Genomic DNA, 57,446 nt, shown 5'->3' with positions numbered 1-57,446 from the left:
CGAGGCCGAGTCATCCGATGAACCCTGCGCAACACCCTTCTCCCGGCGGGTTCGCGCCGCTACCATCGGGACCCGTATGGGAGCGCTCCCACATCCGTACCCGCCCTGTACCGCCACTGTCGGCGGTCTCGTTCGGAGAGGACGTTTCCGTGCGCTCAAGCGCTAGACCCCTTGCCGCCCTCCTGGCAGCACTCACTCTTACCGCCGGGCTCTTCGCCACCGGTGCCCCGGCATCGGCGCGCGCCAGCGATGTCGTACCGGCCGCCGAAGCATCCGATGTGTCCCTGGCCGCGGACACATACGACTGGAAGAACGTCCGCATCGACGGCGGTGGTTTCGTCCCCGGGATCGTCTTCAACCGGTCGGAGAAGAACCTCGCCTACGCCCGCACCGACATCGGCGGCGCCTATCGCTGGGACCAGGCGGGCAAGCAGTGGACCCCGCTGCTCGACTGGGTGGACTGGGACCACTGGGGCTGGTCCGGCGTGGTGAGTCTGGCCTCCGACTCGGCCGACCCGGACAACGTGTACGCCGCCGTGGGCACGTACACCAACAGCTGGGACCCGGGCAACGGTGCCGTCCTGCGCTCTTCGGACCGGGGCGCCAGCTGGAAGGCGGCCGAGCTCCCCTTCAAGCTCGGCGGGAACATGCCGGGCCGCGGCATGGGCGAGCGCCTCGCGGTCGACCCGAACAAGAACTCCGTGCTGTACCTCGGCGCTCCCAGCGGCAACGGTCTGTGGCGGTCCACCGATTCGGGGGTGACCTGGTCCGAGGTGACGGCCTTCCCGAACCCGGGCAACTACGCCCAGGACCCGACCGACACGAGCGGATACGGCAACGACAACCAGGGCATCGTCTGGGTGACCTTCGACGAGCGGACCGGCAGCGCGGGCAGCGCGACCCAGGACATCTACGTGGGCGTCGCCGACAAGGACAACACCGTCTACCGCTCCACCGACGGTGGCGTCACCTGGTCGCGGATCGCCGGGCAGCCGACCGGATACCTGTCCCACAAGGGCGTACTCGACTCTTCGAGCGGCTACCTCTATCTGACGCTGAGCGACACCGGCGGGCCGTACGACGGCGGCAAGGGCCGGATCTGGCGGTACGCCACCGCGACCGGTGCGTGGACGGACGTGAGCCCGGTCGCCGAGGCGGACACGTACTACGGATTCAGCGGACTGTCCGTGGACCGGCAGCACCCCGGCACCCTGATGGCGACCGCGTACAGCTCCTGGTGGCCGGACACCCAGATCTTCCGCTCCACGGACAGCGGGGCGACCTGGACGCAGGCCTGGGACTACAGCAGTTACCCGAACCGCACCAACCGCTTCACCCAGGACGTCTCCTCCGTGCCGTGGCTGACCTGGGGCGCCAACCCGACGCCGCCGGAGACCTCGCCCAAGCTGGGCTGGATGACGGAGGCGCTGGAGATCGACCCGTTCGACTCCAACCGGATGATGTATGGCACGGGCGCCACGATCTACGGCACCGAGAACCTCGGGAACTGGGACTCCGGCAGCAAGTTCACGATCACCCCGATGGTGAAGGGCCTTGAGGAGACGGCGGTCAACGACCTGGCGAGCCCGCCGTCCGGCGCCCCGTTGCTCAGCGCGCTCGGCGACATCGGAGGGTTTCGGCACACCGACCTGGACGCCGTTCCCGGCATGATGTTCACCTCGCCCAACCTCACCTCGACGACCAGCCTCGACTTCGCGGAGGCGAGCCCCAACACCGTCGTGCGGGTCGGCAGCGCCGACGCCGCCCCGCACATCGGCTTCTCCACGGACAACGGGTCCAACTGGTTCCAGGGCTCCGAGCCCGCCGGGGTCACCGGTGGCGGCACGGTCGCGGCGGCGGCCGACGCCAGTGGCTTCGTGTGGAGCCCGGAGGGTGTGGGCGTGCAGCACACCACCGGGTACGGGAGTTCGTGGTCGGCGTCCACCGGGATCCCGGCCGGGGCGACCGTCGAGTCCGACCGGAAGAACCCGAAGAAGTTCTACGGGTACAAGGCCGGCACCTTCTACGTCTCCACGGACGGCGGTGCCACCTTCACCGCGAAGGCGTCGACCGGCCTGCCCGCCGAGGGCAACGTCCGCTTCAAGGCCGTGCCGGGCACCGAAGGCGATGTGTGGCTGGCGGGCGGCAGCGCCACCGGGGCCTACGGGCTGTGGCACTCCACCGACTCGGGCGCGACGTTCACGAAGCTGTCCGGGATCGAGCAGGCGGACTCGGTCGGCTTCGGCAAGGCGGCCGCGGGAGCCTCGTACCAGACGCTCTTCGTGACCGCGAAGATCGGCGGAGTGCGCGGCGTCTTCCGTTCCACGGACGCGGGTACGACGTGGACCCGGATCAACGACGACGCCCACCAGTGGGGTTGGATCGGGGCCTCCATCACCGGTGACCCGAGGATCTACGGGCGGGTGTACGTCTCGACCAACGGCCGCGGAATCATGTACGGCGACTCCTCGGACGGGGACGGGGGCGGCACGGACCCGGGCACGGATCCCGGAACCGACCCCGGAACCGACCCGGGGAACCCGTCCGGGGACGCGGCCTGCTCGGTGACGTACAAGGTCACCAACCAGTGGTCCGGCGGTTTCCAGGCCGATGTGACGCTCACCAACACCGGCACCGCGGCCCTGGACGGCTGGCAGCTCGGCTGGACGTTCGCGGACGGACAGAAGGTCACCCAGATGTGGAACGCGACGCCCACGCAGGACGGGGCGAAGGTGAAGGCCGCCAGCATCTCCTGGAACGGCAAGGTGGCGCCGGGGGCCTCGGTGGGCTTCGGGTTCACGGGCACGCTGACGGGCGGCAACGCCGCACCGGCCGCGTTCGCCCTGGGTGACGAGGCCTGCTCCACCGGCTGACGGACGAGCAGAGTGACGGGGGGAGGGGCGGGCCGAGCGGGTGGGTCCGCCCCTTGCCGTGCCGTGTCCCCGGCCGGGTGAACGACGGCCTCACTGGCCCCGTACAGGTTCGTCGGCCATACTGCCCGCCGTGGAGCAGCGCATAGATCCGAAGACTCAGCCCGCGTACGCCGCAGGCACAGACCCGGCGTACATCCCCGGTCTCACGGCCCCTCGAACCGCCGCGAAGGCGGACGAGGACCCGGAGCGGACCGAGGAGCCCGCACCCGAGGGTTCCGCGCCCGAAGATGCCGTCGTGGAGGCCGCACCGGAGGAGGACGCGGCACCCGACGCCGAGCCCGTCGCCGGGACGGCGGCGGACGACGAGGAGGACGAGAAGGAGCATCTGGACGAGGCCGACGGCGCTTCGTCCGACGACGGGCCCGACGACGGCCCGTCGTTCGAGGTGAGCGACCGGCGCGGTTCGATCTCCGCGGACCGTGCGGGCATCAGGTTCACGCTGGACGACCAGGAGGCCGACTTCCGCTGGGACGAGATCGGCGCCGTCGAACTGAAGCCGGCCCGGTTCGGCCGCCGGTTCACGATCACGGTCCACATGTCGACCCGGCGCTGGTTCAACGCCGAGGTCGAGGCGGCCGCCAGGAGCAGCCTCAAGGAGTGGACGGACGGCTTCGACGCGGTCCTGGACGCCTACTTCGAGGAGTCCTGACGGTCCGGGCCCGGGACGGCCGTGCCGGGGCGGCCTGAGGCCTCCGGCCCTCTGCCTCTGCGCCGGGCGGCCGAAGGTGGTGCCCCGCCACGGCCGGCCGCCCTGCGAGGGCCGGCCGGCCGTGCCGGTGGACCGCCGGGAGCGACACGGGGTGCGCTCCGCGGTCTCCACCGCTGACTCGGGCGGCTCAGGCCTCCGCGAGGACCACGGAACGCGTCAGGTGGCGCGGGCTGTCCGGGTCCAGGCCGCGGGCGGCGGCGCGGGCGATGGCCAGGCGCTGGACGCGGACCAGCTCGGCCAGCGGGTCCAGGCCGCTCTCCACCCAGCGGGCGCCGGTGGCGAGGACCTGCTCGCGCAGGCCCTCGGGGGCGGCGCCGAACGTCCAGGTGGCGGTTCCGGTGGTGGCGATGCTGATGGGGCCGTGGCGGTACTCCATCGAGGCGTACGCCTCCGTCCAGGAGAGCGAGGCCTCCTTCATCTTCAGCGCGGCCTCGTTGGCGAGACCGGCGGTCCAGCCGCGGCCGAGGAAGGTGAACTGCGAGCAGTCCAGCAGGCCTTCGGGCAGCGGTTCGGCCAGTGCGGTCTCCGCGTCGCGGACCACGGCGTCGGTGTGCAGGCCGAGGTGGGCACGGAGCAGCGTCAGCAGCGTGGTGGCGAACCGGGTCTGCACGACGGACCGCTCGTCCGCGAAGTCGAGGACCACGACAGCGTCGGCGGACGTCATCACCGGGGTGTCGGGGTCGGCGGTGATGGCCACGGTGGGGGTGGTCCCGCGGAGCCGGTCGAGGAGTTCGAGCACCTCGGTCGTGGTCCCCGAGCGGGTGAGGGCGACGACGCGGTCGTAGCGGCGGCGGGCGGGGAACTCCGAAGCGGCGAAGGCGTCGGACTCGCCCTGGCCGGACTCCTCGCGGAGCGCGGCGTAGGCCTGAGCCATGTAGAACGAGGTGCCGCAGCCGACGACGGCGATGCGCTCGCCGGAGGCGGGCAGCGCGGCGGCGTGGCTCGGAGCGAGGTCCGCGGCGCGGCGCCAGCAGTCCGGCTGACTGGCTGTCTCGATCTCGACAAATGACACTTTTGCACTCCGAACTGGCGATGGGATGCTCGTTTACGCACGTTACTCGGTATTAGCAAGCATTATCAAGCATTCAGCGTGCAGGTGTCCGCCTCGGTGGTGTGACTTCGTGGCTTGACTCGGCGGAGCCGTGTGCGACGCTTGCGCGTGTCCGGTGACCGCGCCCCAGGGGATGGGCGTGCGCAGGCCGGGCCCGTAAAGGAGAGTTCTCTTGTCCAGGGATGCCCGGTGGAACGCACTGCTGGAACTCGTCGGCAAGCACGGCCGGGTGGACGTCGAGGATGCCGCCGGCGCCCTGGACGTCTCGGCCGCGACCATCCGCCGGGACCTGGACCAGCTGGCCGAGCAGCACCTCCTCACCCGTACCCGGGGCGGCGCCGTCGCGCACGGCGTCAGTTACGAACTGGCGCTGCGCTACAAGACGGGACGCAACGCGCCGGAGAAGCAGGCCATCGGCCGGGCCGTCGCCGAACTGGTCGCGGTCGGCGAGGTGGTGGGGCTGACCGGCGGCACCACCATCACGGAGGTGGCGCGCTCGCTCGCCGTGCGCTCCGATCTTGTGGGCGAAGGCGCGGGCGGGGCGTCAGGGCAGCCGACCCTGACGGTGGTCACCAACGCCCTCAACATCGCCAACGAGCTGGTGATCCGGCCGCAGATCAAGATCGTGGTCACCGGCGGAGTGGCCAGGCCCCAGTCGTACGAACTGACCGGACCGCTGGCCAGCGGGGTGCTGGGCGAGATCACCCTGGATGTCGCCGTGCTGGGCGTCAACGCGATCGACACCGAACGCGGCGCGTACGTTCACCACGAGGGCGAGGCCAGCATCAACCGGCTGCTCGCCCAGCAGGCCCAGCGGGTGGTGGTGGCGGCCGACTCGTCGAAGATCGGCAAGCGCGCCTTCGCCCGGGTCTGCGACCTGGGGGCGGTCGACTTCCTGGTCACGGACAAGGGCATCGCACCCGAGGTCGCCGCGCGCTTCACCGAGGCCGGCGTCACCGTCATCGCGGTCTGACCGCCTGGCTCCGGCCTGTCTCCACCTGCGGTTCGTGCGTTCGGGGGCTCCGGTGCACCCGATTCGAGCTCCCGTGTGCCCGCGGGTTGCCGATGAGAGTCCCGGTGAATGTCAATAGATGTTCGCCAGCGCCCCTAAACGAGCAACTCTTGCCATGATGGTGCGCGGTCGTGAACTATGAGGCTGTCGTCGTGAAGGAGCCTTCGGCCTCCCGCACCGTCTTTGGCGGCCTTCGCCCGCACGACCGTACGTAGAGAAAGGACTCCCGTGTCAGACCTGCGACTCGGCGTCATCGGGCTCGGCCTGCGCCGTTCCATCGCGACGTCCGCCCACCACCCCGGACAGGGATCGGCGATCACCGCCGTCTGCGACCTCGACCCCGAGGTGCGCCGACGTGAGGCGGAAGCCTTCGGCACCGATGTCGCGGTCGAGGACTACAAGCTGCTCCTCGACCGCGACGACCTCGACGCGGTCGTCATCGCCACCCCGGACGACACGCACGAGGCCATCGCGATCGACGCGCTCCGCGCCGGCAAGGCGGTCTTCGTGGAGAAGCCGCTGGGGATCACCGTCGAGAGCTGCGACAACGTCCTGCGCGCCGCGTACGAGACCGGGACCCGGCTCTACGTCGGCCACAACATGCGGCACATGGGCGTCGTACGGCTGATGCGCGACATCATCGCCCGTGGGGACATCGGGGAGCCCAAGGCCGTCTGGGTGCGCCATTTCGTGGGATACGGCGGCGACTACTACTTCAAGGACTGGCACGCCGACCGGACCCGGACCACCGGACTGCTCCTCCAGAAGGCCGCGCACGACATCGACGTGCTGCACTGGCTGGCCGGCGGCTACACCCGGCGCGTCAACGCGCTGGGCGACCTGCTCGTCTACGGCGGCCTGCCGCGCCGTGAGCCGGACACCCCGCGCCCGGACAACTGGCTGCGGGAGTTCGACTGGCCTCCGACGGCCCGTAAGGACCTGCACCACATCGTCGACGTCGAGGACGTCTCGGTGATGAACATGCAGCTCGACAACGGGGTCGTGGCCGCCTACCAGCAGTGCCACTTCACACCGGACTACTGGCGCAACTACACCGTCATCGGCACGGAGGGGCGGCTGGAGAACTTCGGCGACGGCCCCGGTGACGAGGTCAAGGTCTGGAACACCGGACCCAGCGGATACCGCGCCGACGCCGACATCACCTACCGGGTGCCCGAGGCCGGCGGTTCGCACGGCGGCGGCGACACCCGGATCATGGAGGAGTTCTGCCGGTTCGTGCGCGACGGGGGCGTCACCGACACCTCACCGGTCGCCGCCCGGATGAGCGTCGCCGCCGGTGTCCTCGCGACCCGTTCCCTGCGTGAGGGCGGTGCGCCGTACGACGTGCCGGCTCTCGACCCCGAACTGGTCGCGTACTTCGAACGCGGGCAGGTCCGTTCCTGAGGATCTGACCGGGAAGGCCGGACAGGGCCCCGGTCCTGTGCGGCGGGTTTCACCGCACCGGATGCACCGAGCCGGTGCATGCAAGGCAATGATCCCCATCCCCCCACCGGAAGCAGGTGCATCGCATGACCCTGCGCCACGTCTTAGGAACGATCACCGCCACCGTCACCGCTGCTGCCGCGGCAGCCACCCTGGCCCTGCTGGGAACGGCCGCCCCCGCCCGGGCCGCGGAGTCAGGCGCGGCCGTCCCCGCCCGGGCCGCGGAGCTGGGAGTCACTCCCGGCACCTACACCAACTACTCCTTCTCCGGTGCTCCGGTACTGACCGAGGTCACCTGGTCCACCACCGTCCCGCACGACCCCGGATACCGGGCGAACATCTTCTGGAGCCATCAGTTCGGCTTCGACCGGGGCAGCGGCGCGTACTTCGGAATGCAGTCCAACGGAGGGTCGAAACGGACCCTCCTCTTCTCCGTCTGGGACGTCTCCGAGGCCAGAGCGGGCTCGGCCGGCAGCTGGTGCCAGACCTTCGGCGGCGAGGGCGAAGGCATGAGCTGCCGGATGAACCTCGACTGGACCGCCGGTCATCGCTACACGTTCGAGGTCGCGGCCGAGGGTGACGGCTGGTTCGGCGCCACCGTCGCGGACACCGTCACAGGTGCCTCGTACAGGCTCGGCGCCATCAAGACCCCGGCCGCCGCCATCTCGCCCTCCGGAATGGTGGACTGGACCGAGTACTTCGAGTGGAACAACCCCCGCGCCACCTGTTACGACCAGCCGTTCAGCGACGCCCGCTTCGGGGTGCCGACGGGCAACGGCGGTACGGTCACCGGCGCGGTCGCCTCCACGTCCAGCAGCGCCAACGCCTGCGCTCCGATGACCCGGATCGATGTCGCGGCCGGTTCCACCGTGCAGAACCTCGCCGTCGGCAACTCGGTGCGCGGTGCGGTGACCGGGCCCGCCGGGAAGTGCCTGGACGCCTTCGGGGGTGTCGCGGACGGTGTGGCCGCCGACCTCTACACCTGTTCGGGCGGCGCCAACCAGGCCTGGGTGAGGGCGGCCGATGGCACGCTGCGGCTCCCGTCCGACCACTGCCTCGCCGCGGACGGCACCGGCAACGGGGCGGCCGTTCGCGTACGTGACTGTGCCGGGACCGGTGCGGGCGGGGCGGTCACCGACCCGGCCCGGCAGTGGACGTACAACGCCTCCACGCACACGGTCGTCAACGAGGCGTCGGGGCGCTGTCTGGACGTCCCGGGAAGCGACACGGCGAACGGGACCGCTCTCGGGCTCTGGGACTGCCACGGTGGCGCCAACCAGCAGTGGAACGTGCCCGCGGCCTACTGATCCGCGGGGCCGTGAGCCACCGCCCCCGGCGGGCCGCTTCCAGCGGTCCCGTCCGGGGGTTTCGGCATCCGGCCCGGGGGCTCACCCGGGGACCCAGGGCTCCGGTGTCCGTTTCCGGCGGTCTCGCCCCCGGCCCGAGCGTCTGTTTCCAGCCATGCTCGGTGGGTAACCGGTCTCCCTCGGTTTGACGACGGTCCGACGTGCACCGGTGACGGGGTGCCCACAGCCGGGGGATTTGCTCGGAAACCTTGCCGTCGTTCCCTGCTGCGATCACCTCGACTGCTCTCGGACGGTCACCGGCCGACCGGCCTCGGGGGGACCGGAAGGCGATTTCACGCCAACAAGGTGCTGCTGTCCTCAGGTTCGAACGCGCGACCGGATCGGGGTCGGCATAATCGCGTCCATGTCGATCACGGGTGGAGACGTCGTTGACCTGGGCCGGGGCCTGTACGCATGGCTCCCGCCGAAACGGGGCTGGGGGCTGGCCAACTGCGGCCTGCTCGTCTCGCCCCGTGGCGCGCTCTGGATCGACACCCCGTACGACACGGTGCTGGCGGGCCAGTTCCTGGCCGAGAGCACGAAGCTGCTGCCCGACGGTGTCTCCATCGACCGTGTGATCGTCACGCACGCCAACGGGGACCACTTCTGGGGCGCGGGGGTCCTGCCGGACGCGGAGATCATCGCGACCCGCGAGGCCCGGGAGCACATTCACTACGAGCCCACCCCGCAGCAGCAGCACGCCCTGGTCAACGGAAGCGATCCGGCCACCGCGCTCGGCGCCTACCTCGGCCGTCACTTCGGGCCCTTCGACTGGTCGCAGACCGATCCGGTCCGGCCGACGACGTACTTCACCGGGGAGCTCGAACTCACCCTGGGGGAGTACCCCGTACGCATCACGTCCCTGCCGTCCGCGCACACCACGGGGGACCTCATGGTCCACCTGCCCGCACAGGGCGTCGTGTTCAGCGGCGACATCATCTTCTCCTCGACCCCGCAGCAGCCGGGCGACCACCCGATCCACTGGGCCGGCCCGCTGAGCAACGTGATCGCGGCCTGCGAACAGGTACTGGAAACCGGCGCGGAGACCGTCGTGCCGGGCCACGGACCGGTCCTGGACCGGGCGGGCGTGCGCGACCACATCGTCTACCTGGAGTACGTGCGCGAGCGCGCCCACGCCTTCCACGGCGCGGGCGTACCGGCCGTGGAGGCGGCCCGCCGGGTGATCGGGGAGGGGCGTCACCCCGAACTGGGCCTCCCGGAGCGGCTGGTGGTCACGATCGGCAGCGAGTACCGGCAGCTCGACGGATCCGAACTCCCGAGCGTGCTCCAGGTCATGACCGACGTCGCAGCGGTCGCGCAAGAAGTGGAGCAGGCCCGTGAGACGGCAGGCCCGGCGGACTGACCGCCCGGTACTTCGCCGCAGCGGCGGCAACGGAACCGGCTCCCGCTGCAGCGGCAACGGAGCAGGCCTACGCCGTCCCGGGTCCGGAACCGGCCCCCGCCGCTCCGGGCACAGGACCGACCCGACGACAGAAACGCGGTAACGGCATGGGATGGATCGTGGCGGTGGTCGCCGTCATAGCCGCCGTGGCAGCAACGGCGCGCTCCTACCGGGCCGCCCGCTCGGAACAGCTGGCCGTGGCCCACGCCGAGCTCGCCGAACGCCAGGCGAAGGCGGCCGAGGCCCGCACCGCGGCCCTCGTCGACGAGATCAGGCAGCTGGCCCGGAAGCGGATCCCGGCCGCCGCGCTCGCCCTCTCCCACCCCAGCGCCCAGGTCCCCGGACTGCGGGAGGCGGCCGAGGTCGACGGCGGCGCGGCCAGGCTGCTCACCGAGGCCGTACAGGCCACCCGGACCGCGGTCATGGAGGAACGGCAGCGCGTCGACGCGGCCGCCCGCGCGGCGATGCGGGGCACCTCCGCCAAGATCCAGTCCCTGCTCAACCAGTCCCAGCAACTGCTGCACGAGCTCCAGCACGAGTACGACGACCCGCGCATCCTGCAACTGGACTTCCGCAACGAACTCGCGCTGCGCCGCACCCAGTCCACCGCGGTGCTCTGCGACGCCTGGCCCGGCCTGGCCCGCCAGAACTCGCCCCTCGTCGAGATCGTGCTCGGCGCACAGTCCCGCGTCGCCGGCTACGAGCGGATCAAGGTGGCCAACCATCTGCGCGACGAACGCCTCGGACTCGCCGCCCGAGCCGCCGAACCCCTCGCGATCGCGCTCGCCGAACTGCTCGCCAACGCCACCGCTTACTCGCACCCCGACACCGATGTGCAGGTGACGGTCCAGCAGAGCGGCGGCCGGGGCGCGTTCCTGGTGGTCGACGACGCGGGTATCGGCATGGACGACGACGCGCTCGACCGGGCCCGCGCCCTGCTGGCCGGGCCTTCCGAGGTCCTGCTGACCGAACTGGGCGATCCGCCGCAGACGGGGTTCGCCGTGGTCGGCAGGCTGGTGGTGCAGTACGGCTTCCACTGCCACATCGAAGCCTCGCCGTTCGGCGGCATGCGTACGATCCTGCGCGTCCCCGCCCATCTGCTGACGGTGCTGGAGGACGACCACAGCCTCTCCGCCCTGGCCCCTGCGCCCGTGTCGGCCGTCCCCGCCCCGGACCGGCCGGCCGCTCCCGCACAGTCCGCCCGGCCGGAACCGGCGCCCGCCGAGGCGCCTTCGGGACTGCCCAGCAGACGCCGGCGCGCGCCCCGCCCCGCGGCCGCCACCCCGGCCCCCGCCGCCCCGGCCGCCGGACCGGTGTCCCGTACACCCGAGCAGGCGGAGTCTTCCTGGGCGGCACTCCAGCAGGGCACTCTGATCGGCAGGAGCGTCGCCGGGCGGGTCCCCGCACCGGATGCGGACGGCAACGACCACCTGGGCGACCAGGACGACGAAGGAGACGACGAGAAGTGAGCGCCCCCAGCCCCACCACCGGTGACCTCGCATGGGTGCTGACCCCGCTGCTTGAACTGCCCGGAGTCCAGCACGCCGTGGTCGCCACCGGCGACGGCCTCGTCGAGGGCGCCTCGCCCGGACTCGACCGGGCCTCCGGTGAACGGGTCGCCGCCATGACGGCCACGCTGCACGCCGCGGCCCGCGCCTTCACCACGGCCTTCACCAACGTCGAGGCCCCGCAACTGGCCCAGACGGTCGTCGAGTCGGACCTGGGCTTCGCCATCGTCGTACCGGCGGGGAAGAACACCACGCTCGCCCTGTTCGCCGAACCGGGCGCCAAGCTCGGGGACATCGCCTACCAGATGCAGGTGCAGGTCACCGCGCTGACGCGGGCGATGCACGCCCCGGCCCGCCAACCGGACACCGCCGCCCGGCCATGACCGCCGGCCCAGGACGCCGCCTGATCCCCGCCTACCTCGTCACCGGGGGCCGGTCCCGGCCCACCGGCCCCGCGCTCGACCGGCTCGCCGTGCTCGTGCGCACCGAGGAGGCCCTGCCGCAGGACACCGGTTCGGAACAGCGCAGGCTGTGCGAACTGCTGGAGCCGGGTGCCCTCACCGTCGTCGAGTGCGCGGCCCATCTGGACCTGCCGGTCAGCGCCACCGTATTCCTGGCCACGGATCTCGCGGCCGCCGGACTTCTGCTCACGCGACCGCCGATACCCAGTGCCGGGGAGATCGACCGGTCGCTCGTCGAGAGGCTGCTCGTTGGACTCCGCTCCCTCCACTGACCGGACGGACGTCGGCTATCTGCCGGCTGCCGCCCGGACCCTGATGAAACTCGTCGTCACGGGTCCCTTCGGCGTGGGCAAGACGACCCTGATCCGCACTCTCTCGGAAATCCCCACGCTCCACACCGAAGAGGCGATGACCCAGTCCAGCACCCTGCTCGACGACACCGCCGGGCTGCCCGAGAAGACCACGACCACGGTCGCCATCGACTTCGGACGCCTCACCGTCCTGGACGATCTCGTGCTGTACATGTTCGGCACGCCCGGCCAGGACCGCTTCCTGCCGCTGTGGGAGGACATCGCGCGCGGGGCGCTGGGCGCGCTCGTCCTGGTGGACACCCGCAGGCTCGCCGACTCCTTCGCCGTGATGGACATGGTCGAGGAGCAGGGGCTGCCGTACGCCGTCGCCGTCAACCGCTTCCCCGACGCGCCCGCCCACAGCGACGAGGTCCTGCGCGCGCACCTCGACCTCGACGCGGGGACCCCGCTGGTCCAGTGCGACGCGAGGGAGCGGCGCGGCAGCATCGACGCCCTGATCGCGCTGGCCGAGCACGTGCTGACCCGCCTGCCGCAGCCCGAGGACCCGCAGCCCGAGGACCCGTCATGACATCGCATCCGCAGCAGCCGCAGCCCCTCGCGCTGTACGGCCCCGACTTCGCGGCCGACCCGCACGGCCACTACCGCACCCTGCGGGAACACGGCCCGCTCGCACCGGTCCGGATCGCCCCCGGCATCGAGGCGATGCTCGTCACGGACTACCAGGCAGCCGTCGACCTGCTCCGCGACACCCACACCTTCAGCAAGGACCCGCGCGCCTGGCAGGCGACGGTCCCCGCGGACTCCCCGGTGCTGCCCGTGCTCGGGCACCGGCCCACCGCGCTGTTCAGTGACGGCGCGGAGCACGCCCGTTACCGCGACGCCATCAATGACACCCTGGCCCTGATCGAACCGCACATCCTGCGGGCCCAGGTGGCCGGGGTCGCCCAGCAGCTCATCGCCGAGTTCGCGGCCACCGGAAGCGGCGACCTCATCGCCCAGTACGCCCGGCTGCTCCCGCTGCACGTCTTCGTCACCTGGTTCGGCGTCGATCCCGCGGACGGCGACCGGATCGTCGACGGCATCGGCGGCATGATGAACTCGGCCCAGGGCGCCGCCGCCGCGTACGCCGACCTCGTCGACGTCGTCACCCGTCTCGTCGCCGACCGGCGGGCCCGGCCGCGGCGCGACCTCACCTCGTACTTCCTGGCGCATCCGGCGCGTCTGGACAACGACGAGACTGTGCGTCAGATCACGTTGCTCATGAGCGCGGGCCACGACCCCGAGACCAACCTGATCGGCAACGCGACCCTGCACATGCTCACCGACGAGCGGTACGCGGGATCGCTTCACGGGGGCGCGATGACCGCCCACGAGGCCATCAACGAGGTCCTGTGGCAGGACCCGCCGATCGCCAATCTGGCGGCGCACTACCCGCGCCACGACACCGAGTTCCACGGGGTCCGGCTGCGTGCGGGACAGCTCGTCCTGGTCTCATTCGGCGCTGCCAACACCCAGTCCGGACCTGCCACTTCGGACACCGGGGTGCGGTCCGGGGGCAGCGCTCACCTGGCCTGGTCGGCCGGTCCCCACCGGTGCCCCGCCAAGCAGCCGGCCCTGCTCATCGCGATGACCGCGATCGAGCAGCTCACCAGTCAGCTGTGCGACGCGGAACTGACTGTTCCGGTGAGTGAACTGCTCTGGCGACCGGGGCCGTTCCACCGCGCACTGGTGCATCTTCCGGTACGTTTCACCCCCCTGGACACCCTCGTGTCCGTGGGCCCCGACCGGGAGCCGGCCCGGCGGCCGGAGGTTCCGATCGGCTCCTGAACCGTGTCGCTGGTAGGCCGAACGGGTGAGGGGCGAGAGAATTGCCCGATGAACAGTGAGCGCAGCCGGCGCAACGCCAACCGACGCACAGACGGGGTGGTCCGGTGAGCAGGTACGACAGATATGACGTCACGGACGAGCAGTGGGAGGGGCTCGCCCAGGTCGTCCCGCTGCGCAGTCGCAACGAGTGGCCCTCCCGGGTGGACCATCGCACGGTCCCGGACGAGCGGGAGAGTGCCGAGCAGCGGCGCATGGTGGTGCTGCGGGTCCAGATCTTCGCGGACGCGCGCGAGGTCGCCGAGTACCTGGTCGCGCAGATTCCGGTGCTCCTCGACCTGACCAGCGCCGAGAGCGATGTGGCCAAGCGGATCCTGGACTTCACCAGCGGGGTCGTCTTCGGGCTGGGCAGCGGAATGCACCGGGTCGACCGGAACGTCTTCCTGCTGTCTCCCGTCGGCATGGAGGTCGAGGGCGTGACGGCGGCGGGCGTACCGGGGGCGTAGCCGACGTGCCGGCCGGGGCCGCCACGCATCCGGTACGCCGTGACTGGGTGCGGCCCCCGGTCCGCTCTCCGCCCGTCTCCCTGTCCGCCTGCCCGTCCGTCTGCCCGTTCGTCCGTCCGTCTGCGGGGCGGTGGTAGACCTGGGCCGTGACAGAACTCGACGTACACGCGCTCCAGCAACGGCTCGCCGCATTCGCTGCCGCACGCGACTGGGAGCAGTACCACACCCCCAAGAACCTCGCGTCGGCGCTGAGCGTCGAGGCCGCCGAACTCGTGGAGATCTTCCAGTGGCTGACACCGGAACAGTCGGCGCGGGTGATGGAGGACCCCGCAACGGCGCCCAGGGTGGCGGACGAGGTCGCCGACGTTCTCGCCTATCTGCTGCAGTTCTGCGAGGTGCTGGGCATCGATGTGCTGGCGGCTCTGGCGGCCAAGATCGAGCGGAACGAGGGGCGTTTCCCGGTGTCGCAGTCGACGGATGCCCCGATCCGTCACTCTTCGGAGTGATCGAGTTGTTCACATTCGATTTCGTGTCCACAGATTTCCGAAATCCCCTGGCCTTTCGGTACCACCACCCTCACTGTGGGTAATGGAAGAGGTGAGCGGGTTTTCGCGTCGAACGGGGGCAAGGGATGGAAGCGGAGCGGCTTGTAGCAGTCATCCGGAGGGCGCTGGCGCAGAGCCGGGGCACGCCGGACATCATCGCCGAGGCCTGGCAGGCCCAAGCGCTGGCGCAGGCGATCGGGAGCCGGCTGGCGGCGAGCGGTCCCAAGGAGTTACGGGGAGAGGCGAGCGGTCTCAGCGAGATCGGCGGACGGAGCAACGGCGCACTGGAGCACCCGGCGGCCCGGGCGGGTGTGGCACGGGCGGCGCAGCTCTCCGAGGTCGCCGATCCGCGCGCGGCCCTCACCGGTCTCGGCGCGCTGCTCGGGGAGGTGGGGATAGCCCTGGTCGGTGTGGCGTGCGAGACCGATGAACAGGGCCTGTACTGGCAGTGCATGGAGGCGATCGACGCCGCGGACGAATCGACGGACCGGGTGCACGGCATGCTCCGTCTGCTCGACGAGCGGGACCGCGAGCGCCGGGAGGATCTGGAGCGAGGCAGGGAGCGGGACGGCCCGCACGGCGTGCTGCACGGACCGGTGGGACCGGTCGCCGACGTCGGCTGAGCGTCCGGCACCGGTGAGGCGTCCGGAGGTGCAGGATGGATGCATGGATCTTCGAATCTTCACCGAGCCCCAGCAAGGGGCGAGCTACGACACACTGCTCACCGTCGCGAAGGCGGCCGAGGACCTCGGTTTCGATGCCTTCTACCGGTCCGACCACTATCTGCGCATGGGCCAGGGCGACGGCCTTCCCGGCCCGACGGACGCGTGGATCACGCTGGCCGGGCTGGCGCGCGAGACCAAGCGGATCCGCCTTGGCACCCTGATGACGGCGGGGACGTTCCGGCTTCCCGGAGTACTCGCCATCCAGGTGGCGCAGGTCGACCAGATGTCCGGCGGCCGCGTCGAGCTGGGCCTGGGCGCCGGCTGGTTCGAGCAGGAGCACAAGGCCTACGGCATTCCCTTCCCCAAGGAGAAGTTCGGCCGGCTGGAGGAGCAACTGGCGATCGTCACCGGCCTGTGGGCCACCGAGGTCGGCAAGACGTTCAGTTATGACGGTACGTACTACCAGCTCACCGACTCGCCCGCGCTGCCCAAGCCCGCGCAGGCCAAGGTGCCCGTGCTGATCGGCGGGCACGGTGCGAAGCGGACGCCGCGGCTGGCCGCGCAGTACGCCGACGAGTTCAACATCCCGTTCGCCTCGCTGGAGGACAGCGAGAAGCAGTTCGGCCGGGTCAGGGCGGCGGCCGCTGAGGCGGGCCGTGGGCCCGACGACCTGGTGTACTCCAACGCCCTGGTCGTCTGCGTCGGCAAGGACGACGCGGAGGTGGCGCGCCGGGCCGCCGTCATCGGACGGGACGTGGCGGAACTGAAGGCGAACGGACTGGCCGGCTCGCCCGCCGAGGTCGTCGACAAGATCGGCCGGTTCGGGTCGATCGGGGCGTCGCGCATCTACCTCCAGGTGCTGGACCTCGGCGACCTGGAGCACCTGGAGCTGATCTCGTCGCAGGTCCAGTCACAGCTCGACTGAGAGAACGCTCGGCTGAGCGAACAGCTCGGCCGAGAGAAGAGCTCGGCTGAGGGAACAAGGAGCCTCTGGTGTCACCCGCCCGCGATCCCGCCGCCCCGGCCGGGGCGCCGTCCCGCCCGCTCGCCACCGCGCTCGCGGCGGGAACGGTCCTGCTCGACGGCGGGCTCTCCAACCAGCTGGAGGCGCAGGGCTGCGACCTGTCGGACGACCTCTGGTCGGCCCGGCTGCTCGTGGACGGACCGGGGCAGATCGAGGCCGCGCACACGGCGTATGTGCGGGCGGGTGCGCAGGTGCTCATCACGGCCGGCTATCAGGCGAGTTTCGAAGGGTTCCGGCAGCGCGGGATCGGGCGGGCGGCGTCGGCGGGGCTCTTCGCCCGCAGCGTGGAGCTGGCCCGCCGGGCGGCCGGGGCGGTGGACCGGGACATCTGGGTCGCTGCCTCGGTCGGCCCGTACGGGGCGGTGACGGCGGACGGGGCGGAGTACCGGGGCCGCTACGGGCTCACGATCCGGGAACTGGAGCGCTTCCACCGCCCCCGGATCGAGGCCCTGGCCGCCGCCGGCCCCGATGTGCTGGCGCTGGAGACGGTGCCGGACATGGACGAGGCGCAGGCGTTGCTGCGGGTGGCGGGGGAGTGCGGGCTGCCGGTCTGGCTCTCCTACACCGTGGCCGGTGACCGGACCAGGGCCGGGCAGCGGTTGGAGGAGGCGTTCGGCCTGGTCGCCGGGGAGGAGCAGGTAGTGGCGGCCGGGGTGAACTGCTGCGATCCGGCCGACGTGGACGGGGCGGTCCGGGTGGCGGCGGAGGTGACCGGGAAACCGATCGTCGTCTATCCGAACAGCGGCGAACGCTGGGACGGGCGGGGCAGGGCGTGGACGGGGGGCGCCACGTTCGACGCCGGACGGGTCAGGGCCTGGCAGGACGCCGGTGCGCGGCTGGTCGGCGGCTGCTGCCGCGTCGGCCCGGCCGCCATCGCGGAACTGGCCGCGCTGCTCGGCGGAGGAGGGACGGCACCCGAGGCCGGGGAGAGCTGAAAATGCCTGGTGAGGGCGAGTGAACCGGACCATACTCGGACGCGTGTTCCTGACGATCAGTACCACCGGCACCCCGGAGCGTCCCGCCACCGATCTCGGCTTCCTGCTGCACAAGCATCCCGAGAAGGCGCAGGCGTTCTCCACCTCGCACGGCATCGCGCATGTCTTCTATCCCGAGGCATCCGCGGAGCAGTGCACAGCCGCGCTGCTGCTGGAGGTGGATCCCGTGGCGCTGGTGCGGCGGGGCAAGGGCAAGGGCCGCGGCGGTGCCCCCGACGCGGCACTCGCGCAGTACGTCAACGACCGCCCCTACGCCGCGTCCTCGCTGCTCTCCGTCGCGATGAGCAATGTCTTCAAGTCCGCGCTGAGCGGCACCTGCAAGGCGATGCCCGAGCGGGCGGCGGAGCCGATGCCGTTGCGGATCGAGGTTCCCGCCCTGCCGGCCCGTGGTGGTGCCGAGCTGGTGCGGGGGCTCTTCGGCCCGCTCGGATGGTCCCGCGTGGACGCGGTGGCCGTGCCGCTGGACGAGCGGTTCCCCGAGTGGGGGGACTCGCGGTACGTACGGCTCGTACTGGAGGGTGAGCTGAGGCTCGCGGACGCCCTGCGCCAGCTGTACGTCCTGCTGCCGGTGCTCGACGACGCCAAGCACTACTGGGTGGCGCCGGACGAGGTGGACAAGCTGCTGAGGGCCGGCGAGGGCTGGCTGGCCGACCACCCCGAGCAGAAGCTGATCACCAGCCGGTATCTGTCGCGGCGCTGGGGGCTGACCCGGCAGGCTATGCAGCGGCTGGAGCTGCTGCGGCTCGCCGAGTCCGACGACCTCGAAGTCGAGAGCATCGACAACGCGGTCGACGAGACGGCCGACACGGAGGAGCGGCCGGTGCCGCTCGCCGAGCAGCGCAGGGCCGCGATCCTGGCGGCGCTGACCGCTGCGGGGGCGAGCCGCGTGCTCGACCTGGGCTGCGGCCAGGGCCAGTTGGTGCAGGCGCTGCTGAAGGACGTGCGCTTCACCGAGATCGTCGGCGTGGACGTCTCGATGCGTGCCCTGACGATCGCCTCGCGCCGGCTGAAGCTGGACCGGATGGGGGAGCGCCAGGCCGCCCGGGTGACGCTTCGGCAGGGCTCGCTCACGTACACGGACAAGCAGCTCAAGGGGTACGACGCGGCGGTGCTCAGTGAGGTCGTCGAGCACCTCGACCTGCCGCGGCTGCCGGCTCTGGAGTACGCGGTGTTCGGCGTGGCCCGCCCCCGTACCGTGCTCGTGACCACGCCGAACGTCGAGTACAACGTCCGCTGGGAGTCCCTCCCGGCCGGACACGTCCGGCACGGCGACCATCGCTTCGAATGGACCAGGGCCGAATTCCGGGACTGGGCGGGCGAAGTGGCCCGCAGGCACGGGTACGGGGTGGAGTTCGTCCCCGTGGGCCCCGACGACCCCGAAGTGGGTCCGCCCACCCAGCTGGCCGTGTTCACGATGACCGCGGCCGACACGACTCACACGACAGGCACGACCAGTACGCCTGACGCGACCACGACCGCCACGACCGACGCGCCCGAGAAGGAGGCGAAAGCCGCATGAGTAACACCAGCCCCAGCGACAGCACCCGCGACAGCGACAGCACCCGCGCCGGACGCGTCCTGCCGGTGACCGACCTCTCCCTCGTCGTCCTCATCGGGGCGAGCGGCTCGGGCAAGTCCATCTTCGCCCGCGGGCACTTCAAACCGACGGAGATCATCTCCTCGGACTTCTGCCGCGGCCTCGTCGCCGACGACGAGAACGACCAGAGCGCCAGCCGGGACGCCTTCGACGTCCTGCACTACATCGCGGGCAAGCGGCTGGCCGCCGGACGGCTGACCGTCGTCGACGCCACCAACGTCCAGTCGGAGAGCCGCCGTCAGCTGGTGCAGCTGGCCCGGGAGCACGACGTGCTGCCGATCGCGATCGTCCTCGACCTGCCCGAAGAGGTCTGCCTCGCGCGCAACGCGGGCCGTCCGGACCGTGCCGACATGCCCCGCCACGTCGTCCAGCGCCACCGCAGGGAGCTGCGCCGCTCGCTGCGCGGTCTGGAGCGCGAGGGCTTCCGCAAGGTCCACATCCTGCGCACCGAGGAGGAGGCCGAGCACGCGGAAGTGGTTCTGGAGCGCCGCTACAACGACCTCCGCCACCTCACCGGCCCCTTCGACATCATCGGTGACATCCACGGCTGCAGCTCCGAGCTGGAGACGCTGCTCGGCAAGCTCGGTTACGTGGACGGCGCGCACCCCGAAGGGCGCACGGCGGTGTTCGTCGGCGACCTCGTCGACCGCGGGCCCGACAGCCCCGGTGTGCTGCGCCGCGTCATGTCCATGGTCTCGGACGGCAACGCACTCTGCGTTCCGGGCAACCACGAGAACAAGCTCGGCCGTTACCTCAAGGGCCGCAAGGTCCAGCAGACCCACGGCCTCGCCGAGACGATCGAGCAGCTGGAGCGGGAGGACACCACGGACCCGGAATTCCGGGACCGGGTCAGGGAGTTCATCGACGGACTCGTCAGCCACTACGTGCTGGACGACGGCAAGCTGGTCGTCTGTCACGCCGGCCTGCCCGAGAAGTACCACGGACGCACCTCCGGGCGGGTCCGCTCGCACGCCCTCTACGGCGACACCACCGGCGAGACCGACGAGTTCGGGCTGCCGGTGCGCTACCCGTGGGCGGAGGACTACCGGGGCCGGGCCACCGTGGTCTACGGCCACACGCCCGTGCCGACCACCTCCTGGATCAACAACACCATCTGCCTGGACACGGGTGCCGTGTTCGGCGGGAAGATGACCGCGCTGCGCTGGCCCGAGCGCGAGCTCGTCGACGTACCGGCCGAGCAGGTCTGGTACGAGCCGGTGAAGCCGCTCACCACCGAGGCGCCGGGCGGCCGGGAGGGCCGGCCTCTGGACCTCGCCGATGTGCAGGGCCGCCGGATCGTGGAGACCCGGCACATGGGCCGGGTCGCGGTGCGCGAGGAGAACGCGGCGGCGGCGCTGGAGGTCATGAGCCGGTTCGCCGTCGACCCCCGGCTGCTCGCCTACCTTCCGCCGACCATGGCGCCGACAGCCACCTCGCAGGAGGAGGGCTACCTGGAGCACCCGGCCGAGGCGTTCGCGCAGTACCGGGCGGACGGTGTGGCCAAGGTCGTGTGCGAGGAGAAGCACATGGGCTCCCGGGCCGTGGCCCTGGTCTGCCGTGACGCGGAAGCGGCACGGGAACGGTTCGGAACCGGCGCCTTCGGGACCGGCGGCCACGTAACCGCGGACTCCGAAACCGGGGACTCCGCGACCGGCAACTCCGGCAAGGACGGCCCGACGGGCGCGCTGCACACCCGCACCGGACGGCCGTTCCTGGACGACCCGGCGCTCACCGAGGCCGTGCTGGGCCGGCTGCGCCAGGCCGTCACCGCCGCCGGGCTGTGGGAGGAGTGGGACACCGACTGGGTGCTGCTCGACGCCGAGCTGATGCCCTGGTCCCTGAAGGCGGCCGGGCTGCTCCGCTCGCAGTACGCGGCGGTCGGCGCGGCGTCGGGCGCCGTCTTCCCCGCGGCCACCGGGGCGCTCGAGGCGGCGGCGGCACGCGGTATCGACGTCGGCGCGCTCGCGGAGCGGCAGCGGGGCCGGGCCGAGGACGCCGCCGCGTTCACCGAGGCCTACCGCCGCTACTGCTGGAGCACGGAGGGACTGGACGGGGTACGCCTGGCGCCCTTCCAGATCCTCGCCGTGCAGGGCCGCTCGCTCGCCTCCGTACCCCATGACGAGCAGCTGGCCTGGCTGGACCGGCTGGTCGAGCACGACCCCACCGGTCTGCTCCAGGTCACCCGGCGGCTCGTCGTCGACACCGCCGACGAGGCCTCGGTCCGCTCGGGTGTCGACTGGTGGCTGGAGATGACCGGCCGCGGCGGCGAGGGCATGGTCGTCAAGCCGCTCGGCGCGCTCGTCAGGGACGGCAAGGACCGTCTCGTCCAGCCCGGCATCAAGGTGCGAGGCCGGGAGTACCTGCGGATCATCTACGGCCCCGAGTACACCCGCCCGGAGAACCTGGACCGGCTGCGCGGCCGCTTCCTCGGCCACAAGCGGTCGCTCGCCCTGCGCGAGTACGCCCTGGGTCTGGAGGCCCTGGACCGGCTGGCCGACGGGGAGCCGCTGTGGCGGGTCCACGAGGCGGTGTTCGCGGTACTGGCACTGGAGTCGGAGCCGGTGGACCCGCGGCTGTGACGTGTGCTGCCGGGCCGGAACCGTTCGCGGTCCCGGCCCGGCGGCAGAACCGGCTGGCGATTCGCCGGGTGAACGCCCTCCCGCGCGGTGAGGATGAGGGCATGGGATTCCATGTCGACTCCGAGGCCGGGCGGCTGCGCCGCGTCATCCTGCACCGCCCCGATCTGGAACTGAAAAGGCTCACGCCGGAGAACCGGGGCGCGCTGCTCTTCGATGACGTGCTCTGGGTGCGCCGGGCCCGTGAGGAGCACGACGGCTTCGCGGACGTACTGCGCGACCGCGGCGTGGAGGTGCACCTCTTCGGCGATCTGCTCCGGGAGTCGCTGGAGATCCCCGTGGCCCGGCGGCTCGTGCTGGACCGGGTCTTCGAGGAGAAGGAGTACGGACCGCTGGCCACCGAGCACCTGCGGGCCGCCTTCGAGGAGCTGTCCACCGCCGACCTCTGCGAGGCACTGGTCGGCGGGATGACCAAACGGGAGTTCCTGGAGCGTTTCCGCGAGCCGACCTCCGTGCGCTTCCACGTCATGGACCTGGACGACTTCCTGCTCGGGCCGCTGCCCAACCACCTCTTCACCCGGGACACCTCGGCCTGGATCTACGACGGGGTCTCCATCAACGCGATGCGGTGGCCCGCCCGGCAGCGCGAGACCGTCCACTTCGAGGCGATCTACCGTCACCACCCGCTGTTCACGGGTCCCGACGCCGGCGCCTTCCACCACTGGTCGGAGGGGCAGGACGACTACCCCTCCACCATCGAGGGCGGCGACGTCCTCGTCATCGGCCGGGGGGCCGTGCTCATCGGGATGAGTGAACGCACCACCCCGCAGGCCGTGGAGATGCTGGCCCGCGGCCTCTTCGACGCCGGCTCCGCCCGGACGATCGTGGCCCTCGACATGCCCAAGAGCCGGGCGTTCATGCACCTCGACACGGTGATGACGATGGTCGACGGGGACACCTTCACCAAGTACGCGGGCCTGGGCATGCTCCGCTCGTACACCATCGAACCCGGGGACGGGCCGCGCGATCTCAAGGTCACCGACCATCCGCCCGAGCACATGCACCGTGCCATCGCCGAGGCGCTGGGCCTGGAGTCGATCCGGGTCCTGACCGCCACCCAGGACGTGCACGCGGCCGCGCGCGAGCAGTGGGACGACGGCTGCAACGTCCTGGCCGTCGAGCCTGGCGTCGTCGTCGCCTACGAGCGCAACGCCACCACCAACACCCACCTGCGCAAGGAGGGCATCGAGGTCATCGAGATCCGCGGCAGCGAACTGGGCCGGGGCCGCGGCGGCCCGCGCTGCATGAGCTGCCCGGTGGTCCGGGACCCGGTGTAGGCGCGGGGCGCGGGGCGCGGAGCGGGTGAGTACGGGGAGAGAGCCCGGGGCTCTGTATAGCGATGCGTTGTGTCGTATAGACTTCCAGGGTTACGGTATGCGCCCCTCCGTCCGACCCAGGAGCAGTCACCATGGCCATAGACCTCGCAGGCCGCCACTTCCTCAAGGAGCTGGACTTCACGGCCGAGGAGTTCCGCGGCCTGATCGCCCTGGCCGCCGAGCTCAAGGCGGCGAAGAAGGCGGGCACCGAGGTCCAGCGGCTGCGTGGCAGGAACATCGCGCTGATCTTCGAGAAGACCTCGACCCGTACCCGCTGCGCGTTCGAGGTGGCCGCGGCCGACCAGGGTGCCTCCACCACCTACCTCGACCCCTCCGGCTCCCAGATGGGGCACAAGGAGTCCGTGAAGGACACCGCCCGGGTCCTCGGCCGGATGTTCGACGGGATCGAGTACCGCGGTGACAGCCAGGAGGCCGTCGAGGAACTGGCGGCCCACGGCGGCGTGCCCGTCTTCAACGGGCTCACCGACGACTGGCACCCCACCCAGATGCTCGCCGACGTCCTCACGATGACCGAGCACAGCGAGAAGCCGCTGGAGCGGATCGCCTTCGCCTACCTCGGCGACGCCCGGTTCAACATGGGCAACTCCTACCTCGTCACCGGCGCCCTGCTGGGGATGGACGTCCGGATCGTCGCGCCGAAGGCCTACTGGCCCGCCGACGCCGTCGTCGCGCAGGCCCACGAGCTCGCGGCGGTGAGCGGGGCCACGGTCACGCTCACCGAGGACATCGCCGAGGGTGTGGGCGGCGCCGACTTCGTCGTCACCGACGTCTGGGTCTCGATGGGCGAGCCCAAGGAGGTCTGGGACGAGCGCATCACCGCCCTCGCGCCGTACGCCGTCACCATGGACGTCCTGCGGGCCAGCGGCAACGACGGCGTGAAGTTCATGCACTGCCTCCCGGCCTACCACGACCTCGGCACCAAGGTGGGCCGGGAGATCCACGCCCGGCACGGACTCACCGAGCTGGAGGTCAGTGACGAGGTCTTCGAGTCCGCGCACTCCGTCGTCTTCGACGAGGCGGAGAACCGGATGCACACGATCAAGGCCGTGCTGGTGGCGACGATGGCCACGCGCTGACACGGTCGTACCGCATGATCATGCACCCAATTGGGTGAACATGCGTCCGGGTGCCTAGTATGGCCCCCGTTGGTGGGGTTCGAGCTCGCACGCTCGAACCCCATTTTCGTGTCCGGCGGCCGGCCCCCACTGCCGTCGCCGCGGCACACACCCCCCACCTGCACCGCCAGAGATGAGAACACCGCCGTGAGCCCTCTGCGTCTTCCCGGCCCGCCGCACCGCGTCAAGGACCCCCACCAGCTGATCGCCGAATCCGGCGCCGACCTGGAGGGCCACGGACTCAGGCGCACCATGGGGCTCTTCCAGCTGGTGTGCTTCGGGGTCGGTGCCGTCGTGGGCACCGGCATCTTCGTCGGCCTGTCCGACAGCGTCGCCGAAGCCGGTCCCGCCGTCGTGCTGTCCTTCGTCCTCGCGGCCGTCACCTGCATCTTCACCGCGTTCTCGTTCGCCGAGCTGGGCAGCGCGATCCCGGTCTCCGGCAGCTCGTACTCCTTCGCCTACGCCACCCTCGGCGAGCGCGCCGCCTTCCTCGTGGGCTGGTGCCTTCTCCTGGAGTACGGCGTCTCGGTGTCGGCCGTGGCGGTGGGCTGGAGCCAGTACGTCAACGAACTGCTCGACAGTCTCTTCGGATGGCAGCTGCCGGCCGCGCTCTCCGCCGGTCCCGGCGACGGCGGTGTGATCAACCTGCCCGCCGTGCTCGTGGTGATGATGGCCGCGACGCTGCTGGTGCGCGGCATCCGGGAGAGCGCCGGGGCCACGGCCGCGATGGCCGTCCTCAAGATCACCATCCTGATCATGTTCTGTGTGATCGCCTTCACCGCCTTCGAGCACGACAACCTCACACCGTTCCTGGCCCACGGCCCCGGTGGCGTCACCGCGGGCGCGTCGCTGGCGTTCTTCTCGTACATCGGCTTCGACGCCATCACCACCGCGGGCGAGGAGGTCAGGAATCCGCGACGCAACATCCCGATCGCGATCATGATCTGCATCGGCCTGGTCACGCTGCTCTACTGCGCGGTGGCCCTCGCCGCGATCGGCGCCCTCGGACCGGAAGCCGTCTCCGACAAGCCGGCCGCGCTCTCCCTCATCGTCGACCAGGTCACCGACTCTACGGTCGGCGGCGGAATCATCGCGTTCGGCGCGATCGTCGCCATCGCCTCGGTCGTTCTCGCGGTCATGTACGGACAGACCCGGATCCTGATGTCGATGTCGCGCGACGGACTGGTCCCGCGGGTCTTCGAACGCGTCTCGCCGCGGACCGCGACACCCGTCGCCAACACCTGGATCGTCGCCGTCGTCTTCGCCGTCCCGGCGGCCTTCTCCTCGCTCGACGTGGTGGTGAACCTGACCACCATCGGGACGCTGGCCACGATGGTCGCCGTGAACGTCGCCGTGATCGTGCTGCGCCGCCGCAATCCGGAGGTGAAGGGCTCGTTCCGGGTGCCGCTCTACCCGCTCAGCCCGCTGCTCGGCGTCGGCTTCTGCGTGTACCTGATGTACGGGACCGGGTGGTCGACCTGGGTGCAGTTCGCGGTGTTCCTGGCCGTCGGCGCGGCGGTGTACGCCGGGTACGGCCGCAGCCGCTCACGGCTGGCGCACCGGACCGAAGGCTGACGAGCCGCCCGGCCAGGGGGCAGCCAGGCCGGGGGAGAGACAGGTCAGGAGGCAGGCCGGGCGGGCGACGGCAGGGTGAACCACACCGCCTTGCCGCGCTCCGTCGTGCGGTGGCCGCAGGACGAGCTGAGTGTACGGATCAGCAGCAGCCCCCGCCCGTGCTCCTGCCACGGGTCGGGCATGGCGTCCGGATCCGGACGGGAGAGGTCGCCCGGCGGGGCCGGGTCCCCGTCGTGCACCTCCACCTGGCAGCCGGTCGGCAGGAGCTCCACCACCAGCTCGACGGGCTCGTCGCCCGGGGTGTGCTCCACGGCGTTGGCGACCAGCTCCGCGGTCAGGAGTTCGGCGGTGTCACTGTCGGCGGGTGCGTCGGAGTCCGGGTCGATGGATGCCAGCACCGAACGGATCAGCGCCCGGGCGATCGGCACGGCGGCCGCGGAGTGCGGCAGCGTGATCCGCCAGACGGCGGGTGCGGGGGCATCGGACGGCACGGCGGGGCTTCCGTTCGGGAGAGCGTGAACAGTCCTGGGCTCAAGAGTTCCGGAGCTCAAAACTTCTTGGTTTCAACCTTACGAATCCCCACGACACGGGCAAGGGCCTGCCGACCGGTGCGAACGGGACGTTCGTCACTGGTTCCCCCACTCCGTCTATCGCGTACTCGTGACGGAAGTCACGTACGAGTGATAAATTCGGGGTCAGGCAGCAGCCCGACGGCCGAAGGGGACACCCTCGATGAGTCCGTTTCCCAGCTCCGCGTCCCGTACGGAGAACTGGCACCATCTGCGGGTCACGACGCAGGACGGCGTCGCCACCGTCACCCTCGCCCGGCCGGAGAAGCTCAACGCGCTGACCTTCGGCGCCTACGCGGATCTGCGCGACCTCCTCGCCGAGCTGTCGAGGGAGCGCTCCGTGCGCGCCCTGGTGCTGGCCGGAGAGGGCCGCGGCTTCTGCTCGGGCGGCGATGTGGACGAGATCATCGGCGCCACACTCGCGATGGACACCGCCCAGCTGCTGGACTTCAACCGGATGACCGGGCTGGTGGTACGGGCCCTGCGGGAGTGCCCGTTCCCCGTCGTCGCGGCCGTGCACGGAGTCGCCGCCGGGGCGGGCGCCGTGCTCGCGCTCGCCGCCGACTTCCGGGTCGCCGACCCCTCGGCGAAGTTCGCCTTCCTCTTCACCCGCGTGGGGCTCTCGGGCGGTGACATGGGCGCCGCCTATCTGCTGCCCAGGGTCGTCGGCCTCGGTCACGCCACCCGGCTGCTGATGCTGGGCGACCCCGTCCGCGCCCCCGAGGCCGAGCGGATCGGGCTGATCAGCGAACTGGCCGAGGAAGGCGGGGCCGACGAGCGGGCCGCGGCCCTCGCCCGGCGCCTCGCCGACGGACCCGCGCTCGCCCTCGCCCAGACCAAGGCACTGCTCACCGCCGAACTCGACATGCCGCTGGCGGCCTCCGTGGAGATGGACGCCGCCACCCAGGCCCTGCTGATGCACGGCGAGGACTACGCCGAGTTCCACGCCGCCTTCACCGAGAAACGGCCGCCGAAATGGCAGGGCCGGTGATCCGGTGACGCCCCCCGAAGCGCGGCGCCCCGGCCCGCCACCCCCCGGCAGCGCAGCGAGAACGCTCCGCCGGGTCGCCGTCATCGGCGGCGGACCCGGCGGGCTCTACGCCGCCGCCCTGCTCAAACGGCTCGGCCCGGAGCGTGAGATCACCCTCTGGGAGCGCAACGCCCCCGACGACACCTTCGGCTTCGGTGTCGTCCTGTCCGACGAGACCCTCGGCGGCATCGAGCACGCCGACCCCGCCGTCCACGCCGCACTCCAGCGCGAGTTCGTCCGCTGGGACGACATCGACATCGTCCACCGCGGCCACACCCAGACCTCCGGCGGTCACGGCTTCGCGGCGCTCGGCCGGCGCCGGCTCCTGGAGATCCTGCACGAGCGCTGCGCCGGTCTCGGGGTGCGCCTCCGCTTCCGCGAGGAGGCACCGCCCGCCGCCGAACTGGCCGCCTCCCACGACCTGGTGATCGCGGCCGACGGCGTACACAGCCGGACCCGCGACGCCCGGGCGGACCGTTTCGGGCCCCACATCACCGCCCACCGCTGCCGCTACATCTGGCTCGCCGCCGACTTCGCCCTGGACGCCTTCCGCTTCGAGACCGCCGAGACCGCGTACGGCGTGATGCAACTGCACGCCTACCCCTTCTCTCCCGACGCCTCGACCGTCATCGTCGAGATGCGCGAAGAGGTCTGGCGCGCGGCCGGATTCGACACCTGCGACCCCGCCGAGTCGACCCGGCACTGCGCCAAGATCTTCGCCGACGCCCTCGGCCACCGGCCGCTGCGCTCCCACAACTCCTCCTGGCTCACCTTCCGCACCGTCGTCAACGAGCACTGGTCGCACGGGAACACGGTCCTCATCGGCGACGCCGCCCACACCGCGCACTTCTCCATCGGCTCCGGCACCAAACTCGCCGTCGAGGACGCCCTCGCCCTCGCCGCCTGCGTCGAGGAACAGCCGGACCTGCCCGCAGCCCTCGCCGCGTACGAGAGCGAGCGCAGGCCCGTCGTCGAGTCGACCCAGCGCGCCGCCGCAGCCAGCCTGCGCTGGTTCGAGGAGCTGGGTACGTACGTCGACCAGCCGCCCCGCCAGTTCGCCTTCAACCTCCTCACCCGCAGCCGTCGCGTCACCCACGACAACCTGCGGCTGCGCGACGCCTCGTTCACCGCGGCCGTCGAGGACGAGTTCGGCTGCGCACCCGGCACACCGCCGATGTTCACCCCGCTGCGGCTGCGGGCCCTGGAGCTGCGCAACCGCGTCGTCGTCTCGCCCATGGACATGTACTCGGCCACGGACGGCGTTCCCGGCGAATTCCACCTCGTCCACCTCGGTGCGCGGGCGCTGGGAGGCGCCGGGCTGGTCATGACGGAGATGGTGTGCGTGAGCCCCGAGGGCCGCATCACCCCGGGCTGCACCGGCCTCTACACCGACGAGCAGGCAGCCGCCTGGACCAGGATCGCCGGCTTCGTGCACACCGGATCGCCCGGCACCGCGATCGGGATCCAGCTCGGCCACTCCGGCCGCAAGGGCTCCACCAAGCTCATGTGGGACGGCATCGACCAGCCGCTCGACGACGGCAACTGGCCGCTGACCGCCGCCTCCGCGCTCCCGTACGCGCCGGGCGTCAACCAGACGCCCCACGCCCTGGACCGAGCCGGCCTGGACGCCGTCCGGGAGCAGTTCGCGTCCGCCGCCGAGCGCGCCGACGCCTGCGGGTTCGACCTCCTCGAACTGCACTGCGCCCACGGCTATCTGCTCTCCGGGTTCCTCTCCCCGCTCACCAACCACCGCACCGACGCGTACGGCGGCACCCTCGCCAACCGGCTCCGCTTCCCGCTGGAAGTCTTCGACGCGGTCCGTGAACGGTGGCCCGATGACCGGCCGATGACGGTCCGGATCTCCGCGACCGACTGGGCCGAGGGCGGGACGACGGGCGAGGACGCCGTCGAGATCGCCCGCGCCTTCGTCGCGCACGGCGCCGACGCCATCGACGTCTCCACCGGTCAGGTCGTCCCGACCGAACGGCCCGAGTACGGGCGCTCCTACCAGACCCCGTACGCCGACCGGATCCGCAACACGCTGTGCGTGCCCGTCATCGCGGTCGGCGCCATCTCCTCCTGGGACGACGTCAACTCGCTGCTGCTCGCGGGCCGCGCCGACCTCTGCGCCCTGGCCCGCCCGCATCTGTACGACCCGCACTGGACGCTCCACGCGGCAGCCGACCAGGGCTACACGGGGCCGGGCGCTCCCTGGCCGCTGCCGTACCGCGCGGGCAGCCGCACCCCGCCGACGGGCCGGACGGACGCCCCGAAACCGCGGCTCACTCTGGGCTGAGCGGCAGGCACTCGTGGCAGAGGCAGGGATCGGGGTGCGGGCCGCCGTGATGGGTGTGGCGTCCCAGCCGGGCGGTCCTGTCCAGTCGTTCCGCCAGCTCGGCCGCCTCCTCACGCGTCCGCACGGGCATGGCGGCGCACCGCTCGAGGACGGCCGGGGAGTACACCAACTGGGGCCGGAAGGTGTGCAGATGGCGGGTCCCGGTGTCGATGGTGATCCATCGCCCGGTGTGCCGGCCGTGGCCCACCGCGGTCAGCTGCTCGTTGCCCATCCCGGGGTAGGTGTCCATGACGTAGACCTTCGCCCCGCCCCGGAACGCCTTCGTGCCGGGCCGGAACTCCTGCCCCAGATCCCCGTACCGCCGCCACCGTACGACGTTCGCCGCGACCAGCCACTGGGGTTCGGGTACGTCACCCATCGCTCTCCTCCGCGCTGACCACCAGCCGGTCCGAGACGGCCCGGTAGCCGATGCGGGTGTACACGCCGTTGCTCGTCGGGTTCGCCAGGTCGGTGAAGAGCAGCACCTCGTCCGCGCCCGCCGCCCGTGCCGCGCCGCTCACCTCGGCGGTCACGGCCGCCGCGTAGCCCCGGCCGCGGTGCTCCGGCGGTGTGTAGACGGGCGTGACGCGTGCGGTGCCCGCGATCCGCAGCGAGATGCCCGCCATCGACACGGGGGCACCGTCGTTCTCCCAGAGCGTCAGCCGGCCCTCCGACGTCCGCTCGTCGACCGCCCGCCCGTGGCGTGCGCCGGAACCGCCCGGACCGCCGATCTCGGCCGAGAACGCGGCGTACCAGCGCAGCAGCAGGTCCCGGTCCGCCGGATTCGCGGCCCTCGCGCGGCCACCGGGGGCGGGCGACGGCGGGGTCAGCTCGCCCAGCCGGTACAGACGCTGCTCCTCGTCGACGCGGTGCCCCGGCCAATGGGCCGCCACCGCCCGGGCGGTGGCCCGGTCCGCGTTCACCCGGGTCAGCCCACGGGCGGCCATCAGCGGGGCGATCGCCTCGGGGGCGACCGCGTTCAGCGTCGCGGGGTAGGGCGGCGTATGGAGCAGGGTGCCCGCCACCTCGCCGTCGGCGCCGCGCCACCAGCCCAGTACCGGATCGTGGTCGCCGTAGGCGCGGGGCCCGTGGCGGCGCAGGGCCGCGGTGACGGTCAGCAGGACCGTGCTCTCGGCAGGCCGGGCGCTCAGCGAGGGGCCGGCCGCGGCGAGAAAGAGGTCGACGTCGTCCGTGAAGGTCCAGGTCATGCCTCGGCATTCTGCCGGGCGCACCGCGGCCGGGGCACGCCGTTATCCGCGGCCGGGGCACGCCGTTATCCGCGGACGAACTCCGCCCCGGCATCCCGCAGTCGTTCGTGCAGCAGCCCGAACACCTCCGCCGACCTGCCGCCCGGCCACGCCGGTGCGAGCAGCTCCTTCGGCAGCCCCGGATCCGCGTACGGCACCTGCCGCCAGGAGTCCAGCGCCAACAGGTAGTCGCGGTACGCGGTCTCCGGATCCGGAGCCTCGTCCGGGCGTGCCTCCCAGGACCGCAGCACCGGCTCGTGCCGCTCCAGGAAGCCCTCGTGCAGCCGGGCCACGGCGTCCAGGTCCCACCAGCGCGCCACCGACTCCGCGGTGGCCGCGAACCCCAGGTGGTCGCCGCGGAAGAGATCCACGTACGGGGTGAGGTCCAGGCGTTCCAGGGTGTGCCGCGTCTCCTCGTACAGCGCGGCCGGCGCGATCCACACGCCGGGTGCGGCCGTGCCGAAGCCGAGCCCGGACAGCCGTGAGCGCAGCAGGTGCCGCTTGTGGCGTTCGGCCTCCGGTACGGAGAACACGGCGAGCACCCAGCCGTCCTCGATGCGCGGGTCCGGATGCCGGTAGATCCGACGGTCCCCGTCGTCGAGCAGCTGGCGGGCGTCGGCCGAGAGGGCGTACCCCGCGGCCCTGCCCGGCGTCCGGGCCGCGGCGAGCAGGCCCCGCCGCTTCAGCCGGGAGACGGAGGACCGTACGGCGGGGGCCTCGACACCGACCGCGCCGAGCAGCCGGACGAGTTCCGCCACCGGTATCGGGGCGTCGCCCGGGGTGCGGCCGTACGCACCGTAGAGCGTGACGATCAGCGAGCGGGGAGTGTGCGGTTCGACCATGTGATCATTCTCGGCCCGGTGTGCCGGAGTCCGCACCGGGGTCGTCCGCGCGAAGCCGGAACCGCTGCAGTTTGCCGGTCGCGGTACGGGGGAGTGCGGGCAGGAACGTGATGAGCCGGGGGCATTTGTGCGGGGCCAGCTCGGAGCGCATGAAGGCGCGGAGCGCGTCGGCGGTCAGGTCCGAGTCCTCCCGGCGCACCACGTACGCCGCGACGATGCGGCCGCGCAGCTCGTCCGCACGGCCCACCACCGCGGCCTCCGCCACTTCGGGGTGGCGCAGCAGGGCGTCCTCGACCTCGGGGCCCGCGATGTTGTAGCCGGAGGAGATGATCATGTCGTCGGCGCGGGCCACGTAGCGGAAGTAGCCGTCCGCGTCGCGCACATAGGTGTCGCCGGTGAGGTTCCAGCCGTGCCGGACGTACTCCCGCTGCCGGTCGTCGGCGAGGTAGCGGCAGCCGACCGGGCCGCGCACCGCGAGCAGCCCCGGTTCGCCGTCCGGCACCGGTTCACCGTCGGCGTCCACCACCCTGGCCTGCCAGCCGGGGACCGGGAGCCCGGTGGTGCCGGGGCGGATGGCGTCATCGGCGGCGGAGACGAAGATGTGCAGCAGCTCGGTGGCGCCGATGCCGTTGATGATCTTCAGGCCGGTGCGCTCGTACCAGGACCGCCAGGTCGCGACGGGCAGGTTCTCGCCCGCGGACACACAGCGGCGGAGCGCGGAGAGGTCGTGCCCGTCGAGCTGGTCGAGCATCACCCGGTAGGCGGTCGGGGCGGTGAACAGCACCGAGACCCGGTGGGCGGCCAGGGCGGGCAGCAGTTGCTTGGGGCCCGCCTGTTCGAGCAGCAGGGCCGACGCGCCGGCCCGCAGCGGGAAGACGACCAGACCGCCGAGCCCGAAGGTGAAACCGAGCGGCGGACTGCCGGCGAAGACGTCGTCGGGCACCGGCCGCAGGACGTGCCGGGAGAAGGTGTCCGCGACGGCCAGCACATCGCGGTGCAGATGCATACAGCCCTTGGGGCGACCGGTGGTCCCCGAGGTGAACGCGATCAGCGCCACGTCGTCCGCCGCGGTGTCCACGGCCCGGTAGGGGCCCGGCCGGGCGGCGGCCAGCCGCAGCAGGTCGTCGGGTGCGTCGCCGCCGTACGCCGTGATCCGCAGCCCGGGGGCATCGGCCTTCACCAGGTCGTCGACGGTCCGGACGTCGCACAGCGCGTGACTGACGCGGGCGATCGAGCAGATCGTGGCGAGTTCGGCCGCCCGCTGCTGGGCCAGTACGGTGACGGCGACCGCGCCGGCCTTCAGCACCGCCAGCCAGCAGGCGGCCAGGTGCGGCGTGGTGGGGCCGCGCAGCAGCACGCGGTTGCCGGGTACGACCCCCAGGTCCGAGGTGAGGACATGGGCGATCCGGTCGACCAGGTCCCGCAGCTCCCCGTAGTTCAGCACCCCGCCGTCGGGCGTACGGAAGGCGGGCCGGCCGGGCCCGAGCCGCTCGGCCGTACGGTCCAGGAGCTCGGCGGCGCAGTTGAGCCGGTCCGGGTAGTGCAGCTCGGGCAGGTCGAAGACCAGTTCAGGCCACTGGTCGGCGGGTGGCAGATGTTCCCTGGCGAAGCTGTCGATGTGCGCTGAGGTATTCGGTTCCATGAAGGATCGCCCCCTTGTCGCCCTTGGAGCGTATCGTTTGGGTGACGGTAGTCAACGGTCCGCGATAAAGTCCCGGTCCCCGAAGGGACGGCACCGGGACTTTCGACAGGAGAGGCGCCGGTATGACGGCATTCTCGCTCGATCCGGCACAGACCGCCTGGTGCGAGGAGCTGCGCACCCTGGCCGATGAGCGGCTTCGTCCGCTTGCCGGGAAGGGCGAGCCGGGGCACGTCAACCGCCCTCTGGTGGCGGCGCTCGGCGAGCTCGGGCTGCTGGACCGGCTGCTCGGCTCCGGCGCCCTCGACCTGTGCCTGCTGCGCGAATCACTCGCCCGCGGCTGCACGGAGGCCGAGACGGCCCTGGCGCTCCAGGGCCTCGGGACGTACCCGATCGTGCAGGCAGGCACCCCGGCCCACCGCGAGCGCTGGCTCCCCGAGGTCCGCGCCGGCCGGGCCGTCGCCGCCTTCGCGCTCAGCGAGCCGGGGGCCGGGTCCGACGCGGCGGCCCTGGCCCTGGACGCCGTACACGCGCCCGACGGCTGGCGGCTGACCGGCGAGAAGTGCTGGATCTCCAACGCCCCGGAGGCGGACTTCTACACCGTCTTCGCCCGGACGACGCAGGGCGCCGGAGCGCGGGGCGTCACCGCGTTCCTGGTCCCCGCCGACCGACCCGGCCTGACCGGCACCCCGCTGGACATGCTGTCCCCGCACCCGATCGGCGCCCTCCGCTTCGACGGAGTCCCGGTCACCCCGGACGACGTGCTCGGCGAACCGGACCGGGGCTTCCGGGTCGCCATGAACACCCTCAACCTCTTCCGGCCCAGTGTCGGCGCCTTCGCCCTCGGCATGGCCCGGGCCGCGCTCGACGCCACCGTGGAACACACCGCCACCCGGACCGCGTTCGGTGGACCGCTGAGCGATCTGCAGGCCGTCTCCCACCAGGTCGCGGAGATGGCCACCCGCACCGAGGCCGCCCGGCTGCTCGTGTACGCGGCCGCCGCCGCGTACGACGCGGGGGAGCCGGGCGTCCCGCGGCGGGCCGCCATGGCGAAGCTGTACGCCACCGAGACCGCGCAGTACGTCGTGGACACCGCCGTCCAGCTGCACGGCGCCCGCGCCCTGCGCCGCGGCCATCTGCTCGAACACCTCTACCGCGAGGTCCGCGCCCCCCGCATCTACGAGGGCGCGAGCGAGGTACAGCGCACCATCATCGCCAAGGAGCTGTACGCGAACCGGGAGCCGTCCGCATGAGCCCGATCCACCGGATCAACCCCGCCGAACTCTCCCCGCCCGCCGGCTTCTCGCACGCGGTCACCGCCACCGGGAGCCAACTGGTCTTCCTCGCCGGACAGACCGCCCTCGACCAGCGGGGCGACATCGTCGGATCCACCCTGCCCGAGCAGTTCGCCACCGCGCTCACCAACCTGCTCGGCGCCCTGCGCGCGGCCGGGGGCGCCCCCGCCGACCTGGCACGGGTCACGGTTTACGCCACCGATGTCGCCGACTACCGGGCGAACGCCACGGAGCTGGGCCGGATCTGGCGGCGGCTGGCGGGCCGCGACTACCCGGCGATGGCGGTCATCGGGGCGGTGCGGCTCTGGGACGAACAGGCCCTGGTCGAGATCGACGGGGTGGCGGTCCTGCCCTGACCGCGCGAACGCCCCGTACGGGCCCGGGAATCCGGGCCGCACGGGGCGTTCGGAGCAGGGCAGTGCCTCAGTACGGCTGCACCAGCACGTGCGCCGCACCCGGGATGCCGATCTTCAGCAGCTCGTCCTCCTCGGGCGTCGTCTGCCCGCCCGTCTCCTGCTTCAGCACGGCGCGCGACATGGCCTGCACCCACATCGCGCGGGGGCGGCGACGGGCCTCCCAGGCGTCGAGCGCGGCCGCGACGTCCGCCTCGGCGTCCAGCGACTCGGCGAGCACCAGCGCGTCCTCCACGGCCATTGCCGCGCCCTGCGCGATGTGCGGGGTGCTCGCGTGCGCGGCGTCACCGGCCAGCACCACGCGGCCGACGTGCCACGGCTCCTCGACGGTCACCTGGGAGATCCGCGAGTACACCACGGCTTCCGGTCCGGTGATGGTGGCGAGTGCCTCGGCGACCGGGCCGGAGAACATCGGCAGCCGCTCCTTGAGCTGCTCGTGCGCCTTCTCGTCGTCGGGCCGGAAGTCCTCGGCCTCGGCGAACACCGTGCCCAGGTACATCAGCTCGTCCGTGATCGGGGTGAGCAGCGCCTTGGCGGCCTGGCCCGCGGTGCCCATGACGACACCCTTGACCTGCTCCTGACGGGGCACGGTGACCCGCCAGTTGGCGAAGCCGGTGTACTGGGGGACGTAGCGGTCGCCGTACAGCCGGGTGCGCAGCGGCGAGCCGATGCCGTCGAAGCCGACGACCAGGTCCCAGCGCGCGGCGGACCCGTCGGACAGCGTGACGTCCACGCCCTCGCCGTCGTCGGCGAGCTCGGCTATGGTCGCGCCGAAGCGGATCGTCGCCCCGGCCGCCGTGGCCGCGGCACCGAGGATCTGGGCGAGCGCGGGGCGCGGGATGCCGTTGTTCGACGGGGCGTCTCCCATCCGGGGCTGCGGGATCTCGGCCAGGGTGTTGCCGGCCGGGTCGGCGATGGTCAGGACCTCCCACTCGAAGCCCGCCTTGAGGCAGTCGTCGAGGACCCCGATCTCCCGCATGACGTGCAGGGCGTTGGACGGCTGGATGATGCCGACGCCCAGGGCCTCCAGCTCGTCGCGGAGTTCGGCGACCTCGACGGTGTGGCCGCGCCGGGCCAGGGCCGTGGCGAGCGTCAGCCCGCCGATGCCGCCGCCGTGGATCAGGACGCGCAGGGGTGTTGCCATATCGGTTCTCTCCAGTGGGGGAAAAGGTGCGAAGTGTCGGGGGAGGTGATCAGCCGGCCGCGACGGGCAGGCTCATCAGGTGGTCCACGAGGGCCAGCAGCACGTCGCGGCCGAACGGCCGCTCGCGTACGTCGCCGACCAGCAGGGGGACATGCGGATCGAGGTCGAGAGCCGCTCTGATCTCGTCCGGGGTGCGGCTGTTGTGACCGTGGAAGCAGTTGATCGCCACGACGAACGGGATGTCCCGGCTCTCGAAGAAGTCGATCGAGGCGAAGCTGGTCTCCAGCCGGCGCGTGTCGGCGATGACGACGCCGCCGAGGGCTCCGTTGACCAGGTCGTTCCACATGAACCAGAAGCGTTCCTGACCCGGGGTGCCGAACAGGTAGACGACGAGCTCCGGACTGACCGTGATCCGGCCGAAGTCCAGGGCCACGGTGGTCGTGTCCTTCTGTCCGACACCGGCCAGGTCGTCGACACCGATGCTGGCCTTGGTCAGGAACTCCTCGGTGCGCAGGGGCGCGACCTCGCTGACCGCGCCCACGAGGGTGGTCTTGCCGACGCCGAAGCCGCCGGCGACGAGGATTTTCACGGCGGCGGGGGCCGCCTGACTGATGGTCATCTTGGCTCAGAGTCTCCCGAGTCCGTCACGAAGGGCGGCCAGCATCCCCATGTCGGCACCGCCGGCCGCCCGGGCCACCGAAAGGGGCGCACGGGCGAGCAGCAGGCCCTGGGCGACCAGGTCCGCCAGCAGGATCTTGGTCACCGAGACCGGGAGGTTGAGGTCCGCGGAGACCTCGGCGACCGCGGCGGGACGCAGGCAGCGCTCCAGGATCATCCGGTGCTCCGGCTGGAGCCTGCCCGGATGGACCGCCGCGCCGTGCCCGTCCCGCGGGTCGTGCGCGGTCGTCAGCACGGTGATGAGGGTGAAGTCGTCCCGCTCCGGAGCGGTCCGGCCACGGGTGATGGTGTACGGGCGCACCATCGTGCCCGCACCGTCCTCCTCCGTCTCCTCGTCCTCCCAGCGCGGGGTCACGCGAGCGGCCCGTCCCCGCCGCCGAAGGCGTTGAAGCCGCCCCGCACCGGGGTGCTGAGCTTCTGGCCGACCTGCTGGACGAGGTTGTGCATGGCCAGCGACATGATCTCGGCGTCCACCTCCTGGGAGGCGACGACGGCCAGGTGCGTGCCCTGTGCCGCGGAGATGATGAAGAGCCACAGATCCGACAGCTCGACGATCACCTGGTGTACGTCGCCGCCGTTGAAGAGCTGGCCCACACCGCGGGCCAGGCTCTGCTGGCCGGTGCAGATGGCCGCCAGCCGCTCGGCGTCGGACCGCTCGACGGTGCGCGAGTGGCTCACCACCAGACCGTCGTCGGACAGCAGCACGGCGTTCAGGGTCTCGGCCACCGAGTCCACCAGACCGTCGAGCAGCCAGTCGAGGTCCTGGTGAGTGGCGGTAGTGCGTGTCATGACCGTTCTTCTCTCGTGGGGAGGGGGGCAGGGGGGTCGGGCTGCGTCGGCGGCTCGTCGGTCGCGCGGGCGGCGCGGGACCGGCGCTGGAAGGCTCCGATGGCTGCCCCGGCGCGGCGCGGGGCCGGACGGGGCTGCGGGTTCGCCTGCCGGCTCGGGGACGGGGACGCGGCAGACCCGGAGGCCGGCGTGATCCGCAGTTCGTCCACGAGGCTGGCCTGGCGTACCCGGCGCGGCAACGGGGGTTCCGCGGCGGGTGCTGCCGGCAGCGCGGGCCGTCCCGGCCCGCTCTCCCGGCCGGTCGTACCCGCCGCCGGGGGAGCCGGATGGTCGGGTTCGGCCACCGGGAGCCGCCCCGGGTGTCCGGCGGCCGGTACCGGCTGCCGGGGCCCGGGCACCGGGAAGCCGGTCCGGTCGGGGACGCCCGCCCCGTACGGTCCCGGGTACGGCTGATGCGGAGTCATGAACGGCTCCTCGGGCGTCTGGTAGGGCTGGTGCGGTACCGGGTACTGGCCCTCGGCCTTCATGTACGGCTGCTCGGCATCGGCGTACGTGTCCTGGTGGGACGCGCCGTATGTGCTGTCACCCGGGCTGCCGTACGGGCTCCCTTCCGTACCGCCGTACGGGGACGCGGGTACGGCGTGGCCGTACGTGCTTCCCGGCGTGCTGTCGGCGTACGGGGTGTACGGAGTCACCGGATCACCGAACGGGTCGTCGGCGGGGGCCGGCTGCGGCTGCTCCTCCCGGTCGGGGAAGGGCTCCTCCGCCACCGTGTAGGGCGCACCGGTGGTCTCGAACGGTGCGCCGGAGGCGTGCAGAGCGGTGACCCCGGCGAGAGCCTGGCCGCGGCCGCGGCTGGGCAGCGCGTCGGCGTCGCGGGTCGGTGCGGGTTCCGGGGCCGGTGCGGCGCCCGTGTCCTCGGGGGAGGGGACGGCCACCGGACCGGAGTGCGGGCCGGGGACCGTGAGCGCCTCGGGGACGAGGAGGACGACCCGGGTGCCGCCGAAGGCCGACTGGCGGAACTCCACCCGCAGGCCGTGCTGGTCGGCGAGGCGCGCGATCACGTACAGACCGAGCCGGATGTCGTCGGCGTGTGCCAGCACGTCCATCCGGGGCGGCCTGCTCATCAGCTCGTTGGCCTCGGCGAGCTGGTCCTCGTCCATGCCGAGCCCGCGGTCCTCGACCTCGATGGCCAGGCCCCGGCTGACCCGGGCCGCCCTGACCTCGACGGGGCTGGGCGGCTTGGAGAAGGTGAGGGCGTTCTCGATCAGCTCCGCCAGCACATGGGAGACCGGGCCGACGGCCCGCTCCGCGAGCCAGGGAGCGCCGTCCAGGTCCAGCACCACGCGCTGGTAGTCCTGCACCTCGCCCTGGGCGGAGCGCATGACGTCGAGCAGCGGCACGGGCTTGCGCCAGCGCCGGTGCGGGGAGCCGCCGGCGAGGATCACGAGGTTCTCCTCGTAGCGCCGGAGCCGAGCGGTGAGGTGGTCGAGGTCGAAGAGGCCGTCGAGCACCTCGGGGTCCTCGTGCTTGCGCTCCAGCTCGTCCAGTTTCTTCAGCTGCTGGCCGATCAACTGCTGGGTGCGGCGCGCGATGCGCTGCAGCAGCCGCTCGAAGCCGCGGTGCTGGTCGGCCTGCTTGACGGCCGCCTGCAGCGCACTGGTGCGGGCCAGGTCGAGAGCGGCGCCGAGCTGGGTCAGCTCGTCGGCCTTGCTGCCTTCCTTGCGGTCGTGACCGATGGCGCGGGCCTCGGCCTCGACATCGATGCGTTCGCCCTTGCCGAGCCGCTCGACGACGTCGGGCAGGGTCTTCTCCAGCTCCTCGGCCCGCTCCTGGAGCCGGCCGATCCGGCGGCGCAGGTTGCGGGTGAGGCGCCAGGTGATCCAGATGACGGCGATGACGGCGAGGAGGCCGACGACCGTGGTGATGGCGACCCTGATCAGCAGGGAGAGGACACTGTCCTTGCCGTTCGCGACGACCAGGTCGGTGCGGTGCTCCATCAGCTTCATCAGCTGGGGCGTGAGCTCGTCCATCGCGCCGCGCCAGGTCTTCTCGTCGGCGCCGAGCTTGACGAAGCCGGCGCTGTCGGGATCGGCGGGCCGCAGGACCTGGTTCTCCACCCTGGTCTTGGTCTTCCAGGCCGAACTGCCGGAGATCTCGTCCCACATGGCCCGCTCGTCCGCCGGAAGGTAGGGGGCGACCTTGTTGGCGTACTGGAAGGACTGGCCGGACACGGCCTCACGGACCTGCTGGAGGTCGACCGTGCTCAGCTTGCCCCTGGACCAGCCGCGGGCCAGCAGGGCGTCCGAGCGCGAGACCATCTCCTTGGCCCAGAACAGGTCGACGAGCGGCTGCGAGAGCGTGGTGATCTCACCGTTGTCCACATGGCTGAGCGCGGTGAAGAGCTTCATGTCGACCGCGATCAGGTCCGTGTAGTAGCGGTACACGGCCTTCTGCTGGTCGTTGTCCCCCTCGTCGACGAGGGAGCGCTGGGCCGGGAGTTGGGTGATCGCCGTACGGGCCTGGACGACCGCGTCCCGGACCTCGCCCGGTGCGTCGTCGGTGGCGATGTCCGAGAGGGACTGGAAGCTGGTGACTGCTTCGTCGGTCAGCTTGCGCTGCTTGCGCAGCGCATCGGTGGCACCTCCGTGGCGGGCCAGAGCTTCGGCGCTCAGCCGTCGCTCCTCCTGCAGGTTGTAGTACACGATGTTGGACGGCTGGCCGGCCTTCTGGGCCAACAGCCCCTGGGCCGCTTGCCTTTGGAAGTCGAGCAGAGTCTGACCACTGGTGACGGCCCAGAGGGCGGCCAGTGCTACACCGGGGACGATGGCCAGTACGAGCAGGGCCGTCCGCAGCGACATTGTGGTCGAGTCGCTCCGCCTTGACGCGCGCGTGCGCAGGGCATGCTCCTTGACGATGATGCCAGCCTCGCGACTGGTCAAATCCGTTGGAAACTTCGACAGATAGATATTAGTCACACTGCAAAAAAGGAAAGGAAGCGGGCTCACATGTGCATCACTGATCACCCACAGAAACACCATCAACGCGCGGAGCTGTCCGGAAAGTGACGTTACGACAGCGGCCCGCGAAGAAGGGGAGGCGTCGGTTCGAGGAGGTCCGCGATGCGGGGATGACGGTCCATCACCGTCCTTGCGGCGCGCCGTACGGGTGAAGCGCGGCCGGGGATATATCTGTACTTAGTGCCCTTTGTCTGTTCTGTGACCCCGCCCGCCGTGCCGGCCGTATGACCGCGCTCGTCATCTGCCACTTCGTCCTCGCCGCGTGCGCGCGCCCGCTGGTGCGGTGGCTGGGCGCGCGCGCCTTCGTGGTTCTCGCGCTGCCCCCGGCCGCCACCACCTGCTGGGCGTTTGCCCAGTGGGACACGGCTGCCTCCGGCGCGTCGGTCACCTGGTCGTGGAACTGGATCCCCGCGTACGACGTCTCCGTCGCCCTGCGCCTGGACGCCCTGGCCGAACTCATGGTGCTGCTCGCGGCGGGCGTCGGCACGCTCGTCCTGCTCTACTGCGCCTCGTACTTCAGCGACGACACCCCGCAACTGGCCGGATTCGCCGGGAACCTGCTCGCCTTCGCCGGGGCCATGCTCGCCCTCGTCCTCAGCGACGACCTGATCACGCTCTACGTCTTCTGGGAGCTGACCACGGTCTTCTCCTACCTGCTGATCGGATTCGACAGCGAGCAACGGCACAGCCGCCGCTCCGCCCTCCAGGCGCTCACCGTCACCACCCTCGGCGGACTCGCCATGCTCGTCGGCTTCCTGATCATCGGTCAGGCGGCGGGTACCTACCGGATCTCGGAGATCCTCGCCGACCCGCCCCGAACGAGCGTCGCCGTCTCCGTGGCCGTCGTGCTGATCCTGTGCGGGGCCCTGTCGAAATCGGCGATCTGGCCGTTCAGCCTCTGGCTCCCGAACGCCATGGCGGCGCCCACCCCCGTCAGCGCGTATCTGCACGCCGCGGCCATGGTCAAGGCCGGCGTCTACCTCGTCGCCCGGCTCGCCCCCGGCTTCGCCGACGTTCCCGTCTGGCGGCCCGTCGTGATGGTCCTCGGCGCGGCGACGATGCTGCTGGGCGGCTGGCGGGCCCTGCGTCTCAACGACCTGAAGATCGTTCTCGCCTACGGCACCGTCAGCCAGCTCGGCTTCCTCACCCTCCTCGCGGGCGTCGGCAACCGGGACGCGGCGCTGGCCGCCGCCGTCATGATCCTCGGGCACGCCCTGTTCAAGGCACCGCTGTTCCTCGTCACCGGCATCGTCGACCACGCGGCCGGCACCCGGGACCTGCGCAGGCTCTCCGGCGTCGGACGGTCGCTGCCGTACGTCTGCGCCGTCGCCGTGACCGCCGCCGCCTCCATGGCCGCACTGCCCCCGCTGCTCGGCTTCGCCGCGAAGGAGGCGGCCTTCGACGCCCTGCTGCACGGCGACACGGCGGACCGCTGGGCGCTGGGCATCACGGTGGCGGGCTCGATGCTGACCGTCGCGTACACCGTCCGGTTCGTCTGGGGCGCCTTCTGGCGCAAGCCCGGGGTCGCCGACACCCCGGTCCACCGGGTCAGCCCGTCCTTCCTCGCGCCGCCCGCCCTGCTGGCCGTCTGCGGGCTGGTCCTTGGCCCCGGCGTGGGCTGGACCGACCGGCTGCTGAGCGCGTACGCGGACGTCTTCCCCGCCCCCGCCCACCCCTACCACCTCGCGCTCTGGCACGGCTGGGGCACCGCACTGCTGCTGTCGGCCGTCGCCACGGCGGGCGGTGCGGTGCTCTTCGCCGTGCGCGGCCCGGTCATCAGGCTCTCGCGGCGTATCGCCTGGCCGACCGCGGACAGCGTCTTCGGCCATCTGCTGCTCGGCCTCGAACGGCTCTCGCTCCAGATCACCGGCTTCGTCCAGCGGGGCTCCCTGTCGGTCTACCTCGCCACCACCCTGCTCGTCATGCTCGCCGGCCAGCTCACCGTGCTCGGCGTCGATCGGCCCTGGCGCGGAGCGGCGGCGCCGCGGCTCTGGGACGTACCGCTGCAGGGCGCGGTCGCGGCGCTGACCTGCGCGGCGGCGCTGTCCTGTCTGACCGTCAGACGCCGTATGAAGGCCGTGGTGCTGGCCGGGCTCACCGGATACGGGGCCGCGCTGCTCTTCGTCGTCCAGGGCGCACCGGACCTGGCGCTCACGCAGTTCTGCGTGGAGACCGTGTCGATGATCGTGTTCGTGCTGGTGCTGCGGCGGATGCCGGTGCACTTCCAGGAGTCGATGAGCAGCTGGCGGCGGGCCGTCCGGATCCCGGTGGCGCTGGCGGCCGCGGCCACCCTGAGCGTCGTGGTGTGGGTCGCGGCGGCCGCGCGTACCGCGGAGCCCGCCGGTGCCGCCATGGTCGAGGAGACCGCGCACCACGGACTCAAGGACGTGGTGGCCACCATCCTGGTGGACCTGCGGGCCTGGGACACGATGGGGGAGTCCGCGGTCCTGGCCGCAGCGGCGATCGGCGTGACGAGCCTGATCTACCTGCACCGTCGCGCGGAGGGCGACCCGGCGCCCCCGGAGGCGCGGCGGCACACCGCCTGGTCGGTGGCCACGCCCCCGCTGACGGGAGTTCCGCACGGCGACGAAGGCGCCCCCGAGCGCAGCTGGCTGGCAGCCGGCTCCACACTCGCACCCGAGCACCGCTCCCTCGTCTTCGAGGTCGTGGCACGGCTGCTGTTCCACCCGATCCTGGTGCTCTCGGCCTATCTGCTGTTCTGCGCGGAGAACATGCCGGGCGGCGGATTCGTCGCCGGACTGGTCGCCGGGGTCGCGCTGATCACCCGCTACCTGGCGGGCGGCCGATTCGAACTCGCCGAAGCCGCGCCCCTGCAGCCCGGGCTCTTCACCGGCCTCGGCCTGTTCCTGTCCACCGGGGTGGCGCTGCTCGGCCTCGCGGACGGCACCGTCCTGCACGCCTGGACCCACCACGGCCACCTGCCGCTGATCGGCGACTATCAGTTCGGTACGCCGGTGATCTTCGACTGCGGGGTCTACCTGCTGGTCCTGGGCGTGGTGCTGGACATCGTGCGGGCCCTCGGCGCCAAGGTCGACCGGCAGATCGAGCGGGCGGCAGCCGTACAGGCGTCCACGGCCGGGCCGGCACCCGGACCGGCCGCTCCCGAGACGGGAGGCACCGCCCCGTGACCGTCAGCGCCTCGCTCCTCGCCACCGCCGCGGTCCTGTGCGCGGTCGGCGGCATCCTCATGCTCACCCGTCCCCTCACCCGGATCCTGCTGGGCGCGGTCATCGCGGGCAACGGCATCAACCTCCTCGTCCTGTCCGCCACCGGATCGGCCGGCCGCGAACCCCTCCTCTACGGCGTCGAACTGGGCCGGGTCACCGACCCGCTGCCCCAGGCCATCGCCCTCACCGCGATCGTCATCACGCTCGCCACCACCGCGTTCCTCCTCGCCATGGCCTACCGCAGCCACCAGTTGACCGGCACGGACGAGGTGCACGACGACGACGAGGACCGGCGCATCGTGCTGCGCGCCGAAGTGCTGGGGGAGCGCGACGAACTGCGCGAGCAGTACCGGGCCGAGGCCGAACCCAGCGCCGAGGCCCGCCGCCGCTACCGCGAGGAGCGCCGCCGTCTGCGGGCCAGACTGCGGGCCGACCGCGCCCTCCAGGCCCGCGGCCGCGACGCGAGCGGGGACCTGTGGCACGACGTCCTGGGCGCCGACCCGGACGACTACGGGGCACAGCGGCCCGCGGAGACGCCGGAGACCCCCACCACCCCCGACGACGCGAACCGAGGAGACACCGGGTGAACGCACTCGTCCCGCTGCCGGTGCTGCTGCCGCTCTGCGCCACCGGCCTCAGCCTCGCCTTCGGCACCCGGCTCAAACAGTTCCAGCGCTTCATCAGCGTCGCCGTCCTCACCGCCGTACTGGGACTCTCGGTCACCCTGATGATCGCCGCCGACACGAACGGCCCGCTCAGCGTGCACCTCGGCGACTTCGCGCCGCCGCTCGGCATCACCCTGGTCGCCGACCGGCTCTCCGGACTCATGCTGACCGTCTCCTCGGCCGTCACCCTCTGCGTCCTCGTCTACTCCCTGGGCCAGGGCATGGCCGACCGGGACGAGGAGACACCGGTCGCCGTCTTCCACCCCGCCTATCTGATCCTCGTCGCCGGGGTCTCCTGCACCTTCCTCGCCGGCGACCTCGTCAACCTGTACGTCGGCTTCGAGATCATGCTGGTCGCCAGCTTCGTCCTGCTCACCCTCGGCGGCACCGGCCCCCGGATCCGGGCGGGCTCCACGTACGTGATCATCTCGCTGTTCTCCTCGATGCTCTTCCTCACCGCCATCGCCATGACGTACGCGGCCACCGGCACCGCCAACTTCGCCCAGCTGGCCGTCCGGCTCGCCGAACTCCCGCTGGGCGTCCAGACCCTGATCCAGGGGATGCTGCTGACCGTCTTCGCCATCAAGGCCGCCGTCTTCCCCCTCGCGGCCTGGCTCCCCGACTCCTACCCGACCGCGCCGGCCCCCGTCACCGCGGTCTTCGCCGGACTCCTGACCAAGGTCGGCGTCTACTGCATGCTGCGCACCGAGACCCTGCTCTTCCCCGGCAACCGGCTCGGCGACCTGCTGATGGCCGCGGCGCTCGCCTCGATGGTCGTCGGCATTCTCGGCGCCGTGGCCCAGACCGACCTGAAGCGGCTGCTCTCCTTCACCCTCATCAGCCACATCGGCTACATGGTCTTCGGCATCGGCCTCGCCACCCGGGAGGCGTACGGCGGCGCGATCGTCTACGTCGTCCACCACATCACCGTCCAGACCACGCTGTTCCTGGTGGCCGGGCTGATCGAGCGGCGGGGCGGCACCACCGAGCTGACCCGGCTCGGCGGCATCGCCAAGGCCGCCCCGCCGCTCGCCGTCCTGTTCTTCGTACCCGCGATGAACCTGGCCGGCATCCCGCCGCTCTCCGGCTTCGTCGGCAAGCTCGGACTCATGCGCGCCGGTGTCGCCGACGGCAGCGTCTGGGCCTGGATCCTCGTCATCGGGTCGACGGCGACGAGCCTGCTCACGCTGTATGTGATGGCCAAGGTCTGGAACCTGGCGTTCTGGAGGGCGGCACCTCCCGGTCAGGCGGCGGACGGCACGGTCCTGGAGTCCGGCGACGACAGCGACGACGACACCGACGAGGGCCCCGACCGGATGCCCGGCACCGGTGACGAAGGGGTACGCCCCCGCCACGAGCCGGCCGGACGCGCGGTCGCGGCCACGCTGCACGGCCATGCCGTCACGACCACGACCAGGCTCCCGCGACTGATGACCTGGGCCACCGCGGCGACGGTCGCACTCGGCCTCGCCTTCACGGTGTTCGCCGGACCGCTGACCTCGTACACCGACCGCTCCGCCGCCGAGCTCATCGCGCGCGTCCCCTACATCGAGGCGGTGCTCGGCCGGTGAGACGCCTGATCACGTTCCCCTACCGGAACAAGAGCCTGCCCCCGCTCAGCTGCGAGTTCGGTGGCCGCCGGCCACGCGTGCTCGACCTCCCGCTGATCGCCTGGCTCACCGTCATCTGGGTGATGCTCTGGTCCAGCCTCAACTGGGCCAACGTGCTGACCGGAGTCGTGGTCGCGGTGGCCGTCTGTCTGGCGTTCCCCCTGCCGCAGGTCGATCTGGGGCTGCGGCTGCACCCCTGGGGCATCCTGCGACTGGTCACCTATCTGCTCTACGACATGTACACCTCCGGAGTGAAGGTCACCCGGCAGATCTTCGCGGACCGCCCGCACCGGGCCGCCGTCATCGCCGTCCCGCTGCGCTGCCGCTCCGACCTGATGCTCACCGCGACCGCCGTCGCGGTGTCCAACGTGCCGGGCGGATCGATCGTCGAGGTGCGCCGCGCCACCGCCACCGTCTTCGTGCACGTCCTCGACGCGGACCGGCCGGCCGAACTGGACGCGGCCCGGCGTTCCGTCTGGCGCATGGAGGAGCTGACCGTCCGGGCCTTCGGCACCCGCGACGAGATCGACCGGGTCGCCGGCCCGCCCCCGGCCGCACCGCACACCGGCGAGCGGCCGGGAGACCAGGAGGAGGGCGCATGAGCGTGCCGGAGACCGTCGACCGGGTGCTGCTGACCGCATCCGTCGTCCTGATCGTCGTCGCCGGAGCGGGCCTGCTGTTCCGTATCTGGCGTGGCCCCTCGATGCTGGACAGGGCGCTCTCGCTCGACGTCTGCGCCGCCCTCATCATCTGCGGGCTCGGCGCCAAGTCCGCCTTCGCGCGGGATCCGTTCTACTTCCCGATCATGCTGGTGCTGGCCTTCCTCGGCTTCACCGGTTCCGTCGGCATCGCCCGCTTCATCGCGGTGCGTGACCGCCCGCCGGGCCGCGCACGTAGCGACGGCGAGCCGCGGACCGGCAAGGAGGCACCATGAGCAGCTGGCTCCAGATCGTGGACACGGCGGGTGCGGTCCTGCTGCTGATCGGCGCGGCCATCTGTCTGCTCGGCGTGATCGGCATGCTGCGTCTGCCGGACGTCCTGTCCCGCAGCCACGCCGCGACCAAGCCGCAGTCACTCGGCATGCTGCTGGTGCTGGCCGGAGTCGCGCTGCGGCTGCGCAGCGGCATGGACCTCGCGACGCTGGCGCTGATCGGCTTCTTCCAGCTGATGACCGGGCCGGTGGCCGCACACCTGGTCGCGCGCTCCGCGTACCGCACGGGCCAGATCGACCACGGCGAGTTGCTCTTCGACGAACTGGACGAGCAGCTCACCGAGGAGAGCTGACGCGGAACCACCCCGCTCGCGGTCAGAACTCCTGGCGCGTCGCGCTGCGGCCGGCGGCGGACAGCAGGGAACCGATCGCGATCCCGATGACGAGATACAGCGCCGCCGAGCCGATCCTGGCATTCAGCGGGGCGGACGTGGTGAAGGGCAGCAGCACCATGACGGCGGTGGCGAGCGTGACGATCCACACGAAGAACGTGCCCGGCTGCGGCGTCGCCAGCATCAGCAGGTGCAGCAGGGCGGTGGCCACCAGAGCGGCGAACGCCGCCCCCATGGCCAGCACCCCCGTCGACGCGTCGCCCATCGCACCGTCGCCCTCCGGCGCGAACACCGGGATCCCGAGCACGCCGCGGATCAGCAGCAGCCCGACGACCGCGGTGAGTGCGGCGACCAGGGCCGTCATCGCGCCACCCGCCCACAGCCGCCCCGCGTCGACGCGGGGGCCCCGGGACCGCGGCCGGTGCTGCGGCGGTACGTATCCGGTCTGCTGCGGCTGCCAGTCGTAACCGTCCTGTGGGTCCATGACCGGACCTCTCCCCTCGATCGACCGAATCCCGATCGTCGGACGGCCGGGGCGCAGGGGCGACCGGGCGCGGTCCGAACGGGTGAGAACGGACCGGGGGTGACGGAGGCTCAGAAGCCCGCCCGCGCGGCTACCGGTCCTCGGCGCCGGCCGTCAGGACCGACTCGATCGTGCCTTCCTGCAGCGGGTGCGGGGACTGGGCGGCGAGCCGTGCGTACAGGCGGTGCCAGGCCGCTTCGTCGTCCACCGGAAGATGACGGAGCACCAGCACCGTGACGCGGGCCAGGGCTTCGGCCACCGCCTCGGGTGCGTCCGCCCGGTGACGGGCATCGCCCAGGTACCGCAGGACGCACGGGCCCTGGCCGGCGACACGGATCAGGTCGTCGGCGGTGATCACGCCCTCGTCCAGCATCCGGTCCAGCAGGTCGATGGCACCGTCGGGCGTGCTGCTGTAGCTGATGCCGTTCCTCAGGATTCCGCGCGCGACCACCGGATCGTCGCTCCGGCACACGGTCCGGCTGCGCTGGTGGTCCCGGGCGGCCGCCTCGGTATGCCTGGCCAGGACCTCCAGGGGCGTCGACGGGCGGTTGACGATCTGCGGCCAGTGCGCGAACGGCTCGCGCGCGTGCTCCGCCTCCAGATGTGGCCAGTCGACCCCCCAGCCGTCGAAGAGCAGCATCACCTGCGCCGTGTCCGTGGCACCGGAGCTCCGGCTCACCCGGCGCAGCCGCGCCACCAGTTTCGGCGTGGTGAACTCCCGCTGCGCACGCGACCGGAGGGCGGCCCGCGGGTCGGGGGCCGTGAGCGCCTTGGTGCAGATACGGCCGACGGCCGGGGAGACCCGGCCCGTGGCCAGGAGCGCGGTCAGCCGGGCTGGACCCCCCGCGCGCAGGATGGCCAGACAGCCCGTCAGGTGTTCCTGGATCTTGAACTTCTTCTGGCGTTGTCCGGCGAACGCCGCCTCGATCAGCTCCGGTTCCCGCGCCTGGAGGCATTCGTGGTGGACGAGGGAGGAGATCTCCGCCACCCGCGGCGCGAGATCCACCGCCGGGTCGGTAAGAGCCAGGTGCCGCTGGTCCGGGGTGACCCGGGCCCAGGTGTTCACCACGCTCAGATGGATGTCCTGATCGCCCCGCGCGAGCAGGGGCACGGCGGTCCGTCCGTCCAGATCCACCCCGCGGGCCAGGACGAGCAGCGCCTCGCGGTCACCGGCGTCCATCAGATGCCGCAGCACGCCGGGAGGAGTGCCGTGGCGCACGGCGACCACGTACTGGGCGAGCAGGACGCCCGTGCCGTCGGGCAGCGCGGGCATGACGAGATCGAGGACCGTGCTCCCCGCCCGCCGCAGCACCTCGCCGGACGGCCACCACCACGTCTCGTCGAACAGCTCGTCGGCCGCCGGCTTCCTCCGGCCCCGGCGCACGTACGTCCGCTGGTCCTCCAGGTCACGTGTGGGCAGCAGCATGCCGGTATCGGGTTCGACGGACCCGGCCAGTTCGAGCAGTTGCGGCCAGGTGATGTCCGGCCGGTCCGATGTGGCGCGGCAGGTCCTCTCCACCGCGGTCAGAAGCCTGAGCCACGCCTGCGGATCGGTGCCCAGCGCGCCGGCCAGCCGGGTACGCAGCTCGCGCTCGACGGCGTGACGGACACGGTTCGCCTGCCACCTCACCCGGACCGGCATCGACAGGCGGGCCGGCAGCACCTCCAGGACATCGGCCGCCGTGACGATGCCGCCCAGGTAGAACGGGGACAGCCAGGTCGCGAGGGCGGCGGCCTTCCTGCTGCCGGTCAGGCCGCGGCTCGTGCGGTCCGTCTCGGACCGCAGCTGCTCCAGGACCTCCGCCCGGTCCGGTACGCGTTCAGGGCGCGGGCCGCGCGGGTCGCGCTCGGGGAAGCCGCAGGCCGCCCAGGACTCCGTCAGCCAGTCGGGACATCCGGTGGCCGCCGGCCAGTGGGTGCGGTGTGTGGCACCGAGGAACCGGACGACCTCGGGATCGCGGGGTGCCGGCGCCTGGCCCCCGCCTCCGTCCGCCGCCAGTCGGCGCAGCAGGTCGATCGCGGCGACGGCCGAGCGCTCGGTCGCCCGGAAAGGCGCCCAGTGCGCCTGGCCGCGGGTCCGGGCCGTGTGCCCCGCCTCCGCGGCAGCCGCCGACCGCCCCGCGCCGCCGCTGTCCGTGTCCGTCGCTGTCCCCGTTGTCGTCATGGAGGAAGTTCAGCACACGGCTCGGACAACGCCGTGCGGAGCCGGGGCTGTCCGGGCCCGCCCCCGGTCCCGTCAAGGGGCCTGGTTGCCCCGGATGTTGGAGAGCCCGAGGCCGAGCCCGCTGCCGTGCCGGTTGGCCAGCCCGTGCTCCATCACCTCGGCGAGGCGGGCGAGGGCGTCGACCACCCCGGTCCGGTCCTCTCCGAGTGCGGAGAGGAGCTCGGCCTCGGTGGCGACCTGACGCGGGAAGATCTGGTCGATGGCCTGCTTCCCCGACTCCGTGATCGTCACGAGGGCGGCCCGCCGGTCGGCCGGGTTCGGGGTGCGCGCGATGTGGCCGCGCTTCTCCAGTTTGGCCAGCGTTTTGCTGACCCCGGCACGTGACATCCCCATGTTGTCCGCCAGCCGCCGGGCGATGGCCGGCTCGGTCGCGTGGCGGAGCGGAATGAGGAGGTCGGCCTCGGGCGCGGTGAGCGCGGCGCCCTCGTAGAGCGGTTCGACAGCGCGGTCGAACAGGGCGGAGACCTGCTTGACCAGGGCCACGACCTCCATGGCGGAGGTGTCGAGGCCGGGGTGGTGACGCATCCAGTCGTCGCGGACGCCATCGGGATGGGATTGCACCAGCACTCCTTTGTTAACCAGTGAACCATCGGTTATCTTTCTCCCATGCTAACTCCTTCCCCCGCTTCCGGTGAAGCGGCGTCCCGGGCTGCCCGGCTCCCGTCCGGCCCGCTCCCGTCCCCCCGGCAGGCCTCCGCACTGATCGCCGTACTGGGCGCGCTCACCGCCGTGGCCCCGCTGGCCACCGACATGTACGTACCCGGCTTCCCCTCGATGGGGGCCACCCTGCATGCGAGCAGTTCGGCCGTGCAGCTCACCCTGACCGCCTTCCTGGTCGGCATGGTGGTGGGCCAGCTGCTGATCGGCCCGATGAGCGACGGCTGGGGCCGCCGCCGGCTGCTGATCTCCGGGTCGGCGGGCTTCGTCCTGTTCTCCCTGCTGTGCGCGGTCGCACCGAACGTGGAACTGCTCACCGCGGCCCGCTTCCTCCAGGGCTTCGCGGGCGCCGCCGGCATGGTGCTCGCCCGCGCGGTGATCACCGACTGCTTCCGGGGGGCGGACGTACCCCGCTACTTCGCGCTGCTTTCCCAGATCCTCGGCATCGCGCCGATCGCCGCCCCCGTCATCGGCGGCGCGGTCCTGTCGCTGTCGACCTGGCGCGCCGTCTTCGTCGTCCTCGCCGTCCTCGGCGCGCTGCTGATGTTCGCCGTACTGAAGAACGTCCCCGAGACGCTGCCGCCCGAACGCCGGCACGGCGGAGGCCTCAGCGGCACCCTCCGCACCATGGGCACGCTGCTCACGCACCGTGCCTTCATGGGGTACGTCCTCGTGCTCGGCTTCACCTCGGCGGCCCTGTTCGCCTACATCAGTGGTTCCAGCTTCGTCTTCCAGAACGTGCACGGCGTGTCGCCCACCGCCTACTCGCTGATCTTCGCGTCGAACGCCGTGGGCATGCTGATCGCCGGAGTCACCTTCGCGCGGCTCTCCGTACGGGTCCGGCTGAACACGCTCCTGATCGCGGGGCTCACCGTCTCCGCCATCGGGGCCGTGGCCCTCGTCGCCCTTCCGGCCGTGACGGGGGAGAGCCTGGCCGTCAGCTGGATCTGCCTCTTCGTCGCCATCTCCGGCATCGCGATCATCTTCCCCTCGACCATGAGCATCGGCCAGAACCTGGGCCGGAGCGCACCGGGCGCCGCCTCGGCACTCATCGGCGGCCTCCAGTTCCTGTTCGGCGCCGTGGCCTCACCGCTCGTCGGCCTCTTCGGCGAGGACACCGCGACCCCCATGGCCGTCATCATCCTCATCGCCCTGGCCCTGGCGGGCGTCTGCCTGGTCCTGCTGGCCCGCCCGTGGATGAGCCACGGAGAGGTGACCGCCGAACCCGGCGAGCGCGAGAAGGCCTGAGGGACGGCGCCCCGCCATCGCCGCCTCCGGCCGCGCATGATCACGTAACCTCTGGCCGCATGAATGACGACGGCACGCGGGAGGAAACTGTGGACGGCCACCGTATGAGGGCACGCGAACTGGGCATACCGCTGACCGGCGAACCGGGGTCGTGGAACGCGATCACGGACGTTCCGGGCGTCGAGGTCGGGTACGTGACCCTCTGCGAGGGCGATGACGTACGCACCGGAGTCACCGCGCTCCTCCCGCGCGGCAGGGACGGAGTGGGCATGCCCTGCGCGGCCGGCCTGCACTCGTTCAACGGCAACGGCGAGATGACCGGCACCGCCTGGATCGAGGAGAGCGGATCCCTCGCCGTTCCGGTGCTCGTCACCAACACCTACGCGGTCGGCCCGGTGCACCGCGGCGTCGTCGAGTGGGTACGCGCCAACCGCCGCGACATGGCGCCCGAATGGCTGCTGCCGGTGGTCACCGAGACCTGGGACGGCCACCTCAACGACATCCACGGCTCGGCCGTGGAGTCCCGCCACGCGGCCGCCGCCATCGAGGCGGCGACCTCCGGACCGGTCGAGGAGGGATGCGTCGGCGGCGGAACGGGCATGCGCTGCTACGGCTTCAAGGGCGGCTCGGGGACCGCCTCACGGGTGGTGGAGTACGGCCAGGACCGGTACACCGTGGGCGCCTTCGTGCAGGCCAACTTCGGCGCGCGGCGCGAACTGGTGGTGGCCGGCGTCCCGGTGGGCCGCGAACTGCCCGACGGCCCCGGGCCCGAGCCCGACGGCGAGCGCCAGGTCCCGCCCGGCGCGGGCTCGGTGATCGTGGTCGTGGCCACGGACGCACCCCTGCTGCCCGGCCAGTGCGAGGCGCTGGCCCGGCGGGCGACCCTGGGCCTCGCCCGTACCGGCACCACCGGCAGCCACTTCTCCGGCGACATCTTCCTGGCCTTCTCCACGGCCAACGAAGGTGCCCTGACCAGTACGTTCCCGGAGGACGACGGCAGCGCCCCGTACGAGTCGATGCGCTTCGTCCCATGGGGCCGGATGGACCCCTTCTACGGTGCGGTGGTCGAGTCGGTGGAGGAGGCGGTCCTCAACGTGCTCACGGGTGCGCACGCGATGACCGGCCGGGCCGGCCACCACGTCCCGGCGCTGCCGCTGGACCGGGTCTCCGAACTGCTGGCCGCGCGGGGCGCGGTGACCTAGAGCCTGCCGTCAAACTGCCGTTTGCCGCCCTTCGGGCGACGACAGCGGTTTGACGACAGGCCCTGGCGCCTCTCGTTCGGATCGTGCCGGGCTCGCGGGGTCCGGCACGATCCGAACGAAAGACCCCAGGCCTCTCGTTCGCCCCGTGCCGGACAGCCGGCCGTGATGCCGGACGTCCCCGTCACCCGTGCGGGCGAAGCCCCCGGACCCGGACCGCGCGGGTGGCGCCGTCCCGGCCGAGGAGGGACGCAACCCCTCCGCGGCCGGTCCCTGACCGGCTCCTGACCGCGGCCCCGGGAAGTCCCCGACGCCATGGAGACGGAGTTCCGAAGGCACCCTGCACCGGGATGCCTTGTCCCGTTCCGCGGCGGCCCCCGATGCTGGAAGGACAGTGCCCGAGGCGGGCGGAAGAGAAACGGGGACGCGTGATGCTGACGGCGACGGCACACTCCGAGCGGGAGGCCCCAGCCCCCGGCGGCCTGTCACCGGGGGTCCGCAGGATCACCCTCGACGCGGCCGGGATGCCCCTGTCCGCGCTGCTGAGCGAACCCGGCGACGGACGTCCCCCGCGCGCGACCGTCGTCGCACTGCACGGCGGCGGAATGAGCGCCGGGTACTTCGACGGGCAGGCGCATCCGGACGTCTCCCTGCTGACGCTCGGCGCCCGCCTCGGATACGCAGTGCTCGCGCTCGACCGGCCCGGATACGGTGCCTCGGCCCCGCACCTGCCCACCGGGCAGCACCTCCTGGACCAGGCGGCGACGGTCCGCTCCGCGCTCGCCGACGCACGGGCCCGCCACGTCTCCGGCCCCCTGTTCCTGCTCGCCCATTCCTTCGGCGGCAAACTCGCCCTCGCCCTCGCCGCGGACGCACCGCCCGACGCCTTCCTCGGCCTGGACATCTCCGGCTGCGGACACCGGCCGGCCGCCTCCGTGGCGCTCCTGGACCCGGGGGCGCGCACCGGACTGCGCCGGCTCAACTGGGGCCCTCTGCGGCTCTACCCCGACGGGACCTTCCGCGAGGCCGGGGCCGTCGTCTCCCCGATGCCGGGCCGGGAGATCGAATCGGCGCAGGAGTGGAGCGCACTGTCCACCCGTCTGCTGCCGTGCGTACGGGTGCCGGTGCGCTTCACCTTCGCCGAGCACGAGGCCTGGTGGTGCCAGAGCGACGCCGACCTCACCGATCTCGCCGCGCAGCTCTCCGCGGCACCCCGGGTCCTCGTCGACCGGCTCTCCGGAGCCGGGCACAACATCAGCCTCGGCCGGGCCGCCAGGGCGTACCACCTGCGGGCCCTGGCCTTCCTCGACGAGTGCCTCGATGACGGCGCGCCCGCTGCCGCACGGTGACCGCCGACGCCCGGGCCCGGCCTTTCCGCGCCCTCGGGATCCGTAACTTCCGGCAGTTCGCCGCAGGCCAGGTGGTCTCGGCCGCGGGCACCTGGATGATGGTGGTCGCCCAGGACTGGCTCGTGCTGGAACTGACCGGGAACTCGGCGACGGCCCTCGGCACCGTCACCGCACTGCAGTTCACCCCGATGCTCCTGCTCACCCTCCACGGCGGAAAGCTGGCCGACCGGTACGACAAGCGGGTGCTGCTGCTGGCCGCCAACATCCTGTCCGGCCTGCTCGCGCTCCTCCTGGCCGCGTTCGTCCTCACCGGGACGGCCGGGCCGGGGGAGGTCCACGTCTTCGCCTTCTGCCTCGGACTGGTCAACGCGGTCGAGGTCCCCACCCGGATGGCCTTCGTCGGTGAGCTGGTGCCCGTCGAACTCCTGCCCAACGCCTCGGCGCTGAGCGCCGCCTACTTCAGCGTCGCCCGTGTCGTCGGCCCGGCCGCGGCCGGCCTGCTCCTCACGCTGCTCGGGACCGGCTGGGTCATGGTCGTCAACGCATTCAGCTACCTCGCCACCGTCGTCGCGCTGCGCCGGATCCGTCCCGACGAGCTCTACCGCACGGCGCGTGCGGCGGGGAGCGTGCGGGTCACCGACGGCCTGCGGTACGTACGCCGGCGGCCCGATCTCGTGATCCCGTTCGCCATGATCGCCGGAGTCGGCCTGTTCGGTCTGAACTTCCAGCTCACGCTGCCGCTCCTGGCCAGGACCGTGTTCCACACCGACGCCTCCTCCTTCGGCCTGCTCACCACGGTCTTCGCGGCGGGCTCGCTCACCGCCGCGTTCCTCACCACGGCCCGCACCGCGCGGCCGTCGGCCCGGCTGGTGACCGTGTCGGCCCTCGTCCTCGGGGCGCTGGAGACCGTCGTGGGATGGGCTCCGTCCTACCCGGCCGCCCTGGTCCTGCTCTTCCTCACCGGCGGCGCCTCCGTCTACTTCGCCCAGGCCGTCAACCACCGCATCCAGCTGGGCAGCGATCCCCTCTACCGGGGCCGGGTCCTCGCGCTGTACACCCTCGTCCTCCAGGGCTCCACCCCGCTCGGCGCCCTCGTCGTGGGGTACCTCGCCGAGGCCCGGGGCGTCCGGAGCGCGTTCGTCGTCGGCGGGCTGGCCTCACTCGGTACGGGTCTCGCCGCCCTCTGTCTGCGCGCGGGCCGCAGCGGGCGCGTCCCCGCCGGTGACGGGCCGGTGAACCGGGTGACCTCCCGGTAGGCCAGGTGGCGCGGCGCCGTGGACCGCTTGCCGCGCCATGACAACAGGAGGCGGTTCGCCGGGACTCCGGGCCGGCCGGACAAGGGCGATCGCATCCGTGCCATACGCTGAACTCGCAAGGACCTGACGGGGCCGCCGACCCAAAACCCCGGGCGGCAGGAGTCCGGCGGCAACGATCTCCGCATCCGTTCACGCGCTGGGAGACGGTACATGAGCACCCTGGTCATCGCCGGTGGCACCGACGGGATCGGCAAAGCACTCGCCCAGGCGTACCTCGGCCGGGGTGCCACGGTCGTCGTCATCGGCCGGAACCCCGAAAGGGGCCGCCACTTCCTGGACACCGCGCGCGCGGCGGGCGCAGCCGAACGGGCCTTCTTCGTCACGGCCGACCTCAGCCTCCTCGCCGAGACCTCCCGCGCCGCCGAGGAGATCCGTGCCGCGTTCCCGACGGTCGACGCGCTGGTGTTCTGCGCCCGTCACTACCGTTCCCGTCGCACGGAGACCAGCGAGGGGTACGAGGAGAACTTCGCGCTCTTCTACCTGAGCCGCCACCTGCTCGGCGAGGCGCTCACCGAGCCGCTCTCCCGGGCGGCGCACCCGGTGATCGTCAACGTGGCCGGTCCGGGAGCCGGACTCGAACTGGTCCAGTGGGACGATCTCCAGCTGAGCCGCCACTACCACGGCGGGGCGGCGCTCGGGCAGGGCGGAAAGCTCAATGATCTGCTGGCAGTCAGGTACGCCGAACAGTACGGACCCGCCGGAATCCGCTACGTGCTGATCCACCCCGGCGTCACCGCCACCGGCTTCTCCGGCGAGTACGACGCCGGGACACTGCCCCACATCAGGTCGATGCAACACCATGCGAAGCCCGTCGAGGCCGCACTGCCGCCGATCATCGCGGCCATCGACACACCCCCGGCCGAAGCGCTCAGCGCCTACGTGGAGGGCCGTCGCATCCCGGTCGACACCCAGGACTTCGACCCGGCGGCCGCACGCCGGCTGCGCGACCTCACCGAGCGGCTCCTTGACCGGAGTTGACACCCTTGGCTGTGTGCCAGGTGGGCGAGGATGAACTGCGGCTCAGCGGGCCATCTTCCGGTCCATCTCCCGCGCCCGCCTGTCCAGGGCGCTGATGACGCCCTCCGGCGCGGTCCGGGGGTCGACGGGTGCCTGCGCGTCCCCCCGGGCGCTCCCGGCCGCGTCGCCGG

General features: G+C 71.9%; 51 protein-coding genes (1 of these 51 running past the window's edge). 36 read left to right on the top strand and 15 right to left on the bottom strand.

Annotated features, from left to right (window positions below; translation table 11 throughout):
- The first annotated feature begins 149 nt into the window (after window positions 1–149).
- Both OG959_RS06970 and OG959_RS06965 read left to right on the top strand, forming a co-directional pair.
- Window positions 150–2,873, top strand: a complete 2,724-nt coding sequence (locus tag OG959_RS06970) for a cellulose binding domain-containing protein (RefSeq protein WP_442805549.1) — start codon at window positions 150–152, stop codon at window positions 2,871–2,873.
- 130 nt (window positions 2,874–3,003) lie between these two features.
- Window positions 3,004–3,582 carry a hypothetical protein gene (locus OG959_RS06965; protein ID WP_326657288.1) on the top strand — a complete coding sequence of 193 codons (579 nt, stop codon included), beginning with the start codon at window positions 3,004–3,006 and terminating at the stop codon, window positions 3,580–3,582.
- 187 nt (window positions 3,583–3,769) lie between these two features.
- On the opposite strand, the gene OG959_RS06960 is transcribed toward OG959_RS06965, so the two are convergent.
- Window positions 3,770–4,654, bottom strand: coding sequence for an SIS domain-containing protein (locus OG959_RS06960; protein ID WP_326657286.1), 885 nt, complete (start codon window positions 4,652–4,654; stop codon window positions 3,770–3,772).
- A 211-nt stretch (window positions 4,655–4,865) separates the two neighbouring features.
- Between OG959_RS06960 and OG959_RS06955 the strand changes: the two genes are divergently transcribed.
- From OG959_RS06955 to OG959_RS06865, 19 genes are all read left to right on the top strand, one after another.
- Window positions 4,866–5,666, top strand: a complete 801-nt coding sequence (locus OG959_RS06955; protein ID WP_326657284.1) for a DeoR/GlpR family DNA-binding transcription regulator — start codon at window positions 4,866–4,868, stop codon at window positions 5,664–5,666.
- Between the two features lie 267 nt (window positions 5,667–5,933).
- Window positions 5,934–7,109 carry a Gfo/Idh/MocA family protein gene (locus tag OG959_RS06950; RefSeq protein WP_326657283.1) on the top strand — a complete coding sequence of 392 codons (1,176 nt, stop codon included), beginning with the start codon at window positions 5,934–5,936 and terminating at the stop codon, window positions 7,107–7,109.
- Between the two features lie 125 nt (window positions 7,110–7,234).
- Complete coding sequence (locus OG959_RS06945; RefSeq protein WP_326657282.1) at window positions 7,235–8,455, top strand: ricin-type beta-trefoil lectin domain protein; 1,221 nt, start codon at window positions 7,235–7,237, stop codon at window positions 8,453–8,455.
- A gap of 403 nt (window positions 8,456–8,858) precedes the next feature.
- Window positions 8,859–9,857: an MBL fold metallo-hydrolase gene (locus tag OG959_RS06940; protein WP_326657281.1), complete on the top strand. Its 999-nt coding sequence runs from the start codon at window positions 8,859–8,861 to the stop codon at window positions 9,855–9,857.
- Between the two features lie 146 nt (window positions 9,858–10,003).
- A complete protein-coding gene (locus tag OG959_RS06935; protein WP_326657280.1) occupies window positions 10,004–11,365 on the top strand; it encodes an ATP-binding protein in 1,362 nt (453 codons plus the stop codon).
- The gene (locus OG959_RS06930; protein ID WP_148021391.1) at window positions 11,362–11,787 is read left to right on the top strand and encodes a roadblock/LC7 domain-containing protein; all 426 of its coding nucleotides are present in this window, start codon (window positions 11,362–11,364) and stop codon (window positions 11,785–11,787) included. The genes OG959_RS06935 and OG959_RS06930 overlap by 4 nt, the downstream gene beginning before the upstream one ends.
- The gene (locus OG959_RS06925; RefSeq protein WP_148021392.1) at window positions 11,784–12,137 is read left to right on the top strand and encodes a DUF742 domain-containing protein; all 354 of its coding nucleotides are present in this window, start codon (window positions 11,784–11,786) and stop codon (window positions 12,135–12,137) included. Before OG959_RS06930 ends, OG959_RS06925 begins: the two co-directional genes overlap by 4 nt.
- The gene (locus tag OG959_RS06920) at window positions 12,115–12,744 is read left to right on the top strand and encodes a GTP-binding protein (protein ID WP_219573959.1); all 630 of its coding nucleotides are present in this window, start codon (window positions 12,115–12,117) and stop codon (window positions 12,742–12,744) included. Before OG959_RS06925 ends, OG959_RS06920 begins: the two co-directional genes overlap by 23 nt.
- On the top strand, window positions 12,741–14,003 hold the full coding sequence (locus tag OG959_RS06915; protein WP_326657279.1) for a cytochrome P450: 1,263 nt from the start codon (window positions 12,741–12,743) through the stop codon (window positions 14,001–14,003). The genes OG959_RS06920 and OG959_RS06915 overlap by 4 nt, the downstream gene beginning before the upstream one ends.
- A 104-nt stretch (window positions 14,004–14,107) precedes the next feature.
- Window positions 14,108–14,506: a cell division protein SepF gene (locus tag OG959_RS06910; protein ID WP_326657278.1), complete on the top strand. Its 399-nt coding sequence runs from the start codon at window positions 14,108–14,110 to the stop codon at window positions 14,504–14,506.
- 146 nt (window positions 14,507–14,652) lie between these two features.
- A complete protein-coding gene (locus tag OG959_RS06905) occupies window positions 14,653–15,012 on the top strand; it encodes a nucleotide pyrophosphohydrolase (protein ID WP_326657276.1) in 360 nt (119 codons plus the stop codon).
- Between the two features lie 125 nt (window positions 15,013–15,137).
- Window positions 15,138–15,674: a DUF6099 family protein gene (locus OG959_RS06900; protein ID WP_326657274.1), complete on the top strand. Its 537-nt coding sequence runs from the start codon at window positions 15,138–15,140 to the stop codon at window positions 15,672–15,674.
- A 43-nt stretch (window positions 15,675–15,717) separates the two neighbouring features.
- A complete protein-coding gene (locus OG959_RS06895; RefSeq protein ID WP_326657273.1) occupies window positions 15,718–16,641 on the top strand; it encodes an LLM class F420-dependent oxidoreductase in 924 nt (307 codons plus the stop codon).
- Between the two features lie 68 nt (window positions 16,642–16,709).
- Window positions 16,710–17,675, top strand: a complete 966-nt coding sequence (gene mmuM, locus OG959_RS06890; RefSeq protein ID WP_326657272.1) for a homocysteine S-methyltransferase — start codon at window positions 16,710–16,712, stop codon at window positions 17,673–17,675.
- A gap of 43 nt (window positions 17,676–17,718) precedes the next feature.
- Complete coding sequence (locus OG959_RS06885) at window positions 17,719–19,254, top strand: 3' terminal RNA ribose 2'-O-methyltransferase Hen1 (RefSeq protein WP_326657271.1); 1,536 nt, start codon at window positions 17,719–17,721, stop codon at window positions 19,252–19,254.
- Entirely contained in the window at window positions 19,251–21,911 is a 2,661-nt protein-coding gene (locus OG959_RS06880) for a polynucleotide kinase-phosphatase (RefSeq protein WP_326657270.1), read from the top strand. The genes OG959_RS06885 and OG959_RS06880 overlap by 4 nt, the downstream gene beginning before the upstream one ends.
- 101 nt (window positions 21,912–22,012) lie before the next feature.
- Window positions 22,013–23,245 carry an arginine deiminase gene (locus OG959_RS06875; protein ID WP_326657269.1) on the top strand — a complete coding sequence of 411 codons (1,233 nt, stop codon included), beginning with the start codon at window positions 22,013–22,015 and terminating at the stop codon, window positions 23,243–23,245.
- 131 nt (window positions 23,246–23,376) lie between these two features.
- The gene (gene argF / locus OG959_RS06870; RefSeq protein ID WP_326657268.1) at window positions 23,377–24,381 is read left to right on the top strand and encodes an ornithine carbamoyltransferase; all 1,005 of its coding nucleotides are present in this window, start codon (window positions 23,377–23,379) and stop codon (window positions 24,379–24,381) included.
- A 186-nt stretch (window positions 24,382–24,567) separates the two neighbouring features.
- Entirely contained in the window at window positions 24,568–25,995 is a 1,428-nt protein-coding gene (locus OG959_RS06865) for an amino acid permease (protein WP_326657266.1), read from the top strand.
- A 44-nt stretch (window positions 25,996–26,039) separates the two neighbouring features.
- On the opposite strand, the gene OG959_RS06860 is transcribed toward OG959_RS06865, so the two are convergent.
- Complete coding sequence (locus tag OG959_RS06860) at window positions 26,040–26,486, bottom strand: ATP-binding protein (protein ID WP_326657265.1); 447 nt, start codon at window positions 26,484–26,486, stop codon at window positions 26,040–26,042.
- Window positions 26,487–26,727: 241 nt separating this feature from the next.
- On the opposite strand from OG959_RS06860, the gene OG959_RS06855 reads away from it, so the two are divergent.
- Window positions 26,728–27,555: an enoyl-CoA hydratase family protein gene (locus tag OG959_RS06855; protein ID WP_326657264.1), complete on the top strand. Its 828-nt coding sequence runs from the start codon at window positions 26,728–26,730 to the stop codon at window positions 27,553–27,555.
- An 82-nt stretch (window positions 27,556–27,637) separates the two neighbouring features.
- Window positions 27,638–29,890, top strand: a complete 2,253-nt coding sequence (locus OG959_RS06850) for a bifunctional salicylyl-CoA 5-hydroxylase/oxidoreductase (RefSeq protein WP_326666256.1) — start codon at window positions 27,638–27,640, stop codon at window positions 29,888–29,890.
- On the opposite strand, the gene OG959_RS06845 is transcribed toward OG959_RS06850, so the two are convergent.
- The 4 genes from OG959_RS06845 to OG959_RS06830 form a co-directional block, all read right to left on the bottom strand.
- Complete coding sequence (locus OG959_RS06845) at window positions 29,877–30,308, bottom strand: hypothetical protein (RefSeq protein WP_326657263.1); 432 nt, start codon at window positions 30,306–30,308, stop codon at window positions 29,877–29,879. The genes OG959_RS06850 and OG959_RS06845 overlap by 14 nt on opposite strands.
- On the bottom strand, window positions 30,301–31,137 hold the full coding sequence (locus OG959_RS06840; RefSeq protein WP_326657262.1) for a GNAT family N-acetyltransferase: 837 nt from the start codon (window positions 31,135–31,137) through the stop codon (window positions 30,301–30,303). Before OG959_RS06840 ends, OG959_RS06845 begins: the two co-directional genes overlap by 8 nt.
- A 65-nt stretch (window positions 31,138–31,202) precedes the next feature.
- Window positions 31,203–32,018, bottom strand: coding sequence for a PaaX family transcriptional regulator (locus tag OG959_RS06835; RefSeq protein ID WP_326657261.1), 816 nt, complete (start codon window positions 32,016–32,018; stop codon window positions 31,203–31,205).
- Window positions 32,019–32,022: 4 nt separating this feature from the next.
- Complete coding sequence (locus tag OG959_RS06830; RefSeq protein WP_326657259.1) at window positions 32,023–33,660, bottom strand: AMP-binding protein; 1,638 nt, start codon at window positions 33,658–33,660, stop codon at window positions 32,023–32,025.
- Between the two features lie 122 nt (window positions 33,661–33,782).
- Between OG959_RS06830 and OG959_RS06825 the strand changes: the two genes are divergently transcribed.
- Window positions 33,783–34,910 carry an acyl-CoA dehydrogenase family protein gene (locus OG959_RS06825; RefSeq protein WP_326657257.1) on the top strand — a complete coding sequence of 376 codons (1,128 nt, stop codon included), beginning with the start codon at window positions 33,783–33,785 and terminating at the stop codon, window positions 34,908–34,910.
- The gene (locus tag OG959_RS06820) at window positions 34,907–35,308 is read left to right on the top strand and encodes a RidA family protein (protein WP_326657256.1); all 402 of its coding nucleotides are present in this window, start codon (window positions 34,907–34,909) and stop codon (window positions 35,306–35,308) included. The genes OG959_RS06825 and OG959_RS06820 overlap by 4 nt, the downstream gene beginning before the upstream one ends.
- Window positions 35,309–35,375: 67 nt before the next feature.
- Here the strand turns inward: OG959_RS06820 and OG959_RS06815 are convergent, their stop codons facing one another.
- Genes OG959_RS06815 through OG959_RS06795 form a run of 5 tightly spaced genes read right to left on the bottom strand, consistent with a single transcriptional unit; the run spans window position 35,376 to window position 40,837 of the window.
- Complete coding sequence (locus tag OG959_RS06815; protein WP_326657255.1) at window positions 35,376–36,509, bottom strand: FAD-dependent monooxygenase; 1,134 nt, start codon at window positions 36,507–36,509, stop codon at window positions 35,376–35,378.
- Window positions 36,510–36,558: 49 nt separating this feature from the next.
- Complete coding sequence (locus OG959_RS06810; RefSeq protein ID WP_326657254.1) at window positions 36,559–37,128, bottom strand: GTP-binding protein; 570 nt, start codon at window positions 37,126–37,128, stop codon at window positions 36,559–36,561.
- 6 nt (window positions 37,129–37,134) lie between these two features.
- Entirely contained in the window at window positions 37,135–37,542 is a 408-nt protein-coding gene (locus OG959_RS06805) for a DUF742 domain-containing protein (RefSeq protein WP_442805548.1), read from the bottom strand.
- Window positions 37,539–37,976: a roadblock/LC7 domain-containing protein gene (locus OG959_RS06800; RefSeq protein ID WP_326657252.1), complete on the bottom strand. Its 438-nt coding sequence runs from the start codon at window positions 37,974–37,976 to the stop codon at window positions 37,539–37,541. The genes OG959_RS06805 and OG959_RS06800 overlap by 4 nt, the downstream gene beginning before the upstream one ends.
- Window positions 37,973–40,837 carry a nitrate- and nitrite sensing domain-containing protein gene (locus OG959_RS06795; RefSeq protein ID WP_326657251.1) on the bottom strand — a complete coding sequence of 955 codons (2,865 nt, stop codon included), beginning with the start codon at window positions 40,835–40,837 and terminating at the stop codon, window positions 37,973–37,975. The genes OG959_RS06800 and OG959_RS06795 overlap by 4 nt, the downstream gene beginning before the upstream one ends.
- A 383-nt stretch (window positions 40,838–41,220) precedes the next feature.
- Between OG959_RS06795 and OG959_RS06790 the strand changes: the two genes are divergently transcribed.
- The 6 genes from OG959_RS06790 to mnhG are packed head-to-tail and all read left to right on the top strand — an operon-like array spanning window position 41,221 to window position 47,743.
- Entirely contained in the window at window positions 41,221–44,145 is a 2,925-nt protein-coding gene (locus OG959_RS06790; RefSeq protein ID WP_326657250.1) for a Na+/H+ antiporter subunit A, read from the top strand.
- Window positions 44,142–44,771 carry a Na(+)/H(+) antiporter subunit C gene (locus tag OG959_RS06785; RefSeq protein ID WP_326657248.1) on the top strand — a complete coding sequence of 210 codons (630 nt, stop codon included), beginning with the start codon at window positions 44,142–44,144 and terminating at the stop codon, window positions 44,769–44,771. Before OG959_RS06790 ends, OG959_RS06785 begins: the two co-directional genes overlap by 4 nt.
- Complete coding sequence (locus OG959_RS06780) at window positions 44,768–46,420, top strand: Na+/H+ antiporter subunit D (protein ID WP_326657247.1); 1,653 nt, start codon at window positions 44,768–44,770, stop codon at window positions 46,418–46,420. Before OG959_RS06785 ends, OG959_RS06780 begins: the two co-directional genes overlap by 4 nt.
- Window positions 46,417–47,061 carry a Na+/H+ antiporter subunit E gene (locus tag OG959_RS06775; RefSeq protein ID WP_326657246.1) on the top strand — a complete coding sequence of 215 codons (645 nt, stop codon included), beginning with the start codon at window positions 46,417–46,419 and terminating at the stop codon, window positions 47,059–47,061. Before OG959_RS06780 ends, OG959_RS06775 begins: the two co-directional genes overlap by 4 nt.
- Complete coding sequence (locus tag OG959_RS06770) at window positions 47,058–47,393, top strand: monovalent cation/H+ antiporter complex subunit F (RefSeq protein WP_326657245.1); 336 nt, start codon at window positions 47,058–47,060, stop codon at window positions 47,391–47,393. The genes OG959_RS06775 and OG959_RS06770 overlap by 4 nt, the downstream gene beginning before the upstream one ends.
- Window positions 47,390–47,743: a monovalent cation/H(+) antiporter subunit G gene (gene mnhG, locus OG959_RS06765; RefSeq protein WP_148021421.1), complete on the top strand. Its 354-nt coding sequence runs from the start codon at window positions 47,390–47,392 to the stop codon at window positions 47,741–47,743. Before OG959_RS06770 ends, mnhG begins: the two co-directional genes overlap by 4 nt.
- Window positions 47,744–47,765: 22 nt before the next feature.
- On the opposite strand, the gene OG959_RS06760 is transcribed toward mnhG, so the two are convergent.
- From OG959_RS06760 to OG959_RS06750, 3 genes are all read right to left on the bottom strand, one after another.
- Window positions 47,766–48,266, bottom strand: a complete 501-nt coding sequence (locus OG959_RS06760; RefSeq protein ID WP_326657244.1) for a DUF6069 family protein — start codon at window positions 48,264–48,266, stop codon at window positions 47,766–47,768.
- A gap of 130 nt (window positions 48,267–48,396) precedes the next feature.
- Window positions 48,397–50,469: a hypothetical protein gene (locus OG959_RS06755; RefSeq protein ID WP_326657243.1), complete on the bottom strand. Its 2,073-nt coding sequence runs from the start codon at window positions 50,467–50,469 to the stop codon at window positions 48,397–48,399.
- A 72-nt stretch (window positions 50,470–50,541) separates the two neighbouring features.
- Complete coding sequence (locus OG959_RS06750) at window positions 50,542–51,090, bottom strand: MarR family winged helix-turn-helix transcriptional regulator (RefSeq protein ID WP_326657241.1); 549 nt, start codon at window positions 51,088–51,090, stop codon at window positions 50,542–50,544.
- A 45-nt stretch (window positions 51,091–51,135) separates the two neighbouring features.
- Here OG959_RS06750 and OG959_RS06745 point away from each other — a divergent pair, with 45 nt between their 5' ends.
- From OG959_RS06745 to OG959_RS06725, 5 genes are all read left to right on the top strand, one after another.
- Window positions 51,136–52,434 carry a multidrug effflux MFS transporter gene (locus OG959_RS06745; protein WP_326657240.1) on the top strand — a complete coding sequence of 433 codons (1,299 nt, stop codon included), beginning with the start codon at window positions 51,136–51,138 and terminating at the stop codon, window positions 52,432–52,434.
- Between the two features lie 104 nt (window positions 52,435–52,538).
- Window positions 52,539–53,636, top strand: a complete 1,098-nt coding sequence (locus OG959_RS06740; RefSeq protein WP_326666252.1) for a DmpA family aminopeptidase — start codon at window positions 52,539–52,541, stop codon at window positions 53,634–53,636.
- A gap of 425 nt (window positions 53,637–54,061) precedes the next feature.
- Window positions 54,062–54,982 (top strand): alpha/beta hydrolase, encoded by a 921-nt coding sequence (locus OG959_RS06735; protein WP_442805547.1) that lies wholly within the window; start codon window positions 54,062–54,064, stop codon window positions 54,980–54,982.
- Window positions 54,979–56,238, top strand: coding sequence for an MFS transporter (locus OG959_RS06730; protein ID WP_326657237.1), 1,260 nt, complete (start codon window positions 54,979–54,981; stop codon window positions 56,236–56,238). Before OG959_RS06735 ends, OG959_RS06730 begins: the two co-directional genes overlap by 4 nt.
- A 210-nt stretch (window positions 56,239–56,448) precedes the next feature.
- Window positions 56,449–57,276: an SDR family NAD(P)-dependent oxidoreductase gene (locus OG959_RS06725; RefSeq protein ID WP_326657236.1), complete on the top strand. Its 828-nt coding sequence runs from the start codon at window positions 56,449–56,451 to the stop codon at window positions 57,274–57,276.
- A gap of 42 nt (window positions 57,277–57,318) precedes the next feature.
- Here the strand turns inward: OG959_RS06725 and OG959_RS06720 are convergent, their stop codons facing one another.
- On the bottom strand, window positions 57,319–57,446 hold the 3' end of the coding sequence (locus OG959_RS06720; RefSeq protein ID WP_326657235.1) for a DUF6086 family protein. Its footprint extends 319 nt past the window's final position; the window shows 128 of its 447 coding nt (coding positions 320–447); its start codon lies off the right edge, out of view; the stop codon is at window positions 57,319–57,321.

Source organism: Streptomyces sp. NBC_00385 (genome assembly GCF_035917155.1).
Lineage (GTDB): Bacteria > Actinomycetota > Actinomycetes > Streptomycetales > Streptomycetaceae > Streptomyces > Streptomyces poriferorum.
This window is presented reverse-complemented; position numbering and strand designations above follow the sequence as displayed.

Bases quoted from the DNA above. Each gene is read 5' to 3' on its own strand.
- OG959_RS06945 (WP_326657282.1), top strand. From the start codon at position 7,235: ATGACCCTGCGCCACGTCTTAGGAACGATCACCGCCACCGTCACCGCT.
- OG959_RS06940 (WP_326657281.1), top strand. From the start codon at position 8,859: ATGTCGATCACGGGTGGAGACGTCGTTGACCTGGGCCGGGGCCTGTAC.
- OG959_RS06935 (WP_326657280.1), top strand. From the start codon at position 10,004: ATGGGATGGATCGTGGCGGTGGTCGCCGTCATAGCCGCCGTGGCAGCA.
- OG959_RS06925 (WP_148021392.1), top strand. From the start codon at position 11,784: ATGACCGCCGGCCCAGGACGCCGCCTGATCCCCGCCTACCTCGTCACC.
- OG959_RS06915 (WP_326657279.1), top strand. From the start codon at position 12,741: ATGACATCGCATCCGCAGCAGCCGCAGCCCCTCGCGCTGTACGGCCCC.
- OG959_RS06900 (WP_326657274.1), top strand. From the start codon at position 15,138: ATGGAAGCGGAGCGGCTTGTAGCAGTCATCCGGAGGGCGCTGGCGCAG.
- OG959_RS06895 (WP_326657273.1), top strand. From the start codon at position 15,718: ATGGATCTTCGAATCTTCACCGAGCCCCAGCAAGGGGCGAGCTACGAC.
- OG959_RS06880 (WP_326657270.1), top strand. From the start codon at position 19,251: ATGAGTAACACCAGCCCCAGCGACAGCACCCGCGACAGCGACAGCACC.
- OG959_RS06875 (WP_326657269.1), top strand. From the start codon at position 22,013: ATGGGATTCCATGTCGACTCCGAGGCCGGGCGGCTGCGCCGCGTCATC.
- argF (WP_326657268.1), top strand. From the start codon at position 23,377: ATGGCCATAGACCTCGCAGGCCGCCACTTCCTCAAGGAGCTGGACTTC.
- OG959_RS06855 (WP_326657264.1), top strand. From the start codon at position 26,728: ATGAGTCCGTTTCCCAGCTCCGCGTCCCGTACGGAGAACTGGCACCAT.
- OG959_RS06845 (WP_326657263.1), bottom strand. From the start codon at position 30,308: ATGGGTGACGTACCCGAACCCCAGTGGCTGGTCGCGGCGAACGTCGTA.
- OG959_RS06840 (WP_326657262.1), bottom strand. From the start codon at position 31,137: ATGACCTGGACCTTCACGGACGACGTCGACCTCTTTCTCGCCGCGGCC.
- OG959_RS06835 (WP_326657261.1), bottom strand. From the start codon at position 32,018: ATGGTCGAACCGCACACTCCCCGCTCGCTGATCGTCACGCTCTACGGT.
- OG959_RS06830 (WP_326657259.1), bottom strand. From the start codon at position 33,660: ATGGAACCGAATACCTCAGCGCACATCGACAGCTTCGCCAGGGAACAT.
- OG959_RS06825 (WP_326657257.1), top strand. From the start codon at position 33,783: ATGACGGCATTCTCGCTCGATCCGGCACAGACCGCCTGGTGCGAGGAG.
- OG959_RS06820 (WP_326657256.1), top strand. From the start codon at position 34,907: ATGAGCCCGATCCACCGGATCAACCCCGCCGAACTCTCCCCGCCCGCC.
- OG959_RS06815 (WP_326657255.1), bottom strand. From the start codon at position 36,509: ATGGCAACACCCCTGCGCGTCCTGATCCACGGCGGCGGCATCGGCGGG.
- OG959_RS06810 (WP_326657254.1), bottom strand. From the start codon at position 37,128: ATGACCATCAGTCAGGCGGCCCCCGCCGCCGTGAAAATCCTCGTCGCC.
- OG959_RS06800 (WP_326657252.1), bottom strand. From the start codon at position 37,976: ATGACACGCACTACCGCCACTCACCAGGACCTCGACTGGCTGCTCGAC.
- OG959_RS06795 (WP_326657251.1), bottom strand. From the start codon at position 40,837: ATGTCGCTGCGGACGGCCCTGCTCGTACTGGCCATCGTCCCCGGTGTA.
- OG959_RS06790 (WP_326657250.1), top strand. From the start codon at position 41,221: ATGACCGCGCTCGTCATCTGCCACTTCGTCCTCGCCGCGTGCGCGCGC.
- OG959_RS06770 (WP_326657245.1), top strand. From the start codon at position 47,058: ATGAGCGTGCCGGAGACCGTCGACCGGGTGCTGCTGACCGCATCCGTC.
- mnhG (WP_148021421.1), top strand. From the start codon at position 47,390: ATGAGCAGCTGGCTCCAGATCGTGGACACGGCGGGTGCGGTCCTGCTG.
- OG959_RS06760 (WP_326657244.1), bottom strand. From the start codon at position 48,266: ATGGACCCACAGGACGGTTACGACTGGCAGCCGCAGCAGACCGGATAC.
- OG959_RS06755 (WP_326657243.1), bottom strand. From the start codon at position 50,469: ATGACGACAACGGGGACAGCGACGGACACGGACAGCGGCGGCGCGGGG.
- OG959_RS06745 (WP_326657240.1), top strand. From the start codon at position 51,136: ATGCTAACTCCTTCCCCCGCTTCCGGTGAAGCGGCGTCCCGGGCTGCC.
- OG959_RS06740 (WP_326666252.1), top strand. From the start codon at position 52,539: ATGAGGGCACGCGAACTGGGCATACCGCTGACCGGCGAACCGGGGTCG.
- OG959_RS06725 (WP_326657236.1), top strand. From the start codon at position 56,449: ATGAGCACCCTGGTCATCGCCGGTGGCACCGACGGGATCGGCAAAGCA.